We start from the raw sequence: 51,738 nt of genomic DNA on the forward strand, positions 1-51,738 counted from the left end.
TTTGCCGATTCCACCGGATTTGCGCCGCGATTCCTGATCCCGNNCNTTTAGATGCCCTTAGTACCTGTTAGTTCTGACAGTAGGCAGTCGGCGCCTCCGGCGCTTTCATACTTGTGGGAATTCTCCCGTTCATTGTCCTTGCAGTGGTGGTTCTGGTCATTCGGCCGGAATACCAGGGATTGGTGTTTACGTCATGTCTTAGAGGGATCAATTATGGCAGTGCAACCGTTTAAAAAACTGCAAGGCATGGAGATGGAGTTCGTCTCCGGGAAGTTGGAAGAATATCCACGCGATCGCGCCATCGGTTACACCGTTACTTTTAAATTGGTTCTGGATTTCGCGTGCTTTGTGCAGATGGCCAATGCTCATATACCTGGATATTTAAACTTTCCAAAAAATGCCATCAGGCCCTCGTTGGAAGGGTTCGCCAGCCATGACAGCTTCAACTATTTAGAAGATTCGGCCGGAAAAATCGGTAGCACAGAGGAGTTGTGCCGCCTTTTTACGGATCCAGAAAACTACAACGATCAGTGGTCCGCCGGGGTCTTGCAGCGACGCCCTCACAAACCTGAATTCTCATTTGTCGATGGGCAACTGCAAGTGGTCGCCACAGTAGATTATCGCCATTCGAAAAAACGCCCGATTCTGGTGAGTGATTTGCCGGTCATTAAATTTCAATGGGCATTAGACCTGTTGTTGGGGCACAACATGGCGGGTGATTCCCTTGCGCCGGGGACAGTCGTCATACTTGGCTATGCCTTGGAGGAGTTGGTGGAGGCGGAGGGATTGCAGATGAATAAAGGTACACGGTACATGGTTGGCAGAACGCTTGATTTCGGTGCCATCCGTGAGGCGCAGATTCTGACGGCGGGATGATTGAGCGCTGGTGTGTGATGTTTTTGTGCCTGACGACCGCTGACGTGAGCCCTTCTGTTTCGAACCTCCCTGCGCAAAAGTTGCGAAGGGAGACCTGCAGTTGGAAAACTGCAGGTGAGTAGGCTTTTATCCTGGGATTCTAATAGAAATAAAGCACAAAGATGCCGTTGTCAGGCCGCGCAAGCACCTCTTTCAGGTTGTTCTTTCCTGTATCGATTTTCTGGATAACCTCCAGGCTTACAGCATCCAGAACCCAGATGAACGCGGAGGTAAACGTAACGACATAGAGGTGCTTACCGTCGGCGCTCACCGACACATGTCTCGGCGATTTTTCGCTCCAGGCAACATTGATGATTTTGTTGGTAGCCGTATCAATTACCGCAATTTCGCTAGCACTGATATCGGCCACATAAAGGCGAGTACTGTCCTGGTTCAGGGCCATCGAGTAGGCAGATCCAGTGATCGGTATTCTTGCGACAGTTTTTAATTTTTCAGTGTCAATGACGTCAATAGCGGTTGGATCGGAGTCCGACTCCGCGTCGCCCCCGTGGGCAAGGTACACACGCGAACCGCTGGAATTGATAGCGAGGCCAAAAGGCCACGGATTGATCGGCAGCGACAGGACAATGGACTGAGTGCTTGTATCGACTGCTTTCAAGTACCCATTGATTCCCAGTGTGTTACAGGCATAGAGACGTTCGCCGCTTGAACTCACCACCATATAAGGTGAGCCGGATTCGAGGTCGGCGCCTTTCTTGATGTCGTGAGTTTTAGTGTCGATCTCCCAAATGTAATTCGAGTAACGACTGTTGACGTAAGCATGGTCACCGTTCGGGCTTAGGCCACCTAACGTTTCGCCTCCCGTTTCAGGTGAGTAGCTATGAACGATTGTCTGAGTACGGGTATCCATTGCGCGGACATAACTGACGCTGCCATCCGGGGATTGAACGAAATACAGCCGTGAAGCATCCCGGTTGAGGGTGAGGCCGTGGATGCCCTGGACCATCTGTATATTGTCGTTCGCCCGCGTCGCCAGGGGGGCAGCGTGCGGGTAGCTTATCTGGATCTGCGCAAATGGGCCGTGGTGACGGGAGGTCGCCTTTTCCAGGCGCAGGTCTGTCAGAGACCTGAGTGCAACGTGAATCTCTGCGCGTTGCTCGCATGTTTGAAATGGCTGGTTGTTGATTTTTACTCGATAGCTCAGTTCATGTCGGCCTTCGGTGAGGTCCTCGGGCTTCACATGGATCGTCAAAGGCGATCCGGCATCCGCAGTTGTGATGATGTGTCGAGCAATGACTTTGTCGTCGAGCAGTAGCTCCAGTTCGTTGTCTGAGGCTAAACACGGGTCGGCAATGGTTACGTTCACCCCATTGTAGGGAAAGAAGTCTTCGCGGGAGGCAAGCCTGATTCCGGTGTCTTTCCAGTCGAGAGTGTCGAGATTAACTTTCACCGACGGTGCAGTCAGTGACGTGCGTGTGCTGTTCATGGGGCAATTCCTGGATCAATCTGCGTTCGGGGGGGGGCATCGTAAATCCTTGCGAGTGCCTCGGTCGAACGCGACACGGCTTGAGTGCAGGACGCGCAGGCTCTGCGCTACGACCAACATTCAATACGCCCCTCTATTTCCCCCCTCTGCAAAAGTTGGAAGGTTTCTTGCAATAGTCGCCCTGCGCCTCTTTCAGGCGTCAAAAGTTTGCTTTAAAGAAACGGGGAAAACCGGTGGATCGCTCTCAGTTATTCAACACTGCACGCACAAACGTTGCCGACTTGAGTCGGGGCAACCTGGGTGTGCCGTTGTTGCTGCTGGTCATGCTGGCCATGATGATGCTGCCGGTGCCGCCGTTCCTGCTCGACGTGTTTTTTACCTTCAACATTGCGCTGTCCATCGTCGTGCTGTTGGTGTGCGTGTATGCATTGCGGCCGCTGGATTTCGCAGTATTCCCGACCATCCTGCTGATTGCGACCCTGCTGCGCCTGGCGCTGAACGTGGCGTCTACGCGGGTGGTGATGCTTCATGGTCAGGACGGCCACGCCGCCGCCGGTAAGGTGATCCAGGCCTTCGGTGAAGTGGTGATTGGTGGTAACTATGTGGTCGGTATCGTGGTGTTCGCGATCCTGATGATCATCAACTTCGTGGTGGTGACCAAGGGCGCCGGGCGGATTTCCGAGGTGAGTGCGCGGTTTACCCTCGACGCCATGCCCGGCAAACAAATGGCGATCGACGCCGACCTCAACGCCGGCCTGATCGACCAGAACCAAGCCAAGTCCCGCCGCCTGGAAGTGGCCCAGGAAGCCGAGTTCTACGGCTCCATGGACGGTGCCAGCAAATTCGTACGCGGCGACGCCATCGCCGGCCTGCTGATTCTGTTCATCAACTTGATCGGCGGCATGGCAGTCGGCATCTTCCAGCACGGCATGACCTTCGGCGATGCGGGCAAGGTGTACGCCTTGCTGACCATCGGTGACGGTTTAGTGGCGCAATTGCCATCACTGTTGTTATCTACAGCTGCAGCCATCATGGTGACCCGTGCTTCGGGCTCCGAAGACATGGGCAAGCAGATCAGCCGGCAGATGTTCGCTTCGCCCAAGGCGTTGGCCGTGGCGGCGGGTTTGATGGCAGTGATGGGCCTGGTGCCCGGCATGCCGCACTTCTCCTTTCTCAGCATGGCGGCCTTGGCTGCTGGCGGCGCATACCTGTTCTGGAAGAAGCAGAACGTGGTCAAGGTTCAGGCCCTGCAAGAGGTCAAGCGTCAACAGGAGCTGCTGCCATCGCCAGCCCGTGCCATGGAAACCAAGGAGCTGGGCTGGGACGACGTGACGCCGATCGACATGATCGGGCTGGAAGTCGGCTATCGCCTGATTCCGCTGGTGGATCGCAACCAGGGTGGTCAGTTGCTCGCGCGGATCAAGGGTGTGCGCAAGAAGCTGTCCCAGGACCTGGGCTTCCTGATGCCCACCGTGCACATCCGCGACAACCTCGACCTGGCGCCCAGTGCCTACCGCCTGACCCTGATGGGCGTGATCCTCGCCGAAGCGGAGATCTACCCCGACCGCGAACTGGCGATCAACCCCGGCCAGGTATTCGGCACACTCAACGGCATAACCGCCAAAGATCCGGCTTTTGGCCTGGAAGCCGTGTGGATCGAAGTCAGCCAGCGCAGCCAGGCACAGTCTTTNGGTTACACCGTGGTCGACGCCAGCACGGTCGTGGCGACGCACTTGAACCAGATTCTGTACAAGCACTCCAGCGAACTGATCGGTCACGAAGAAGTCCAGCAACTCATGCAATTGCTGGCCAAAAGCTCGCCGAAACTGGCTGAAGAGCTGGTGCCGGGGGTGGTCTCGCTGTCGCAGTTGCTCAAGGTGCTGCAGGCCTTGCTCGCCGAACAGGTGCCGGTGCGCGACATTCGCAGCATTGCCGAGGCCATCGCGAACAATGCCGCCAAGAGTCAAGATACTGCCGCGCTGGTGGCTGCGGTGCGCGTCGGATTGTCCCGTGCAATCGTGCAAAGCATTGTAGGGGTTGAGTCTGAGCTGCCTGTTATCACCTTGGAGCCAAGGTTGGAACAAATATTGCTCAATAGTATTCAGAAGGCAGGGCAAGGCCAGGAAGAGGGCGTTCTGCTGGAGCCAAGCATGGCTGAGAAGCTACAGCGTTCGTTGATCGAAGCCGCGCAGCGTCAGGAAATGGCGGGTCACCCGGTGATTCTGCTGGTGGCCGGCCCGGTTCGCGCGATGCTTTCGCGATTCGGCCGACTGGCAGTCCCGGGTTTGCACGTTTTGGCTTATCAGGAAATTCCTGACAACAAGCAAGTGACTATTGTCGCGACAGTAGGGCCCAACGGCTGAGGTAGTGGGATATGCAAGTTAAGCGTTTTTTCGCCGCCGATATGCGTCAGGCCATGAAACTGGTACGTGATGAGCTGGGCGCCGATGCCGCGATTATTGGAAACCGCCGTATTGCCGGCGGTGTCGAGCTGACGGCTGCCCTGGATTACAAATTGTCGGCGCTGGCCCCGCGTGTTCCGAACATGGAACTCGAGGATGAGCTGCGCAAGACCCAGTCGCGGATCGTCACCGCCCAGGCCGAATTGAGCCTGCGTGGCGACGGCGAAACCGAAGGCGACAAGACCACCAATCGCCAGTTGTTCGCCGGCCTGCCGTTGACCGCCGCCGAGCCGCTGATCGAGCCGACGTATGCCGAACCTCGTCGCTCGGCGCCAGCCCCGGCACCTGCCGCTGGCGGCGTCGATCCACGGGCGTTCGATTCGATGCGTTTCGAACTCAACAGCCTGCGCGAATTGATGGAAGTACAACTCGGCTCCCTGGCCTGGAATCAGCTGCAAGGCAGCCGTCCGGCCCAGGCCAATCTTTGGCGTCGCCTGCAACGTATCGGCCTGTCCGGCCCGTTGTCCCGCGACCTGTTGGCACTGATTACCGACATTGACGAACCCCGTCAGGCCTGGCGCATGTTGCTGGCCCACCTGGCACGGATGATTGNCACACCGGAAGTCGAACCCCTGGAAGAGGGCGGTGTGATCGCCATGGTCGGCCCTGCCGGCATGGGCAAGACCACCACCCTGGCCAAGCTGGCTGCGCGTTATGTGCTCAAGTACGGCGCGCAGAATATCGCGCTGGTGAGCATGGACAGCTACCGTATTGGCGCCCAGGAACAGCTTAAGACCCTGGGCCGGATCCTCAACGTGTCGGTAACCCACGTTGATCCGGGCCAATCGCTGGTGCAGGCGCTGGATCCGTTGCTGCGCAAACGCGTGGTGTTGATCGATACCGCCGGCCTTCAGGCCAGCGACCCGGCATTGCGCATGCAGCTGGAAAGCCTGGCTGGGCGTGGCATCAAGTCAAAAAATTACCTGGTGCTTGCAACCACCAGCCAGAAACAGGTTCTTACCGCTGCCTATCACAGCTACAAGCGCTGCGGGCTCGCTGGCTGCATCCTGACTAAACTGGATGAAACGGCAAGTCTGGGCGAGGTGTTGAGCCTGGCGATCAGTCATGAATTGCCGGTGGCCTACCTGACCGATGGCCCGCGTATTCCGGATGATTTGCATCTGCCGCGCCGTCATCAGTTAGTCAGCCGTGCTGTCAGCGTGCAAATGCAAGAAGAGCCTAGCGAGGAAGCGATGGCCGACATGTTCGCTGATATTTACCACAGCCCGACCAAGCAGGTTGGCTGAGGTACTAATGAACAGTTTTTGTACCTACATCGATGGTCTGCCATGCATTGTTCAGTTATTGAGCGCGCAGCCAGTAATGTGGCCTCCGTCTATGCAAGACAAGGTAAAGAAATAAAATGGGCAGCATGCATCCCGTACAGGTGATCGCGGTGACCGGCGGCAAAGGTGGCGTCGGAAAAACTAACGTGTCAGTGAATTTGTCCCTGGCCCTGGCAGAGCTTGGCCGTCGGGTCATGCTGCTGGATGCTGACCTGGGGCTGGCGAACGTCGACGTTCTGCTGGGGCTGACACCCAAACACACCCTTGCCGATGTGATCGAGGGCCGCTGTGAGCTGCGCGACGTTCTGTTGCAGGGCCCTGGCGGTATTCGCATCGTTCCGGCCGCGTCCGGCACACAGAGCATGGTTCATCTGAGCCCGGCCCAGCACGCCGGCCTGATCCAGGCGTTCAGTGACATCGGCGACAACCTCGACGTGCTGGTGATCGACACCGCCGCCGGGATCGGTGACTCGGTAGTCAGTTTCGTTCGCGCAGCGCAAGAAGTCTTGCTGGTGGTGTGCGACGAGCCGACCTCGATCACTGATGCCTATGCGCTGATCAAACTGCTGAACCGCGATTACGGCATGAACCGCTTCCGTGTGCTGGCCAACATGGCCCAAAGCCCGCAGGAAGGGCGAAACCTGTTCGCCAAGTTGACCAAGGTCACGGATCGCTTCCTCGATGTCGCCTTACAATACGTTGGCGCGGTGCCATACGACGAAAGCGTGCGCAAGGCCGTGCAGAAACAGCGCGCCGTCTACGAAGCGTTCCCGCGGTCCAAGTGCGCCCTGGCGTTCAAGGCGATCGCGCAGAAGGTCGACACATGGCCGTTGCCCGCCAACCCGCGCGGGCATCTGGAGTTTTTCGTCGAGCGATTGGTGCATCAGACCGCAGGACCCGTCCTATGACAGCCAGTGGCTACAACCTCTACAAGAAGTCGGCACGTGACGCGCAGTACGAGCTGATCGAGCGTTACGCGCCACTGGTCAAACGCATTGCCTACCACTTGCTGGCACGCCTGCCTGCCAGTGTACAGGTTGAAGACCTGATCCAGGCCGGCATGATCGGCCTGCTCGAAGTGTCGACCAAATACGACGCGAGCAAAGGCGCGAGTTTCGAGACGTATGCGGGTATCCGTATCCGTGGTGCGATGCTCGATGAAGTGCGTAAAGGGGACTGGGCGCCGCGTTCGGTACACCGCAACACGCGAATGGTCAGTGACGCAATTCGTGCAATTGAAGCAAAAACAGGTCGTGACGCTAAAGATCATGAAGTTGCGGCCGAACTCCAATTGAGTCTCGACGATTACTACGGGATTTTGAACGATACCTTGGGCAGCCGCCTGTTCAGTTTCGACGACCTGTTGCAGGACGGCGAACACGAAGGGCTGCACGAGGACGGCGCGAGTGCACATCTCGAACCGTCGCGCGACCTGGAAGATGAACGCTTCCAGGGGGCGTTGGCGGAAGCGATTGCCAATTTGCCTGAGCGTGAGCGACTGGTGTTGGCGCTGTACTACGACGAAGAGCTGAACCTCAAGGAAATCGGTGAGGTCCTGGGGGTCAGCGAATCGCGTGTCAGCCAGCTGCATAGCCAGTGCGCGGCCCGTTTGCGGGGGCGTTTGGGGGAGTGGCGAGCGCGCTGAAGGCAGTGTGGGGACACTGCGAACGAGGCCGGTGGGGTGTTGAACTGCACCGGTCGCGATCTGTTGTGCTCCAGACAGTCATCGAGTGCATTGCCGGATTGATTGAAATGGCGCGTCCAGGTGCTGGGCGCGTTTAAGACTGCTTGGAGGTCGAATTGGACAAGAACATGAAAATCCTCATCGTTGATGACTTCTCAACGATGCGGCGGATCATAAAAAACCTGTTGCGTGACCTTGGGTTCACCAACACGGTCGAGGCGGATGACGGCCTGACGGCGATTCCTATCCTCAACAGCGGGAGCATCGACTTTCTGGTAACCGACTGGAACATGCCGGGCATGACCGGCATCGACTTGCTGCGTCACGTGCGCGCCGATGAAAAACTGCGCAGCCTGCCTGTGCTGATGGTGACCGCCGAAGCCAAGCGTGAACAGATCATCGAAGCGGCCCAGGCCGGTGTTAACGGCTATGTGGTCAAACCCTTCACGGCCCAGGCGTTGAAAGAAAAAATCGAGAAGATTTTCGAACGCATCGGTTGATCCACTGCGCCACGGGGGAGCTATGGAGCATAAAGAATCTTCACTGGGCGATTTTGAATCGACCCTGAAAAAACATGCCCACCAGTTGGTCGAAAGCCTTGAAAAAGGCCAGTTCGGCGACGCGGTGCAGTTAATCCATGAGCTTAACCAGACCCGTGACCGCGGCCTGTACCAGGAAGTGGGCAAGCTCACACGCGAGCTGCACAGTGCGATCGTCAATTTNCAGATTGACCCGAACATGCCGCAAGCCGAGGAAGTGTCGCAAATCACGGACGCCACCGAGCGCCTGGGGTATGTGGTCAAGCTGACCGAGGCCGCCGCCAACCGCACCATGGACCTGGTGGAAAACGCCACGCCCCTGGTCAACAGCCTGAGTGAAGAAGCCCAGGCGTTGAGCACGGATTGGGGGCGGTTCATGCGTCGCGAAGTCGGGGCTGAAGAGTTCCGCGAACTGGCCCGGCGTGTCGACGGTTTCCTGACACGCAGCAGCGAAGACAATCGCAAGGTTGCCAGCAACCTCAATGACATTCTGCTGGCCCAGGATTACCAGGACCTCACCGGTCAGGTGATCAAACGCGTGACCCAGTTGGTCACCGAAGTGGAAAGCAACNTGCTCAAGCTCGTGCTCATGGCCAGTCAGGTAGACCGCTTTGCGGGTATCGAACATGACCGTGATGCGATGCTGGCTGAAAAAGATCCACAAAAACATCTCGCCAAGGGTGAAGGTCCGCAGATTCATGCCGATAAACGTGAAGACGTTGTGTCCGGTCAGGACGATGTGGACGATTTGTTATCCAGCCTAGGATTTTAGAGTTTTAGCATTTTAGGTTTTTTAGGTTTTTAAACCTGTTAGGAGCACCCCCTTAATGAGCTTCGGCGCCGATGAAGAGATCCTTCAGGATTTCCTGGTTGAGGCCGGCGAAATTCTAGAGCAACTGTCCGAGCAACTGGTCGAGCTGGAAAGCCGCCCGGATGATGCGAACCTGCTCAATGCAATTTTTCGCGGTTTTCACACTGTAAAAGGGGGCGCCGGCTTCCTCCAGCTCCATGAGCTGGTGGAGTGCTGTCACATCGCCGAGAACGTATTCGACATCCTGCGCAAGGGTGAGCGACACGTCGACTCGGAACTGATGGACGTGATTCTCGAAGCATTGGATGCGGTGAACAGCATGTTCACCGAAGTTCGCGAACGCAGCCCGATTACGGCTGCCACGCCTGAATTGCTCGCGGCACTGGCCCGTCTGGCCGAGCCGCAAACGGCTGATGAATCTGCGCCGGTTGCTGAAGTGGTCGAAGCACCTGCCGCTGAAGAATCGGGCGACATCACTGATAACGAATTCGAACAATTGCTGGACTCGCTGAACGCTGTCAAGGCTCAAGCCGAAGCGCCGGCGGTTGCTCCAGTGGCGGCTGCCGATTCGGCGGCCAGCGACGAAATTACCGATGCCGAGTTCGAGTCGTTGCTCGATCAACTGCACGGCAAAGGCCAGTTCGCCGTCGACGCGGTGGCACCGGCTGCTGCACCGTCTGCTCCGAAAGCGGCCGGCGACAGCTCCGATATTACCGACGACGAATTCGAAGCACTGCTCGACCAGCTGCACGGCAAGGGCAACTTTGCGGTGGACGCGCTGGAATCGGCCATTGCCGCCGTACCCGCCGCGGCTGCGCCAACCGCGAAAGCGGCCGGCGGTGATCTGATCTCCGATCACGAGTTCGAATCGCTGCTCGACGAATTGCATGGCAAAGGCAAATTCACTGAAGTCGGCACAGGTGCTGCGGTGGCTGCTCCAGCCGCCAAGGCTACTGCGCCGAAACCGGTTGCCAAAGCGCCCGAGCCAAAAGCCGAAGCGCCGAAACCGGCGGCTGCCGCTGCACCGGCTCCAGCCCGCGCACCGTCCGCGCCGCCACCGGAAAAACCGGCCAGCGAAGCCGAGACCACCGTGCGGGTTGATACCGCACGCCTGGACGACATCATGAACATGGTCGGCGAACTGGTGCTGGTGCGTAACCGCCTGGTGCGCCTGGGCCTGAACAGCGGCGACGAAGCCATGCAGAAAGCCGTGTCGAACCTCGACGTGGTCACTGCTGACTTGCAGACCGCGGTGATGAAAACGCGGATGCAGCCGATCAAGAAAGTCTTCGGCCGCTTCCCGCGTCTGGTTCGCGACCTGGCACGCCAGCTCAAGAAAGAAATCAACCTGGAACTGGTGGGTGAAGAAACCGACCTCGACAAAAACCTTGTCGAGGCCCTGGCCGACCCGCTGGTCCACTTGGTGCGCAACGCCGTCGACCACGGCGTCGAAACCCCGGAAGAGCGCGAAGCCTCGGGCAAGTCCCGTAACGGCAAGGTGATCCTGTCCGCTGAACAGGAAGGCGACCATATCCTGCTGTCCATCTCCGATGACGGCAAGGGTATGGACGCTGATGTCCTGCGCGGCATCGCCGTGAAGAAAGGCTTGATGGACAAGGATGCAGCCGATCGCCTCAGCGAGTCCGATTGCTTCAACCTGATCTTCGCGCCAGGTTTCTCGACCAAGACCGAAATTTCCGATGTCTCCGGACGCGGCGTGGGCATGGACGTGGTGAAAACCAAAATCGCCCAGCTCAACGGCACGATCAATATCTACTCGACCAAGGGCCAGGGCTCGAAGATCGTCATCAAGGTGCCGTTGACCCTGGCGATCATGCCGACCCTGATGGTGATGCTGGGCAACCAGGCGTTCGCTTTCCCGCTGGTCAACGTCAACGAAATCTTCCACCTCGACCTGTCGCGCACCAACGTGGTGGACGGCCAGGAAGTGGTGATCGTACGCGACAAGGCGTTGCCACTGTTCTACCTCAAGCGCTGGCTGGTGGCATCGGCCAAGCATGAAGAGCAGCGCGAAGGCCATGTGGTGATTCTCTCCGTGGGCACCCAGCGGATCGGCTTTGTCGTCGATCAACTGGTCGGCCAGGAAGAAGTGGTCATCAAGCCTTTGGGCAAAATGCTGCAGGGAACCCCGGGCATGTCGGGTGCGACCATCACCGGTGACGGTCGGATCGCGCTGATTCTCGATGTTCCGAGCATGCTCAAGCGTTACGCCGCACGGCGTATTTGATTCTGGTGGNGCNGGGCGACTNNGCCNCGCNCCGTCCTAACGGAGTGTTTATGGCAGTCAAGGTCCTGGTGGTGGACGATTCGGGTTTCTTCCGCCGCCGCGTCTCGGAAATTCTTTCCGCCGATCCAACCATCCAGGTGGTCGGTACGGCCACTAACGGCAAAGAGGCGATTGATCAAGCCATTGCGTTGAAACCGGACGTGATCACCATGGACTACGAGATGCCGATGATGGATGGCATCACGGCTGTTCGGCATATCATGCAGCGCTGCCCCACCCCGGTGTTGATGTTCTCCTCGCTGACTCATGAAGGCGCCCGGGTAACCCTGGATGCGCTGGACGCCGGCGCGGTGGACTTCCTGCCGAAGAATTTCGAAGACATCTCCCGTAACCCGGAGAAGGTCAAGCAACTGCTGTGCGAGAAAATTCTCAGCATCTCGCGCAGTAACCGTCGTGCCAGCACCTACAGCGCACCGGCCCCGGTCGCCGCGCCAGCCCCGACGCCTGCGCCTTCGAGCGTCAGCAGTTACGGCAGCAGCACGCCTTCGCGTCCGGCTCCGGCACCCGTGCCGGTGCGTACCCACGCCCCGGCCTCGTCCGGCCCGTCGTCGCCCGCGCCAAAACGCAAAGCCTACAAACTGGTGGCCATCGGTACGTCCACGGGCGGTCCGGTTGCCCTGCAGCGGGTGTTGACCCAGCTGCCGGCCAATTTCCCGGCGCCGATCGTGTTGATCCAGCATATGCCCGCGGCCTTCACCAAGGCCTTCGCCGAGCGCCTGGACAAGCTGTGCCGCATCACCGTCAAGGAAGCCGAGGATGGCGACATCCTGCGTCCTGGCCTGGCGCTGCTGGCGCCGGGTGGCAAACAAATGATGATCGACGGCCGTGGCGCGGTGAAAATCCTGCCGGGCGACGAGCGTCTGAACTACAAGCCGTGTGTGGATATCACCTTCGGTTCGGCGGCAAAGTCCTACGGCGACAAAGTTCTGGCGGTGGTGCTCACCGGCATGGGCGCCGACGGCCGTGAAGGCGCTCGCCTGCTCAAGCAGGGCGGCAGTGCAATCTGGGCCCAGGACGAAGCCAGCTGCGTGATCTATGGCATGCCGATGGCCATCGTCAAAGCCGACCTCGCCGACGCAATCTACGGTCTGGACGATATTGGCAGGCACTTGGTCGAGGCGTGTATCTGATGGATGTATTGAGCCTGATTGGCATCATCATGGCGTTTGTCGCAATTATCGGCGGCAACTACCTNGAAGGCGGTCACCTCGGCGCATTGGCCAACGGCCCGGCGGCGCTGATCGTACTCGGTGGGACCATCGGCGCGGCATTGCTGCAATCACCGATGAGCGCCTTCAAACGTGCCATGCAAATCATTGGCTGGATTCTGTTTCCGCCTCGCGTTGATCTGGCCGGCGGCATCGACCGCGTCGTCAACTGGAGCCTGACCGCGCGCAAGGAAGGTTTGCTCGGTCTGGAAGGGGTGGCCGATGCTGAACCTGACAGCTACTCGCGCAAAGGCTTGCAGTTGCTGGTGGACGGCGCCGAGCCGGAAGCGATTCGCAGCATCCTGGAGGTGGATTTTCTCACCCAGGAAAGCCGCGACATCAACGCCGCCAAAGTCTTTGAAAGCATGGGCGGCTACGCGCCAACCATCGGTATCATCGGTGCGGTGATGGGCCTGATCCACGTGATGGGCAACCTGGGCGACCCGTCGCAGTTGGGCAGCGGCATTGCCGTGGCGTTTGTCGCCACCATCTATGGCGTGGCGAGTGCCAACCTGGTGTTGTTGCCGGTGGCGAGCAAGCTCAAGTCGGTTGCCATGCGCCAGTCGCGTTATCGCGAAATGTTGCTGGAAGGGATCCTGTCGATCGCCGAAGGTGAAAACCCTCGCTCTATTGAGTTGAAGCTTCAGGGCTTCATGGATTGATGGGAGACATGGACCATGGCACGTCGCAGGCAACCTGAAGAACACGTCAATCACGAACGCTGGCTGGTGTCCTACGCGGACTTCATCACCTTGCTGTTCGCGTTTTTCGTGGTGATGTATTCCATCTCGTCGATCAACGAAGGCAAGTACAAAGTCATTTCCCAGGCCCTGATCGGCGTGTTCAATGACACCGACCGTGCCCTGAAACCGATTCCGATTGGCGAAGAGCGGCCCAAGACCGTGACCCCGGCCAAGCCGCTGGTCAACGACAGTGATGAAATCGCTGCCGGCATCGGTGGCACCAGCGACCCGCTGAAAAGCATCGCCGATGACATCAGCGCCGCCTTTGGCGACCTGATCAAATCCAACCAGATGACCGTGCGCGGCAATGAGTTGTGGGTCGAAATCGAGCTGAACTCCAGCCTGCTGTTCGCCAGCGCCGACGCATTGCCGAGCGACCAGGCGTTCACCATCATCGACAAGGTCGCGGCGATACTCAAACCGTTTGAAAACCCGATTCACGTTGAAGGCTTTACCGACAATTTCCCGATCAGCACTGCGCAGTACCCGACCAACTGGGAGCTGTCGTCGGCCCGGGCGTCGAGCATCGTGCGCATGCTCGCGATGCAGGGCATAAACCCTGGGCGCCTGGCGTCGGTGGGCTATGGTGAATTCCAGCCGGTGGCCAATAACGCCACCGCCGAAGGCCGAGCGCGCAACCGCCGCGTGGTGCTGGTGGTGTCACGCAACCTGGATGTACGCCGCAGCCTGACCGGCACCGGTACCGCCAATGCAACACCGGATGCGGCCTTGAAGCGGGCTGGCACACAAACTGCACCGCCAACCGTTAAGTCGCCGGTACGAGAGAGCGCCGTCAATTCTCCGTCGCCTGCATTAACACGTTGAGCTATTTCTCGGTCGAGCGTATCGACCGGGAGGAACAATCCGAATGAGAGTCTGGGCCGTTGCCAATCAAAAGGGTGGTGTTGGTAANACCACTTCCTCCATCGCCTTAGCCGGCTTGCTGGCCGAGGCGGGCAAGCGTGTGGTCGTGGTCGACCTGGACCCGCATGGCTCGATGACCAGCTATTTCGGCTACGACCCGGATGCGCTGGAGCACAGCTGCTACGACCTGTTCCTGCACAAGGGCAGCGTGCCGAGCGATTTGCCCGGGCAGTTGCTGTTGCCGACCAGCGACGAACGTATTTCGCTGTTGCCGTCGAGTACCGCTCTGGCCACGCTCGAGCGTCAATCGCCGGGCCAGAGTGGTTTGGGCCTGGTGATTGCCAAGAGCCTGGCGCAACTGTGGCAGGACTTCGACTACGCGATCATCGACAGCCCGCCGTTGCTCGGTGTGCTGATGGTCAACGCCTTGGCCGCGAGCCAGCAGTTGGTGATTCCGGTGCAGACCGAGCACTTGGCCGTCAAAGGCCTGGAGCGCATGGTCAATACGCTGGCGATGATCAACCGCTCACGCAAAGTGGCGTTGCCGTTCACCATCATTCCGACCCTGTTCGACCGCCGCACCCAGGCGTCCCTCGGGACCCTTCGCGTGCTGCGCGACAAATACCCGGAAGAAATCTGGCAAGGCTACATCCCGATCGACACGCGCCTGCGGGACGCGAGCCGGGCCGGGCTGACGCCTTCGCAATTCGACGGCAAGAGCCGTGGGGTTCTCGCTTATCGCGCCTTGCTCAAGCATTTGCTGGCAGCACAACTTGTCCCGCAGGTGGCCTGAGATGAATCGGCCGGTGAAGATTACCTCGCGTCCGCAACTGGCGCTCCAGTCGTATCTGGACAGCCTGCTGATGGAAGCGACTGAAGAGTTGCCGCTGGAAGTGGAAGCGGTGGCTGAAGTCATTGAGGTTGTTGAAGCGGTAGAGGTTGAGGCTGCGCTGGACGAGTTCCAGGCAGCCGTACTTGAAGAGCAGGCGCGTGATGCGCAGAAGTCCGTCGTGACCGCTGCACCTGTCGTAGCGCCCGTGGCGGCTCCGGTCGCAAAAGCTCCGGTGGTGATCGAAGAAGCGCCCGCACCGATCCTGGCGCCGGTCTCGACCCTCGCACCGTTGCTGCAAACCCTGGTGCCGCCGCTGGTCGAAGTCCATCTGCCGCCGAGCAATACGCCGCCACCGGTAGAAAATGACGGGCGCCCGGCATGGGCCGCCGAGCCGTTCGAATGCCTGCTGTTCGACGTCGCCGGGTTGACCCTGGCGGTGCCGCTGGTGTGCCTAGGTTCGATCTATTCGCTTGAAGGCCAGGAGCTGACACCGCTGTTCGGTCAGCCGGAATGGTTCCTCGGGATCCTGCCAAGTCAGGCCGGCAACCTGAAAGTCCTGGACACCGCGCGCTGGGTGATGCCCGACCGCTACCGCGATGACTTCCGCCAGGGTTTGCAGTACGTGATCTCGGTGCAGGGCTACGAGTGGGGGCTGGCGGTGCATCAAGTCAGTCGCTCGTTGCGCCTGGACCCGAACGAAATCAAATGGCGCAGTCACCGAGGCCAGCGGCCTTGGTTGGCGGGCACCGTGATTGAGCACATGTGCGCCTTGCTCGACGTTTCCGCCCTGGCCGAGTTGATCGCCAGCGGTGGGGCAAAGCACATGGGCGGCAGCAAGCCGCTACACAAACCGACATAGCTGCCGACATAACAAGTAGGCGACGGCATTGTTGAATGCCGCCACACAGAATACACACCGCCAGAAGCGGTTTTTCGAGGGGTCAGGGTATGAGTAGTCAAGCGACGAATGCAAAAGGTTCCGAAGATCCGATCCTGCAATGGGTTACCTTCAAACTGGACAACGAGTCCTATGGCATCAACGTGATGCGCGTGCAAGAAGTGCTGCGCTACACCGAAATTGCGCCGGTACCGGGTGCGCCAAGCTACGTGCTGGGCATCATCAACCTGCGCGGCAACGTGGTGACGGTGATCGACACCCGCCAGCGTTTTGGCCTGGCGCCGACCGAAGTCAACGACAACACCCGAATCGTCATCATTGAAGCCGACAAGCAAGTGGTCGGGATCATGGTCGACAGCGTGGCCGAAGTGGTTTACCTGCGCCAATCGGAAGTGGAAACCGCGCCGAACGTGGGCAACGAGGAATCGGCCAAGTTCATCCAGGGCGTGTGCAACAAGAACGGCGAACTGCTGATTCTGGTTGAGCTGGACAAGATGATGAGCGAAGAAGAGTGGTCGGATCTGGAGAACATCTGATTGATTCTTGAGGTAGCGGTCATTGTCCTGTTCCTTTTCTGGGCAGGCACGCTGGCAATGTTCCTGGCGTACATTCGCGCTCAACGGCAAATCGCCGCGCAACAGGCCCAGGGTGATGCGTTGCGCGATCAGCGCATCAAGGACCTGGCCAAGCGCGTCGACGACTATCAGAGCGGCAACGTGCGCATGGGTGAAGACCTGCACGAACTGCGCGCCGTCGTCGGCCCCTTGCCGGACAAACTGGCCCAGCTGGAACAGCGCGATCCGTCGAGCCTGTCGTTTGCCCAGGCGGCGAAGCTGGTGGGCATGGGCGCNACCGTNGATGAGCTNACTCAGTCTTGNGGGTTGACCCAGGCTGAGGCGGAGTTGATGCGCAAGCTTCACAAGAACTAGAAGATCAAAAGATCGCAGCCTCGTTTCACTCGACAGCTCCTACAGGGATACGCGATCCCAATGTAGGAGCTGTCGAGTGAAACGAGGCTGCGATCTTTTGCATTCAACCCAAATTCAATAATCATCCCCGCGCTCAGTCACATCCTTCTCCACCATCACCGCCTCCGGATCATGCCCCGCCGGAAACTTGCCCTTCAGGTTCCAGGCAAACGCAATAATCTCNGCCACCGTGCGGTACAACTCCTCCGGGATACTGTCCCCCAATTCCATGCGCGCCAGCAGCTTCACCAGCTCCGCGTTCTCATAGATCGGCACTTCATTTTCCCGCGCCAACTTCAAAATGGCTTCGGCCAGTTCCTCGTCACCTTTGGCCGTGAGGGTAGGGGCGTGGGTGCCGTCGTATTTGAGGGCGATGGCCTGGCGTGGGGTGTTGGGGTTTCTCATGCGGTTTCGTCGACCCAGCGTTGTTCGAGGCGGGTTTGCGGGCCTTGCGGTGGCGTGCCGAGGTGGCAGTCGAGATCGCCGACGTTCAGCCCGGAGTCCAGCAGACGCTGGCGCAGCCCGGCCAGATTGCTTTCGATCAGGCTCGCGGTGTATGGCCGTTCGGCCCAGAGCTGGCTGGACAGGCTGCCTTTGATCAACTGCGCCTGAATTTGCAACGGGCCCAGCGGCTCCATGTCGAACGCCAGGTCCACACGCCACAGTGGTTGTTTCGGCTCGCGTTCGTCTCGACGTTCGTGGGGCTGGTCTTTCTCGGGCGCTTCTTCGCGCTGGAACTTGACCTGCAATGGCACGATGTCCTGCAAGGTGCGCATGGGGATTTCCAACTGCCAGGTGCTGAGCAGTCGACCGTCGTCAGTGACCCCGGTTTGCTCGAGACTCGACAATTGATGGCTTTGCAGGCGAGAAACGGCCGCTGCGGCCAGGCGCAGCAAATGCTCCAGATCGTCTTCGCCGTCGTGGCTTTGCAGCAGCCGTTCGGGCAACGGGAAACTGGTCGGCAACGGCTTGGCGCTGACCTGACCGAGCATGCCGAGGGCACTGCGCACGAAACTCGGCATGGACTGGACCAGCGTGTTGGCGGCAATGATCGCATTGAGATTGGTGTTGGCCGGCAGCCCTGGCGTCAGTTGCGCGATCAGTTTGAGCAGATCGCCTTTCATGTCCGGCGCCAGTGTCGGGTTTTGCCCGGTCAGCAGTTTTGCTTCGAGGAACAGTCCGCTGTTGGCCAGCGCCTGGGCGAGGCCTTTTGGCGTACTCAGTTGCCGAACGTCCGGCAAACCGGCCAGCAGTTTTTCCACGGCAACCCGCAGGTCGCTGGAGGTCTGGTCCGACGGTGGCAGGTTTTGCAGGACTTTGATCAAACCATCCAGCGAGCCTTGGCGGCTCTGCTGACTGACCAATTGCTGGGTGACCGCCAGCTGCTCCTGACGGCTGCTCAGCGGCACGAACTTCAAGGTTTGCGTGTCCTGCACCAAGGCACTCAACAACGTGCCGATACGCAGCGGCGTCGGGCTCTCGATGCTCAGCGTGCTGCCGCTTAACGCGGTGTTGAGCAGGCTCACCATCGAACGAAACACCGTCGGCTGGCCCGGCACCTGCGGCAACACTTGCGAGGTCAGCACTTTGCCCTGCAACAACGTTCCGACCGGTAGTTGCGCCGTGTCGATGCGGGTGAGGGTGGCGACGCTGGAAGCAATGGCCTGTTGCACCGTGATCGCCAGGTTGCTCGCTGACGGTTGGGTGATCGCCAGGCTGGTACCTTGAGGCAGCGGCTGGGTGCTGGTGGCCTGGACCGTGGTCTGGCGGCCGCTGTCTAGGGTGACTTTGAGCAACAGTTCAAAGCTCTGATCCGCCTGCTTGAGCGACAGCACTTCGGCCTTGGCGGTCTGACCGGGAGTGATCAGGCCCTCCATCGGCGTCAGCAGCTTGAGCAGGTCGCCACTTACCACCAGCGGCCGCGAAGTCGCGGGCGTGGTCTGCGGTAGCGGGAGGATGTTCATTTCGCCTGTCATACGCGGTCACAACCTGAGGAAAATGCACTCTTTAGAGTAGGGCATGGCATGTATAATGCCGCCCGTCTTTCGGGGAGTGGCGAAAACATTGCATTTGTTTGACGCAGCTCTCTAGAACAGGCCGCCAATGCATCTATGCTGCATCTCTTTAGCGGCCGCTCCGCCGCCGACTTGAACCGCAAAAGGCCCGTGATCTCTTGACCAGTCCTGTCCTGCAAACCGTTGCCCTTGCTTGTGAGCGAGACCTTCGGCTGCTCTTCGAAAATCTCGAATTGAGACTGGCCAGTGGCGAAATGGTGCAAATCAGTGGCCCCAACGGCAGCGGCAAGACCAGCCTCCTGCGTCTGCTATCCGGCCTGATGCAGCCGACCGCCGGTCAAGTGCTGCTCAACGGCCAGCCGCTGAACGATCAGCGCCTTGAACTGGCGCGCAACCTGCTGTGGATCGGGCATGCCGCCGGGATCAAGGACTTGCTGACGCCAGAGGAGAACCTGACCTGGCTCTGCGCCCTGCATCAACCGGCTTCCCACGAGGCTATCTGGCAAGCGCTGGCCGATGTCGGACTGCGCGGTTTCGAGGATGTTCCCTGCCACACGCTGTCCGCCGGGCAGAAGCGCCGTGTGGCGTTGGCTCGGCTGTATCTGGACNGCCCGCCGCTGTGGATTCTCGACGAACCGTTCACCGCCCTCGATAAACAAGGCGTGGCGCAACTCGAAGAACACCTGGCCGCCCACTGTGAGCGCGGCGGCATGGTGGTGTTGACCACCCACCACACGCTGAGCCGGATGCCGGCCAGCTATCGCGATATCGATCTGGGGAAGTGGGCCGTATGAGTGTTTTCGGCCTGTTGGTCGCCCGTGAGGCCCGTCTGCTGTTCCGCCGTCCGGCTGAACTGGCGAATCCGCTGGTTTTTTTCGCGATCGTCGTTTCGCTGTTCCCTTTGGCGGTCGGTCCCGAGTCTCAATTGTTGCAAACCTTGTCTCCGGGACTGGTCTGGGTCGCGGCCCTTTTATCGGTCCTGCTCTCGCTGGATGGGCTGTTTCGCAGTGATTTCGAAGACGGTTCCCTGGAACAGTGGGTCCTTTCGTCGCACCCTTTGCCACTTCTGGTACTGGCAAAGGTACTGGCACACTGGGCCTTCTCTGGCCTGGCACTGGTTTTGCTCGCTCCACTGCTGGCGTTGATGCTCGGTTTGCCAACCGCCTGTCTGCCGGTGTTGCTGCTTACTTTATTGCTGGGTACACCGGTGCTGAGCCTGCTCGGTGCGGTGGGCGCAGCCCTGACGGTAGGATTGAAACGCGGCGGCCTGTTGCTGGCGCTGCTGATTCTGCCGCTGTACATCCCGGTGTTGATTCTCGGCAGTGGCGCCTTGCAGGCGGCCTTGCAGGGTATGCCGGCGACGGGTTACCTCTTGTGGCTTGGCAGCCTGACCGCCCTGGCGGTAACCCTGACACCCTTTGCTATAGCGGCTGGCCTGAAGATCAGCGTCGGCGAATAATGAGGTCTGGTTAAGCGTTAATCAGTAAAGACCCTNNGCTCNTCAAAGCGANGAGCAACCGTGATGGAAACAGCAATGAACTGGACCTGGTTTCACAAGCTCGGCTCGCCCAAATGGTTTTACGGCATCAGCGGCAAGCTGCTGCCGTGGTTGAGCATCGCAGCCCTGTTGCTGATCGGCATCGGCCTGGTCTGGGGGCTGGCCTTCGCGCCGCCGGATTACCAGCAAGGCAACAGCTTTCGCATCATCTATATCCACGTGCCGGCCGCGATGCTGGCCCAGTCCTNCTACGTCATGCTGGCGGTGTGCGGCATCGTCGGGCTGGTCTGGAAAATGAAACTGGCCGACGTCGCCCTGCAATGCGCCGCCCCCATCGGCGCATGGATGACTGCCGTGGCGCTGGTCACCGGCGCGATCTGGGGCAAACCGACCTGGGGTTCATGGTGGGTGTGGGATGCGCGTCTCACGTCGATGCTGATCCTGCTGTTCCTGTACTTCGGCCTGATTGCCCTGGGCAACGCCATCAGTAACCGTGACAGCGCCGCCAAGGCCTGTGCGGTACTGGCCATCGTCGGCGTGATCAACATCCCGATCATCAAGTACTCGGTGGAGTGGTGGAACACCCTGCACCAGGGCGCCACCTTCACCCTCACCGAAAAACCGGCAATGCCCGTGGAAATGTGGGCGCCGCTGTTGCTGACGGTGCTGGGTTTCTACTGTTTCTTCGGCGCTGTGCTGTTGCTGCGCATGCGCCTTGAAGTGCTCAAGCGCGAAGCCCGGGCGAGCTGGGTGAAAGCTGAAGTGCAGAACAGTCTGGAGGCCGCTCGATGAGTTTTGCTTCTTTCAGTGATTTTCTCGCCATGGGCCATCATGGCCTGTATGTCTGGACGGCCTATGGCATCTGCCTGGCGGTGCTGGCCCTTAACGTCGCCGCGCCGATCCTGGCCCGCAAGCGTTACCTGCAACAAGAGGCGCGTCGTTTGCGCCGGGAGAACGGCAAGTGAATCCGCTGCGCAAAAAGCGTCTTATCATCATTCTCGCGATCCTGGTGGGTGTCGGCGCTGCCGTCGGCCTGGCCCTGAGCGCCCTGCAGCAGAACATCAATCTGTTTTACACCCCGACCCAGATCGCCAACGGCGAAGCCCCGCAAGACACGCGCATCCGCGCCGGTGGCATGGTCGAGAAGGGCTCGCTGCAACGTTCCGGTGATTCGTTGGACGTGAAATTCATCGTCACCGACTTCAACAAATCCGTGACCATCAGCTACCGCGGCATCCTCCCGGACCTGTTCCGTGAAGGTCAGGGCATCGTGGCGCTGGGCAAACTGAACGCCGACGGCGTGGTGGTGGCCGACGAAGTGCTGGCCAAGCACGATGAAAAGTACATGCCGCCGGAAGTGACCAAGGCTTTGAAAGACAGCGGTCAATCTGCTCCAACGCCCGCGAAGGAGGGTTGATCGATGACATCCGCACTGTTTATTCCTGAACTCGGCCACCTGGCCATGATCCTGGCGCTCTGTTTTGCGCTGGTCCAGGCCATCGTGCCGTTGCTCGGCGCCTGGCGCGGTGACCGTTTGTGGATGAGCCTCGCGCAGCCAGCGGCCTGGGGCCAGTTCGCCTTTTTGTTGTTCGCCTTCGGTTGCCTGACCTACGCTTTTATGACCGACGACTTTTCCGTCGCCTACGTGGCCAGCAACTCCAACAGCGCCTTGCCGTGGTACTACAAGTTCAGCGCGGTGTGGGGCGCTCACGAAGGCTCGCTGCTGCTCTGGGCCTTGATCCTCGGCGGCTGGACCTTTGCGGTGTCGGTGTTCTCCCGGCAGTTGCCGCAAGTGATGCTGGCCCGCGTGCTGGCCGTGATGGGCATGATCAGCACCGGTTTCCTGCTGTTCCTGATCCTCACCTCGAACCCGTTCAAACGCATTCTGCCGCAAGTGCCCAGCGACGGCGCGGACCTCAATCCGCTCCTGCAAGACATCGGTTTGATCGTTCACCCGCCGATGCTGTACATGGGTTACGTCGGTTTCTCGGTGGCATTTGCCTTCGCTATTGCGGCGCTGATGGGCGGTCGCCTTGATGCGGCGTGGGCGCGCTGGTCGCGTCCATGGACCATCGTTGCCTGGGCCTTCCTCGGTATCGGCATCACCCTGGGTTCGTGGTGGGCCTACTACGAACTCGGCTGGGGCGGCTGGTGGTTCTGGGACCCGGTGGAAAACGCCTCGTTCATGCCTTGGCTGGTCGGTACGGCGCTGATTCACTCGCTGGCGGTCACGGAAAAACGTGGCGTGTTCAAGAGCTGGACCGTGTTGCTGGCCATCGCCGCGTTCTCGTTGAGCTTGCTCGGTACGTTCCTGGTGCGTTCCGGCGTGCTGACCTCGGTTCACGCCTTTGCCTCCGACCCGGAGCGCGGCGTGTTCATCCTGATTTTCCTGCTGTTCGTGGTCGGCGGTTCGCTGACGCTGTTCGCCCTGCGCGCCCCGGTGGTGAAGAGCCACGTCGGCTTCAACCTGTGGTCCCGGGAAACACTGCTGCTGGGCAATAACCTGGTGTTGGTGGTGGCGGCGTCGATGATTCTGCTCGGCACCTTGTATCCGCTGATTCTCGATGCGATGACCGGCGCCAAGCTGTCGGTCGGCCCGCCGTACTTCAACGCGTTGTTCATTCCGTTGATGGCGTTGCTGATGATGGTGATGGCCGTCGGCATGCTGGTGCGCTGGAAAGACACCCCGGTCAAATGGCTGATGAGCATGCTCACGCCGGTGTTGCTCGGCAGTGCCGCGTTGGCCGTGGTGGCTGGCGTCGCTTATGGCGATTTCAACTGGGCGGTGATTGCCACGTTCATGCTCGCGGCCTGGGTGCTGTTGGCCGGTGTGCGCGACATCCTCGACAAGACCCGCCACAAAGGCCTGATCAAAGGTCTGCCGACCCTGACCCGCAGCTACTGGGGCATGCAGATCGCGCACTTGGGCATCGCCGTGTGCGCCCTTGGCGTCGTGCTGTCGAGCCAGAACAGTGCCGAGCGCGATTTGCGCCTGGCGCCGGGCGAGTCCATGGACCTGGCCGGTTATCACTTCGTGTTCGAAGGCGCCAAGCACTACGAAGGCCCGAACTTCACCTCCGACAAAGGCACCGTCCGGGTGATCAAGGGCGGCAAGGAAGTCAGCGTATTGCACCCGGAAAAACGCCTCTACACCGTGCAGAACTCGGTGATGACCGAAGCCGGGATCGACGCCGGTTTCACCCGTGACATTTACGTCGCACTCGGCGAACCGCTGGGCGATGGCGCCTGGGCCGTGCGCGTGCACGTCAAACCGTTCGTGCGCTGGATCTGGTTCGGCGGGCTGCTCACAGGTTTTGGCGGGTTGCTGGCGGCGCTGGATCGCCGTTATCGGGTCAAGGTAAAAAGCCGCGTGCGAGAAGCACTCGGTATGTCGGGAGCCACTGCATGAGACGTTGGTTAATGCTGTTGCCACTGGCGATTTTTCTGGTGGTGGCTGTTTTCCTGTATCGCGGGTTGTATCTGGACCCGGCCGAGTTGCCTTCGGCGATGATCGGCAAGCCGTTCCCGGAGTTTTCCCTGCCAGCGGTGCAGGGCGACAAGACCCTGACCAAGGCCGACATTCTCGGTAAACCTGCACTGGTCAACGTCTGGGGCACCTGGTGCATTTCCTGCCGGGTCGAGCACCCGGTGCTGAACAAACTGGCCGAGAAGGGCGTGGTGATTTACGGCATCAACTACAAGGACGTCAACGCCGACGCCTTGAAGTGGCTGGCGGAATTCCACAACCCGTACCAGTTGGACATTCGTGATGATGCGGGCTCCCTTGGCCTGAACCTCGGTGTGTACGGCGCCCCGGAAACCTTTTTCATCGACGCCAAAGGCATCATCCGCGACAAGTTCGTCGGGGTGATCGACGAACAGGTCTGGCGCGAAAAACTGGCGGCCAAGTATCAGGCACTGGTCGATGAGGCCAAGCCATGAAGCGCTGGATAGCCGCCGCTGTATTGGGTTTGAGCATGGCCGGTGTTGCCCACGCCGCCATCGACACCTACGAGTTCGCCAAAGAAGGCGATCGTGAGCGTTTTCGCGAGCTGACCAAAGAGCTGCGTTGCCCCAAGTGCCAGAATCAGGACATCGCCGATTCCAACGCACCGATCGCCGCCGACCTGCGCAAAGAGATTTTCCGCATGTTGGGCGAGGGCAAGGACAATCAGCAGATCATCGACTTCATGGTTGATCGCTACGGTGATTTCGTCCGCTACAAACCCGCTCTGAACACCAAGACCGCTCTGCTCTGGTTCGGCCCCGCCGGCCTGTTGCTGGGCGGTTTTGTGATCATCGCCGTGATCGTCCGCCGTCGTCGCGTGCAACGCGCTGACACCAAGGATGAGCTCTCTGCCGAGGAGCGTGAGCGCCTCGACCACCTGTTGGATAAAACCAAGAATGATTGATTTCTGGCTCGCTGCAGGTCTGCTACTTCTGGTTGCCCTGAGTTTTCTGCTGATCCCCGTTTTGCGTGGCCGTCGTGCACAGCTCGAAGAGGATCGTACTGCCCTGAACGTCGCGCTGTATCAGGAGCGCGTGGCTGAGTTGCAAACCGAGCAGGAAGAGGGCGTGCTCAACGCTGCGCAACTGGAAACCGGTCGCGCCGAAGCTGCCCGTGAACTGCTCGCCGACACCGAAGGCGTCGAGGCACCGCGCGTGGCGCGCCTGGGCAAACTGTGGCCCTTGCTGGCGGCGATTCTGGTGCCGGTCCTGGGGNTGGGCTTGTACCTGCATTACGGGGCAAGCGACAAGGTCGAACTGACCCGCGAATTCTCCCAGCCGCCGGTGTCCATGCAAGACATGACCCAGCGTCTGGAGCGTGCCGCCGCTGCCCAGCCGGACTCGGCTGAGGGCTTGTACTTCCTCGGTCGCNCGTACATGGCTCAGGACCGTCCTGGCGATGCAGCGAAAGTCTTCGAACGCACCGTGGCGTTGGCCGGTCGTCAGCCGGAACTGCTCGGCCAGTGGGCCCAGGCGCAGTACTTTGCCGACAACAAGCAATGGTCGCCCAAGATTCAGGCACTGACTGACGAAGCGCTGAAAGCCGATCCGAAAGAAGTCACCAGCCTTGGCCTGCTGGGCATCGCGGCATTTGAAAGCCAGCGGTATCAGGACGCCATTGACTACTGGAATCGCCTGTTGGCGCAACTGCCGCCGGAGGACAGTTCCCGTGCTGCGCTGCAAGGCGGGATCACGCGAGCCACCGAGAAACTCGAAGCCAGCGGCGGCAAAGTCGCCCAGGCCCCAGTGGCCAAAGCGGCAGCGAAGCTTAAGGTCACCGTGGATCTGGCACCCGAGTTGAAAGCCAAGGTCCAGCCCGGCGACAGCGTGTTCATCTTCGCCCGCGCCACCTCAGGTCCACCGGCACCACTGGCCGCCAAGCGCTTGACCGTGGCCGACTTGCCGGTCACTGTCGAACTGGGCGATGCTGACGCGATGATGCCGCAGTTGAAACTGTCGAACTTCCCCGAAGTCCAACTGGTTGCGCGCATATCCCGGGCCGGNCAACCGACTGCCGGCGAATGGATCGGTCGCAGCCCGCCCCTGGCCAGCAGCACCACCGCAGCGCAAAAACTGACCATCGACAGCCCGGATAAATAACAGGAACCACCGCCATGACCGCCATCGCTCGTATCACCCTGCTCAGTCTGGTCCTGGGGTTAAGCGCTTGTGCGGTCCAGCGGCCCCCTGAGCAGCCAACCCCGCCACCGATCCCGCCGTCGCAGCCAAGCACCAAACCGGCACCCTCGACGGCGCCGAGCAAACCGACCACCCCGGCCAATCCCGCCAAGCCGCTGCCACGCACTTCCGCCAGCTTCGCGCCGCCACCGGGGGGCAACAGCCATTGGGATGCCAAGCTTGGTGTTTATGTGCTGGANGANCAGCCCGACACCTTCTACCGCCAGCGCACCTACTACCGCTGGAGCAACGGCTGGANCCGGTCGATCAGCCCGAACGGGCCATGGGAAGAGACCAATATCCATGGCGTGCCGGGTGGGTTGGGGCGGCAATTCGGGGAGTAACCGTCAGTACAGAACAAGGCGACCTTCGGGCGAAAATCGCAATAAACGAAATAATCGAAACGTCAGGCCTCTTTTGCCAACAACCCCTGCACATATTCCACAAACGCCCGAGCCTTCGCGCTGGCCATTCTGCCCGTAGGAAACACCGCCCAAAGGTCCTGATTCGGCAACGTCCAATCCATCATCACTTCCCTGACCGCACCGCTGGCCAGTTCCGGCGCAAACATCCACTCCGACGCCAGGGTCAGTCCTTGATGGGCAAGCACGGCTGCACGCAGACCTTCGGCGGCGTTGACGCGCAGGCGGCCGCTGATGATGACTGACTGCTCATCTGTCCCGTTGCGGAACTGCCAGTGGGCACCGCCACCCAAGGTGTAGGTGATTGCCTGGTGTTTGCTCAGGTCTGCCGGGCAGGTGGGCTCGCCGTGTTTTGCGAAATAGGCGGGGGTGCCCAGCACCATGCGCCGGCATTCGGCGATTTTGCGGGCGGTGAGGCCGGAGTCGCTCTGGGTACCCAGGCGCAGGGCGATGTCGACGCCTTCTTCGACCAGATTGACGTTGCGGTCGTCGAGCATCAGGTCGATGTTCAGATCCGGGTTCTGATCGAGAAACGGTCCGAGCTGCGGAACGATGTGCAGTCGGCCGAAGGTCACGGCAGCGCAGATCCGCAGGTTGCCGGTGAGACCGCTGGCGGCGCCGCGTGCTGCATTGTCGGCCTCATTGGCTTCTTCGATGGCGCGCTTGGCCCGTTCGAAAAAGGCCAGCCCGGCTTCGGTGGGCGTCAGGCCGCGAGTCGAGCGCAACAGCAGTCGAACCGCGAGACGCGACTCCAGTTGTGCAATGGTTTTCGACACGGCGGGCTGGCCGATATTCAGGCGCCGGGCGGCGGCAGAAAACGAACCGGTTTCCACCACGTAGACGAAGGTTTCCATTGCGCCGAGGCGGTCCATCTCGAGTCCTTGTGACGATCAAAGTGTGTGCGAGCCTGNTNGTGTTGTTGGTCAGAACGCGGCTTTGCCGATGGAGGAGCCGCCGTCGACAAACAAGGTCTGCCCGGTGATAAACCCGCTCTGCTCGGACAACAAAAATGCAATGGCCGCGGCGATCTCGTGCGGCTGCCCCAGTCGCCCCATCGGCACACCCGCCAGATACCGCGCTTCACCTTCGCTGCCCGGCGGGTTGTTGGTGCGGAACAGTTCCGTTTCCGTCGGCCCCGGCGCCACGGCGTTCACAGTCACGCCGGTTTGCGCCAGTTCCAGCGCCCATGAGCGCGTGAAGCTGATCAGCGCCGCTTTGGCCGCCGCATACGCCGTGCGCTGGGTGATCCCGAGCACGGTCAGACTGGAAATATTCACCACCCGACCCCAGCCCTTGGTGCGCATATTTGGCAGCAACGCCTGAGTGGCCTGCAACGCCGAATGCAGGTTGACCCGCATCACGTCATCGAACGTATCGAGGTCGATTTCGCCGAGCACTTGCGGGCGAACCAGGCCGACGTTGTTTACCAGCCCATCAAATTCATACGTCCTGGACAGCTCCGCCAGCACTTCCTGGGTCAGCGCCCTGTCGCTCAAATCCAGCGGAAACAGAATGCCGGGGAAGGACAGGTCCGGCGTCCGGGCAATCCCGACCACCCGATGCCCCGCACGGTCCAGATGTTCGGCCACTGCCCGGCCGATGCCTTTGCTGGCACCGGTAATGAGAAAGGTACGTCGGGTCATTGCACACTCCTTGAAAGCACATGCCGCCGGGGCAGGCGGCCGTTGAACGGGTCAGCCGCGAATCGCATCCAGCATCGCTTCAGGCTTTGGACGCTGAGTGTAATCCGGGTTGGCCTTGGCGGTAATGAATCAGGTGAGATCCATCCTGGCCGCATGGGCGAAAGGTGCTCAGGTGAAGTTATAGGATTCATGCTTGGNGATGAGAGGACTGCGACAGGTATTCAAATACCGGATATCCCGGGTGCTGTGACTGCCGGGGATACGTTCGAGAAGGCATACGACGCAGCCGTCGAAATCGCGCAGATACTTCTGCAACAAATGGAAGAACAGGGGATGGATATTCCGGCGCCCACATCGGTGAGCGGGCATCGAGGTNCGGAACATCAGTCGCACATCAATCACGAGCAAACCAGATTCCTGTGGGAGCGTGGCTTGCCCGCGAAGCTTTTGACGCCTTACGCCGTCGCCAACGAAGCCTTCGGCGAAACACTCAAGAACCGCAACAACGCCAACAACGGAAACGCGCTGCCCACGATCACGATCCACAGCCAGCCGCCATGCTCATACACCGCACTGGCCACCGAAGAGCCAAACGCGCCGCCGATGAAGATGCTGGTCATGTACAGCGCGTTCAGGCGGCTACGGCTGTTGGCGTCGAGGGCGTAGATGGCGCGCTGGCCGAGGACCATGTTCATCTGCACGCAGAAGTCCAGGACCACACCGGTCACCGCGAGGCCGATGACGCTGTAGACCGGGTGGATGAACGCTGGCAGGAAGCTCAGGCTGGCGAACAGCAGGGCCAGCAAGGAGGCGATGCGGGTGTGGCCGGCATCGGCCAGTCGACCGGCAATCGGCGCGGCGATCGCACCAATGGCGCCGACCAGGGCGAAGATCGCGATCTGGGTTTGCGACAGGCCGTGATTACGCGCCAGTTCCAACGGGGCAGCCGTCCAGAACAGGCTGAACGTGGCGAACATGCAGCCCTGATAAAACGCCCGTTGGCGCAATACCGGTTGCTGGCGCAACAGCGTCCACAGAGACCCCAGCAACTGGCCATAAGAGGCGCTGTGATCAGGCTGGCGCTTGGGAATCGTCAACGCCAGCACCACGCTGATCGCCGCCATCAACACCGCCGCGATCACGAACATCGCACGCCAGCCGAAATGGTCGGCCACGACGCTGGACACCGGCCGTGCCAGCAGAATACCCAGCAGCANACCGCCCATGATCCCGCCGACGACCCGACCGCGTGACTCCTCTGGCGCAAGGTGCGCCGCCAGCGGAATCAGGATCTGCACCGAGACGGAACTGAAACCGATCAGCAGTGACACCAGCAGGAACAGATTCGGTTGCTCGGTAAACGCTGCGCCCAACAGGCTGGCGATGGCCAGCACGGTGGTGGCAATCATCAGCTTGCGGTTTTCCAGCAGGTCGCCCAGCGGCACCAGGAAGAACAGGCCAAGCGCGTAGCCGATTTGCGTCAGCGACACAATCAGGCTGGCCATCGCCGGGGTCAGGCCGATGTCCGGCGCAATCAATTCGATGATCGGTTGGGCATAGTAGATGTTGGCCACAATGGCGCCGCAACAGAACGCAAACAGCAGCACCATGCCTTTGGTCATTGTCGCGGTGCCGTGGGGCACCTGAGTCGCTGGGTTCATAACGTGTCTCGCTGAACGGAAGGGAATGCGCGCAGGCTAAAGAGGTAACGGATTCGGCAGAAGAGGGATTGGAGTGATAGCAATCATTCCTTTACGGAATGAGTGACGGACGTGAGTGCTGTCCATCGATAAACCTTGCGTCAAAATATCGAGGTCCGATGATACATTCACTTACATCCTGTTCGATAGCGTGCTTATGTTCTCCTTCACGATTCATAACCGGAAGGCACTTCCATGAATGCGATGTTTCGTCACCTTATACGCGGCGCTTCAGTTGTCACCTTGATCGGCGTGTTCACGGCGGGTCTCGCCCTGGCCGCCGATGCGCCTGGCCTGCGCATCGGTGTGCGCGGCGAGATCACCGGGGTCAGCCCCGACGTCTTGAAAGTCCACGTCAACACTGGCGAAAACGTGGTGATCAACCTGACCAACGACACCAAAGTCCGCGCCGTTACCCTGGCCAATATCGAAGACATCAAACCCGGTAGCTACATTGGATCGGCGGCCATTGCGCAAGACGATGGCACCTTGAAAGCGCTGGAGGTCCACGTCTTTCCACCGGAGCTGGCGGGCAGCGGCGACGGACATCGGCCGTTCGATTTGGTCAAGGGCAGCAGCATGACCAACGGCAGAGTGGGCGATCTGGTGGTCAGCAATGGCCGGGTGTTGACCGTCAACTATAAGGGCGGGCAGCAGAAGATCCTGGTGCCGGAGGATGTGCCGATCGTGAATTTGATGCCGGGGGACAGGAGTTTGCTGAAGGTGGGGGTGAAGATCGTAACGTTTGTGACCCAAAGTGCGGATGGGACGCTGACCGCGCAATCGATCTCGGCCGGCAAGGATGGCGTCACCCCGCCGATGTAATGGCCTGTCCCAAACCCTGTGGGAGCGGGCTTGCTCGCGAAAGCGGTGTGTCAGTCGACATCAATGTTGAATGACACACCGCTTTCGCGAGCAAGCCCGCTCCCACAGGGGTGCTGCGGTGTCGCAGAAAGCGCATACAAAAAAGGCGACCTCATCGGGTCGCCTTTTTCGTTGGGCTCAGGAATTACTGACCGCTATAGATCTGATCAAAGACTCCACCATCATTGAAGTGGGTCTTCTGCACGGTGCGCCAGTCACCAAAGGTCTTCTCGACCGACAGGAAGTCGACTTTCGGGAAACGGTCGGTGTACTTGGCCAGCACCTGTGGGTCACGCGGGCGCAGGTAGTTGTTGGCCGCGATTTCCTGACCTTCCGGCGACCACAGGTATTTCAGGTAGTCCTCGGCGGCGACGCGGGTGCCTTTCTTCTCGACAACCTTGTCCACCACGGAAACCGGCGGCTCAGCCTCGGCAGAGACGCTTGGGTAGATCACTTCGAACTGATCACGGCCGAATTCACGGGCGATCATTTCCGCTTCGTTCTCAAAGGTCACCAGCACGTCGCCGATCTGGTTGGTCATGAACGTGGTGGTGGCGGCACGGCCGCCGGTGTCCAGCACGGGTGCGTGCTTGAACAACTCGCCGACGAAATCCTTGGCCTTGTTCTCGTCACCGCCGTTTTTCAGCACGTAACCCCAGGCGGACAAATAAGTGTAGCGGCCGTTACCCGAGGTTTTCGGGTTGGGCACGATCACTTGCACGCCATCCTTGAGCAGGTCCGGCCAGTCTTTCAGGGCCTTGGGGTTGCCTTTGCGCACGATAAACACCGTGGCGGAGGTGAACGGCGCGCTGTTGTTCGGCAGGCGGGTCACCCAGTTGTCCGGCACCAGTTTGCCGTTGTCCGCCAGGGCGTTGATGTCGGTGGCCATGTTCATGGTGATGACATCAGCCGGCAGGCCGTCGATCACTGAACGGGCTTGTTTGCTGGAGCCGCCGAAGGACATNTGCAAGGTGATGTTCTCGTTGTGCTCGGCTTGCCAATGCTTCTGGAACGCAGTGTTGTAGTCCTTGTAGAAGTCTCGCATCACGTCGTAGGAAACGTTGAGCAGGGTCGGTGCGGCCTGAGCCACGCTGGTCAGGGCCAGGCCAGCGGCCAGAAGTGAGGCGCCAAAGAGTTTTTTCACTGCGCAATCCTTGTTCTAATTTAAAAGTGAGGCAATTTGCCAGCGACTATAGCCGGGCTCGCATAGGCCTTTAAAGATTAAAAAGAACTTTGCTTATTCCAGTTTCTTAAACAGCGCATTACCACAGCGCGAGCAAAACGCCGCGTCATGTTCGTGGCTGTCTTTTTTGCACACCGGGCAATCGTGTTGCAGTTGTTCACCGCGCATGGCACTTGCCAGCTCGGCGGTGAAAATCCCGGTCGGCACCGCGATGATGGAGTAACCGGTGATCATCACCAGGGACGAAATCACCTGGCCCAACGGTGTCTTGGGCACGATGTCGCCGAAGCCCACCGTGGTCAACGTGACAATCGCCCAGTAGATACCTTTGGGAATGCTGGTGAAGCCGTGCTCCGGGCCTTCGATCACGTACATCAGCGTGCCGAACACCGTGACCAGGGTGCACACGCTCAGCAGGAACACCACGATCTTCTGCTTGCTGCCGCGCAGCGCCGCCATCAAGTAGTTGGCTTGCTTGAGATACGGGCTGAGCTTGAGCACGCGGAAAATCCGCAGCATCCGAATGATGCGGATGATCAGCAGGTACTGCGCATCGCTGTAATACAGCGCGAGAATGCCGGGCACGATGGCGAGCAAATCCACCAGCCCATAAAAACTGAAGGCGTAGCGCAACGGCTTGGGCGAGCAATACAGGCGCAAGCCGTACTCGATGGCGAAGATCACCGTGAAGCCCCACTCGATATAGGCCAGCAGATTCGCGTAGTTCTGGTGAACCTGGTCGATGCTGTCGAGCATCACGATCACAATGCTGGCGAGGATGATCAGCAACAAAATGCCGTCAAAGCGCCGCCCCGCCTTGGTGTCGCTTTGGAAAACCATGACGTAAAGCTCTTCACGCCAGTTTTTGCTGCTGTCCATGGATACCGCCTGAACCAATGATCAGCGAAGCCTAGGTTGATTCTCCTCCAGAGTGCAAGGCGTAAGGGCGACAGGGGGCTTGCCGAGCATTTGAACAACCGTGCGGATCAGCCAACCGGAGAGGATGAACGGCGCGGTCAGCGTTGGCAGACCGATGGCGGCAAACACCGGGGTCAGCAACAGCGCTGATGCAATGCCGACCATTGGCAGCCACGGATGCTGGCGCAGCGAGTTCAAGGCGAGGGCGGCGAGTACGGCGTTATAGCCACCGAGGCCGATCAATGCGCTGTAAGCGTCCTGATGCAGCAGGCTCCAGCCCATGCCCGCGACAGACGCCAACAACGCCCAGCAGAATGCGCGTCGATCAGCGATCAGCAAACCCACGGCAATCATCGCACCGGCCAGCGGATGACCGAGGAACATCACCTGGCCGAAGCCTTTCAGCGGTGCGGCGAGCATGTTCAGCGTGTTGATTTCGATTAGATGCGCTTTTGTCGAGGGGGTGGCGAAGCACAGGAGCAACCAGCCCAGCCCTACGAAGGGCGCCGTATAGGCAGGCAGGTAGTGGCTGACCCGGACGCGTTTGAGCCATTGCTGAGTGAGCATTGCGCTGAGCCCGCCAGCGGCAATGATCAGCGGCGGCAACAGCGCGGACCAGGGGAAATAGAGGCTCAGCAGCAGGCCGAGCAAGACACCGTTGTAACTGAACAGACCGGCCTGGCGATCGGCCTTGGCATAACCGCGACGTTGCGCAGTGAGCAACCCGGCGACACCGCCCAGCAGCGCACCGCCGAGCAGGGCGGGCGCGGTGAAAAGAATGGCCAACAGGCACAGCAGACCAAACAGCGGATGGCGCTGAAGGAAGATCTGACTGAAACCGTTGAACAGGGCAGTCGCCCAATCGGGGCAGTGGGTGTTGAAGTGGTTGGCAGGCATGGCAGTTCTGAAAGTCAAAGGGAGCGAGTCGGTCGAGCGCGACCCCGGCTGACCGCCAGCAGGCTGGCTCCCACACTGAATCTCAGTTCAGTCTTGATTCCGTGATCGACACAAAACCAATGTGGGAGCCAGCCTGCTGGCGATGAGGCCGGTATGGGCGCTCTAGATCAACGTCTCGATACGCAACGAGTTAGTCGACCCCGGCTGCCCAAACGGCACTCCCGCGGTAATCACCAGCGTATCCCCGCGCTGCGCCATCCCTTGGGCCTGGGCAATTTCCAGCGCGGTGGAACACACCTCGTCCACCTGGCGCAGCCGATCATTGACCACCGAATGCACGCCCCACGCCACGCTCAAACGGCGGGCCGTGGACAGGTTCGGCGTAAGGTTGAGGATCGGTGCCACCGGCCGTTCCCGCGCCGCGCGCAGGCTGGAGCTGCCGGACTCGCTGTAGTTCACCAGCACCGCCACCGGCAGGATGCTGCTGATACGCCGGATCGCGCAGCTGATCGCGTCCGACACCGTGGCATCGGCCTTGGGCCGGCTCACGTCCAGTTGCGTCTGGTAATCCGGGCCGTTTTCCACCTGGCGGATGATTTTGCTCATCATCTGCACGGCTTCCAGCGGGTATTCGCCCGAGGCGGTTTCCGCCGAAAGCATCACCGCGTCCGCNCCTTCAGCCACGGCGTTGGCCACATCCGTGACTTCGGCACGGGTCGGGGCCGGGGAGAAGCGCATCGATTCGAGCATCTGAGTCGCCACCACCACCGGTTTGCCGAGTTCGCGGCAGAGGCTGATGATGTTTTTCTGAATCTGCGGCACGCTTTCCGCCGGCACTTCCACACCCAGGTCACCGCGGGCCACCATGATCGCGTCGCTCAGTTCGGCGATTTCCTGCAGGCGTAGCACGGCTGAGGGTTTCTCGATCTTGGCCATCAAAAATGCCTTGTCGCCGATCAGTTCGCGGGCTTCGCGGATGTCTTCAGGACGCTGCACGAACGACAGCGCGACCCAGTCCACACCCAACTCCAGGCCGAAGCTCAAATCGCGGCGATCCTTGGCGGTCAGCGGGCTCAATTCCAGCACCGCTTGCGGCACGTTCACGCCTTTGCGATCCGAGAGTTCGCCGCCGTTGAGCACCGTGGTGTCGATGGCGTCGGCGTGTTTGGTGATGACGCGCAGACGCAACTTGCCGTCGTCCAGCAGCAGGTCCATGCCCGGCTCCAGCGCTGCAATGATTTCCGGGTGCGGCAGGTTGACCCGGCACTGATCGCCGGGTGTCGGGTCCAGGTCCAGGCGCAGGGCCTGGCCGCGCACCAGTTGCACCTTGCCCTCGGCAAAGCGCCCGACCCGCAGCTTCGGCCCTTGCAGGTCCATCAGAATGCCCAGCGGGTAATTCAGCTGGCGCTCCACTTGGCGAATCCACTGATAGCGCTGAGCGTGGTCGGCGTGATCGCCGTGGCTGAAGTTCAGGCGAAAGATGTTGACCCCGGCCTGCACCAGCTCACGGATGTCATCGATACCGTCGGTGGCCGGGCCCAAGGTGGCGAGGATTTTGACCTTCTTGTCAGGCGTCATGGTTGGCAGTCTCAAGAATCAGGATGGCGCGGAAGTCATTGACGTTGGTGCGGGTCGGCTCGGTAACGATCAAACCGTCGAGCGCGGCGAAATAGCCGTAGCCATTGTTGTTGTCCAGTTCGTCACTGGCCGACAGGCCCAAGGCCTCGGCGCGGGCGTAGCTGGTCGGGGTCATGATCGCGCCGGCGTTGTCTTCCGAACCGTCGATGCCGTCGGTGTCACCGGCCAGGGCGTACACGCCGGGCAGGCCTTTGAGGCTGTCGGTCAGGCTGAGCAGGAATTCGGCGTTGCGCCCGCCACGGCCATTGCCGCGCACGGTGACGGTGGTTTCACCGCCGGACAGAATCACGCACGGCGCCGCCAATGGCTGGCCNTGCTGCACGATCTGCCGAGCAATACCGGCGTGCACCTTGGCCACGTCCCGCGCTTCGCCTTCGAGGTCGCCGAGGATCAGCGGGCTGAACCCGGCCTGGCGTACTTTCACCGCCACCGCTTCCAGGGATTGCTGCGGGCGGGCGATCAGNTGGAAGTGACTGCGCGCCAGGCTCGGATCGCCGGGTTTGACCGTCTCCGATTCCGGGCTCTGCAGCCAGGTGCGCACCGAAGCCGGCACCTCGATGCCGTAGCGTTTGAGGATCGCCAGGGCTTCGGCCGAGGTGCTTGGGTCGGCCACGGTGGGGCCGGAGGCGATGACCGTGGCGAGGTCGCCCGGCACATCGGAAATCGCGTAGGTATAAACAGTGGCCGGCCAGCAGGCCTTGGCCAATCGGCCGCCCTTGATGGCCGAGAGGTGTTTGCGCACGCAATTCATCTCGCCAATGGTCGCGCCGGATTTAAGCAGNGCTTTGTTGATCGATTGCTTGTCAGCCAGGGTGATGCCAGCCGCTGGCAATGCCAGCAGGGCGGAACCACCGCCGGACAGCAGGAAAATCACGCGGTCGTCTTCGCCCAGGTTGCTGATCAGTTCGAACACGCGCTTGGCGACGGCTTGACCGGCGGCGTCCGGCACCGGGTGAGCGGCTTCGACGACTTCGATTTTTTCGCACGGGGCGCCGTGGCCGTAACGGGTAACCACCAGACCGCAGACTTCACCCTGCCAGCAGTTCTCGACGACGAGTGCCATGGCGGCCGCGGCTTTGCCGGCGCCGATCACGATCACACGGCCGCTGCGGTCAGCGGGCAGATAAGGTTCAAGGACATGCCGGGGGTGGGCGGCGTCGATGGCTGTGGCAAACAGCTCGCGAAGGAATTGTTGCGGATCGACCGACATGGCGGGCTCCCGGAATTCTTGTTATTGGGATTAAGCGAAATCAGGTGTTGCGACGCGGTTCTGTGGGAGTTGGCTTGCCTGCGATTCAGGCGACGCGGTCGTTAACCGAGTTGATGCCATCGCAGGCAAGCCAGCTCCCACAGGGGCCGAGCCAGCTTCAGATTGTTGTTACTTATCGCGAATCGAGAAGTTCGCCATATGCTCCAGGCCCTTGATCAGCGCCGAGTGGTCCCAGTTGCTGCCGCCGATGGCCGCGCAGGTGCTGAACACTTGCTGGGCGTTGGCGGTGTTCGGCAGGTTGATGTTCAGCTCTTTGGCGCCTTGCAGGGCCAGGTTCAGGTCCTTCTGGTGCAGGCTGATGCGGAAGCCCGGGTCGAAAGTGCCCTTGATCATCCGCTCGCCGTGCACTTCGAGGATCTTCGAGGAAGCAAAGCCACCCATCAGCGCTTCCCGCACCTTGGCCGGATCGGCGCCGTTTTTCGAGGCGAACAGCAGCGCTTCGGCCACGGCCTGGATGTTCAGTGCGACGATGATCTGGTTGGCCACTTTGGCGGTCTGGCCATCGCCATTGCCGCCGACCAGCGTGATGTTCTTGCCCATGCTCTGGAACAGCGGCAGGGCGCGTTCAAACGTCTGCGGTTCGCCACCGACCATGATGCTCAAGGTGCCGCCCTTGGCGCCGACTTCACCACCGGATACGGGGGCGTCGAGGTATTGAGCGCCTTTTTCGTTGACCTTGGCCGCGAAGGCTTTGGTGGCGGTCGGCGAGATCGAGCTCATGTCGATGACGATTTTGCCTTTGCCCACGCCGGCTGCAACGCCGTCGGCGCGGAACAGCACGTCGTCGACCTGCGGGGTATCGGGCACCATGATGATGATGACTTCAGCTTCCTGGGCGACTTCTTTCGGGTTCGCCAGGGCAATGGCGCCACCGGCAATCAGGTCGGCCGGTGCGGCGTCGTGGTGCGCCGACAGGAACAGGCTGTGACCGGCTTTCTGCAGGTTCAACGCCATTGGGTGGCCCATGATGCCGGTGCCGATAAATCCGATTTTAGCCATGAGAAATTCCTCTTGTTTTTATTGCTGCTTCAAGCGAATGGGGAAGTACTGCTTTTGTAGGAGCCGGCTTGCTGGCGATCCGGGCGACGCGGTCTGTCATAGACACCGCGGTGAGGCGATCGTCGGAACGCCGCCCGCAGCAAGCCGGCTCCTACAGGAGATTGCGTCAGATCGCGTTATGGGTTTTCAGCCAGCCAAGGCCTGCTTCGGTGGTGGTCAGCGGCTTGTATTCGCAGCCAACCCAACCCGAATAACCGATGCGGTCCAAATGCTCGAACAGGAAGCGGTAGTTGATCTCACCGGTCCCCGGCTCGTTGCGGCCCGGGTTGTCGGCCAGCTGGATGTGGTTGATTTCACCCAGGTGCGCAGCCATGGTCCGAGCCAAGTCACCTTCCATGATTTGCATGTGGTAGATGTCGTATTGCAGGAACAGGTTGGCGCTGCCCACCTGCTCGCGAATCGACAGGGCCTGCGCAGTGTTGTTCAGGTAGAAGCCCGGGATATCGCGGGTATTGATCGCTTCCATCACCAGTTTGATGCCCACCGCTTGCAGCTTGTCGGCGGCGTACTTGAGGTTGGCGACAAAGGTTTTTTCCACGGTGGCATCGTCGACGCCTTGTGGACGAATACCGGCCAGGCAGTTGACCTGGGTGTTGCCCAGCACTTGCGCATAAGCGATCGCCAGATCGACACCGGCGCGGAACTCTTCGACACGGTCCGGCAGGCACGCAATACCGCGCTCGCCCTTGGCCCAGTCACCGGCCGGCAGGTTGAACAGCACTTGGGTCAGGCCGTTGGCGTCCAGCTGCGCCTTGATCTCGGCGGAGCTGAATTCGTACGGGAACAGGTACTCGACACCTTGAAAGCCAGCATCGGCAGCCGCTTTGAAACGGGCAAGAAAATCCTGCTCAGTGAACAGCATGGACAGGTTGGCTGCGAAACGCGGCATGGTGGTCTCCCGTGTATGTGTGGTGGGCGTTCCCGGATCCTTGGTGGAGCGAGCTTGCTNNACCGCTATCGCGAGCAAGCTCGCTCCCACAGGAGGCGGGAACGACCCTACAAGTTAATCCAGCAACGAAATCGCGGTCGGTGCATCGTTGCCGACCAGCGCCAAGTCTTCGAATTCGTTGACGGCGTTGATCTCGGTGCCCATGGAAATGTTGGTCACGCGCTCCAGAATAATCTCGACGATCACCGGCACCTTGAACTCTTCGATCAGCTCTTGAGCCTTGCGCAGGGCAGGCTGGATCTGACCCGGTTCGAACACACGCAGCGCCTTGCAGCCGAGGCCTTCGGCCACCGCGACGTGGTCGACACCGTAACCGTTGAGTTCCGGAGCGTTGAGGTTGTCGAAGGACAGCTGCACGCAGTAGTCCATTTCAAAACCGCGCTGGGCCTGGCGGATCAAACCCAGGTAGGAGTTGTTCACCACCACGTGGATGTACGGCAGCTTGAACTGCGCGCCCACGGCCAGTTCTTCGATCATGAACTGGAAATCATAGTCGCCCGACAGTGCCACGACCTTGCGGGTCGGATCAGCCTTGACCACGCCCAGTGCGGCCGGAATGGTCCAGCCCANCGGGCCGGCCTGGCCGCAGTTGATCCAGTGGCGCGGCTTGTAGACGTGCAGGAATTGCGCGCCGGCAATCTGCGACAGCCCGATGGTGCTGACGTAGCACGTGTCTTTGCCGAACACCTGGTTCATCTCTTCGTACACCCGTTGCGGCTTGACCGGCACGTTGTCGAAGTGGGTCTTGCGGTGCAGGGTGGCTTTGCGCTGCTGGCAGTCTTGCAGCCAGGCGCTGCGGTTTTTCAGCTTGCCGGCGGCTTGCCATTCGCGGGCCACTTCAATGAACATCGTCAGTGCGGAACCGGCGTCGGAGACGATGCCCAGGTCCGGCGTGAACACGCGGCCGATTTGCGTCGGCTCGATGTCCACGTGAATGAATTTTCGCCCTTCGGTGTACACCTCCACCGAACCGGTGTGGCGGTTGGCCCAGCGGTTACCGATGCCCAGCACCACGTCCGACTTGAGCATGGTCGCGTTGCCATAACGGTGCGAGGTCTGCAGGCCGACCATGCCCACCATCAGCGGGTGGTCGTCCGGGATCGTGCCCCAGCCCATCAGGGTCGGGATCACCGGGATGCCGGTCAGTTCGGCGAACTCCACCAGCAATTCGCTGGCATCGGCATTGATGATGCCGCCACCGGCGACGAGCAATGGACGCTCGGCTTGATCGAGCATGGCCAGGGCCTTCTCGATTTGCATGCGCGTGGCCAATGGCTTGGCGAGCGGCAGTGGCTGGTAGGCGTCGATGTCGAATTCGATCTCGGCCATCTGCACGTCGAACGGCAGGTCGATCAGCACCGGGCCTGGGCGGCCGGAGCGCATTTCATAGAAGGCTTTCTGGAACGCGTAGGGCACCTGGCCCGGCTCCATGACCGTGGTTGCCCACTTGGTCACGGGCTTGACGATGGTGGTGATGTCGACGGCCTGGAAGTCTTCCTTATGCATACGGGCACGCGGGGCTTGGCCGGTGATGCAGAGAATCGGGATCGAGTCGGCCGAGGCGCTGTACAGGCCGGTGACCATGTCGGTGCCCGCCGGGCCCGAAGTGCCGATGCACACGCCGATGTTGCCAGCCTTGGTGCGAGTGTAGCCCTCGGCCATGTGCGAGGCGCCTTCAACGTGGCGAGCAAGGACGTGATCGATGCCACCGACCTTCTGCAAGGCCGAATACAGCGGGTTGATCGCGGCGCCCGGGATACCGAAGGCGGTGTCGACCCCTTCACGGCGCATCACCAGGACAGCGGCTTCGATTGCTCTCATTTTGCTCATGGTTTTGGTGCCTCTTGCGTTTTGTAATTGTATACAAGTGGNTTTGCGCAGAGTGTATTCACGGCGGACGGCGCAGGTCAATCCATTTTCTCAAGCGACTGTTTCATTCGTCGGAAGCCCGGTCTGCTGTGGCTTTTCGTCGCATGTGGCGCTTTTCGAGAATTATTGTATACAAAAAAATAACTCATTGTGTTCTATTTATTGCATCGGACTGCGGCACAAACGCGCAGGCCACTGGCTTTCCCTATAACAAAATGAGGACGGCACCATGAGCGCTTTAACCTTGAAAGTTGCAGTCAACCTGATCGATCAGGCCATCATCGCCGGGCGTGCAATTTCCGCGGCNCCGCTCACCATTGCGGTGCTCGACAGCGGCGGACACTTGGTCACCCTGCAGCGCGAAGACGGCGCCAGCCTGCTGCGCCCGCAAATCGCCATTGGCAAGGCCTGGGGCGCGATTGCCCTGGGCAAGGGCTCACGTTTGCTGGCACTGGACGCGCAGCAGCGCCCGGCGTTTATCGCGGCGTTGAACAGCCTGGGGCAGGGCAGCGTAGTGCCCGCGCCGGGCGGGGTGTTGATTCGGGATCAGGAGGGCGTGGTGCTCGGGGCGATCGGGATCAGCGGGGATCTTTCTGATGTTGACGAGCAGTGTGCGATCAGTGCGATCGAGGCGGTGGGGTTGCGGGCGGATGCTGGGGTGGTGGCTTGAATTTGTAGTGCCTGACCCATTGCTATCGCGGGCAAGCTCGCTCCCACAGGATTTGATCGTGGTCACAGAACATGTGAACACCGCCGATACTTGTGGGAGCGGGCTTGCCCGCGATGACTGTTTATCAGACACATTCAGCTAAAAGTCTGTCCCACTCTCTGGCATTCACAAGTCTAGTCTTCTCATGAATTCATTAATTCATGATGAGAGAGGCAAAGGAATGCCTGATTTACCTGCTTCACATCGCTTGCGGACGGGGCGCTATGCCGAACCCAGCCGGATTTATTTGTTAACCAGCAATACACTTCACAGGATCCCGGTTTTCAAGGATTTCGCTTTGGGCAGATTGGTGGTTCATCAATTTCGTCGGGCACAAGATCTCGGATTGGCCAAATCACTGGCTTGGGTCGTCATGCCCGACCATTTTCATTGGCTGGTCGAATTGGAAAACTGTTCGCTCAGAAAGCTGATGCGCCAGACTAAATCCCTTATCACTAGAGAGGTAAATCTTTCGAGTAGTAAAAGTGGGCCGCTTTGGCAGCAGGGTTATCACGACCGGGCGTTAAGGCGGGAGGAAGATTTGGTGAAATTGGCCAGGTATGTGGTGGCCAATCCGTTGCGGGCTGGATTGGTGAAGAAGATTGGCGACTATCCGTTGTGGGATGCGATTTGGGTTTGAGTCGGCACCGAGTTGCCTTCATCGCTGGCAAGCCAGCTCCCACAAGTTTCACACAAATCTCTGTGGGAGCTGGCTTGCCAGCGATGCCTGCACCACGGTCTACCTGTCCAGCTCACACCCCTTCAACACCAGCCGAATTATCGTCTGCGCCGCCGCTTCATAGTCCTCTTCATCCAGCTTGGCCTTGCCAGTGATGGCCGTGATCTGCCAGTCAAAGTCGGCATACGTCTGCGTCGCCGCCCAGATGCTGAACATCAAGTGATTGGGGTCGATGGGGGCGATTTGTCCGCGGTCGATCCAGGTCTGGATGCAGTCGATGTTGTGCTTGGCCTGGCCGTTGAGTTGCTCGACCAGGTCGGCGCTCAGGTGCGGGGCGCCGTGCATGATTTCGCTGGCGAANACCTTGGAGGCNAAAGGCAGGTCGCGGGAGATGCGGATCTTCGAGCGAATGTAGCCGCTCAGCACTTCGCTGGGCACACCGTCGGCGTTGAACGGCGTCGACGCCTGCAGGATCGGCTCGATGATGCTTTCCAGGACCTCGCGGTAGAGGTTTTCCTTGGACTTGAAGTAGTAATAGACGTTGGGCTTTGGCAGCCCGGCCTTGGCGGCGATATCACTGGTTTTGGTCGCGGCGAAGCCCTTGTCGGCAAACTCCTCGCTCGCCGCCCGCAGGATCATTTCTTTATTGCGCTCGCGAATGGTGCTCATAAACCAGGGGNNTCCTTGCCTGTTCTGGCGGTTGCGCATGGTAGCACCGGCCTCGCGCGGCGCTCAAGAATGCCCCGTGTGGCGCTCGGTCGCGCTATGCTGCGCGGCATTCATTCAAGAAGGAAACCTGATTCATGGCAGGAAGCAGTTTGCTGGTGCTGATCGACGACATCGCCGCCGTTCTCGACGATGTGGCGTTGATGACCAAAATGGCCGCCAAGAAGACCGCCGGCGTGCTCGGCGACGATCTGGCGCTCAATGCCCAGCAGGTCAGCGGCGTGCGTGCCGAGCGCGAAATACCGGTCGTTTGGGCCGTGGCCAAGGGGTCGTTTCTCAACAAGCTGATCCTGGTGCCGTCGGCGCTGGCGATCAGCGTGTTCATCCCGTGGCTGGTCACCCCACTGTTGATGGTCGGTGGCGCGTACCTGTGTTTCGAAGGTTTCGAGAAACTCGCCCACAAATTTCTGCACAGCAAGGCTGAAGATCAGGCCGAACATGCGGAGCTGGTTGAAGCCGTGGCCGATCCCGCTATTGATCTGGTGGCGTTCGAGAAAGACAAGATCAAGGGCGCCATCCGCACTGACTTCATCCTGTCGGCGGAAATCATCGCCATCACCCTTGGCACCGTGGCGGATGCGTCGTTGACCCAGCAGGTCATCGTGCTGTCGGGCATCGCCATTGTCATGACCATCGGTGTTTATGGCCTGGTCGCGGGTATCGTCAAGCTTGATGACCTCGGCCTGTGGCTGACCCAGAAGCCTGGGCAGATGGCTAAAAGCATCGGCGGCGGGATTCTGCGCGCGGCGCCGTACATGATGAAAAGCCTGTCGGTGATCGGCACGGCGGCGATGTTCCTGGTGGGCGGCGGGATTCTGACCCATGGCGTGCCGGTGGTGCATCACTGGATTGAAAGCGTGAGTGCGGGGGCGGGCGGTGCCGGGTTTATCGTGCCGACGTTGCTGAATGCGGTGGCGGGGATTTTGGCGGGTGCCGTTGTGTTGGCGGGGGTGATGGTCGTCAGCAAACTCTACAAGGCGCTGAAAGGCTAAAATTTGGCACTGACCAAAAATGTGGGAGCGGGCTTGCTCGCGAAGGCGGTGTGTCAGTTACATCAATGCTAAATGNCCCACCGCTTTCGCGAGCAAGCCCGCTCCCACAGTGGTTCTGTAGTGATTGAAAAATACCCATTAAAAAGGCCATTCGATCTGCATCGAATGGCCTTTTTTGTTGCCGATGGAATTACTCGGCGATCTGCAACTTGCGTGACTCGGTGTACACGTAGCGCACCTTTTCATACTCGAACGGCGAGTTCATCTGACCGTAGCGGAAGCTGGTCTGGTAGCGCTTGTCGACGGCGCGCAGGGCCCAGATTTCCGGGTGGTTTTCGCTGACCTTGGACACGTTCAGGAAGTTGATCGCCGATTCGGCACTGAAGTCCACCACCAGGCCGCCGGTGTCGCGGATGTTCGAAGGGCCGAGGATCGGCAACACCAGGTACGCGCCGCCGGGCACGCCGTAGAAACCCAGGGTCTGGCCGAAGTCTTCGCTCTGGCGTGGCAGTCCCATGGCGGTAGCCGGGTCCCACAGGCCGGCGACGCCGATGGTGGTGTTGAGCAGCAGGCGCCCGGTGGTTTCCAGGGAGCGGTGGCCCTTGAGTTGCAGCAGGCTGTTCAACAGGTTGGGCACGTCGCCCAGGTTGTTGAAGAAGTTGCTGACGCCGGTGCGCAGGAAGCTCGGCGTGACATAGCGATAACCGTCAACCACCGGCAGGAACACCCATTGGTCGAAGCGGTAGTTGAAGTGGTACACGCGGCGGTTCCACTCTTCCAGCGGATCGTAGACGTTCAGCGCATTGAGCGTAGAACGTTCGAACTCGCGCTGATCCAGCCCCGGGTTGAACTTGAGTTTGCTCAGCGGTTCCTTGAAACCGTCACTGTCGACCACGACAGGTTCGTGGGCCTTGCTGTTGTCGGCATTGGCGACGCCCGCGCACATCAGGGCAGCGAGCAGCAGAAGATATTTAGCCACGGAAGAACTCCAGCATGGCGTCGGCGTTGACGCGGTAATTGAGGTTGCCGCAGTGGCCGCCCAGCGGGTAGACGGTCAAGCGATCGCCGAAGGTTTTACGCAGGAAACCGAGGTCGCCAGGGCCGAGAATCACGTCGTCGGCGTTGTGCATCACCGCGATTTTCGGGCTGTCGTGCAGGTAGTCCTTGAGCGCATAGAGGCTGACCTGGTCGACCAGTTGCAGCAGGCTGCCGCCGTCGGAGCGTGCGCGCCACATCGGGATCACTTGTTCGGTGAGGTAGCAGTCGAAGTCGCATTGCAGCGCACGCTTGAGGAACGGCGTGAGGCTGGTGCCTTCGGTGATCGGGTATTTGGGCGGGATGATCAGGCCACGGCGGTTGATCAGGTCCGAGGTAAAGGCAATGTCGGCCGCCGAGAAGCGGAACGAGGTGCCGATCAGCATCGCCATCTGTTCGTTGGTCAGGTGCTGCTTGGAGTTCTGGAAGTCGTAGAGCAGGGCGTCATTGAGGTCGATGTAGCCTTTTTGCTGGAAGTAGCGGGTCAGCTTGGCCAGTACCAGCTCATAGAAGGTGGTGGTGTTGTTGATGCCCTTGACCTCGGTCTGTACCAGCTTGTCGAGGTTGGTGATCGAGGTGTAGAGGTTGACCGGCGGGTTGAGCAGCAGCACTTTCTTGAAGTTGAAGCTGCGGCGGGTCTCGTCCAGCTTNGCGACGAAGGCCGCGTCCAGCGCACCCAGGCTGTAACCGGTCAGGTAGTAGTCGGTGACGGCGACGTGCGGGTTTTGCGCCCGCACGGCTTGCATCACGCGGTACATGTCTTCGGCGTCTTCCTGGGTGATACCCGGAGTGGCAAAGCGTGAAGCCGCGCTCATGAAGTCGAAACTGGTGGGCGAGGACAGCTGCACCACGTGGTAACCGGCCTTGTAGTAGAGCTTTTTCAGGTACTCATTGAGGCTGCTGTCATAACGCGCGCCGGTGCCAGCGATCAGGAAGATCAGCGGCGCGGCCTTTTCTTGCGTGGCGATGCGGTAGGTCAGCTTCTTGACTGGCCAGAAGTTGTCCGGCAATTGGAATTCACGCTCCGGACGCAGTGTCACGCTGCGTGTCTGCTGATCGATGTCGTCGTCCAGCGGCAACTCCGGGCGCAGGTCCGGCGGAGTCGTGGCAATGGTCGCCTCGAACGGGTTGGTCAAGGGGTAGCCATAACTGGCAGCGTCGATATCGACCGCCAGTGCAGACGCACTCAAAATAAGGCTGCCGAGTAAGGCAGCACAGCGCAAGGAACGGAGCATGACTTAATCCCTAAGAGGAAAGGGCCGAATGAAGTTCGCAGGCTATGACCACGGGGTTTGCGCCAAAGTGCCATGCTGCGGCACCAATCAGGGCGAATTTCGGATCAATAGTAGCTGGACGATACACTTTGCAGCTATTTGGTGAACAATTATCTGTTGCGCGCGTTTGCTTGACGCTGTCGGAGGATTAAGCTGGCCGCCGTTTTCGTTTATTGGAGTGCTTCATGTCCCGCCGTCTGCCCGTGATTTTGTTACTCGTTTTGCTGCCGTTATGGCTCGCTGCCAGTTATGGCGCGCGTTATGGCTTCATGGAGGATGGCCGGTGGGTGGGTATCTGCGTTGATGAGGCAAGCCGCTGGGAATGTCAGATTCGTTCGAACCTGGGCTTGATGATCCACTTCAAGGTATTGGGCTTTGCCGCATTGGCCGCCGCGATCATCGGGTTTGTGGTGCCGGGCCGGGCAGGGTGGTGGCTGGCGGTGCTGGCGCTGGTGTTCGGGTTTCCGGCGCTGGCGTTGTACAACACGACCTTGGCCGTTTTTGCGGTGGTGATTGCGGGGTTGCGGCTGGTTCGGGCGTCTCGTAGCGCCTGATAGTCTGTCATCGCGAGCAAGCTCGCTCCCACATTTAACCGCGTTCTTCTGAGCAACTCGGTCAATGTGGGAGCGAGCTTGCTCGCGATGAGGCCAGTACAGGCACTGAAGTCAGCCCTTGCGAACCCGCAAACTGCGCCACAACGCCGCCACCATCAATACACTCACCACCGCCCAACCCCACGCCTGCTGGTTCAGCAGACCTTCACGGTAGAGCTGCGGCGCAATGCCGGCACCGATGATGAAGGTCAGCAGGGCGATTTCACGGCGCGGCACGCTCACCGGGCGGCACAGGTAAACCAGCGCCGGCAGGATGAAGGCGACACTTGGAAAGCTGCGATAACGCGGATCGAACACCAGCTCCAGCATCATCACCGCCGCCGCAAAACCTGCTCCAGCGACCAGCCAGCCCGCTCGACGCTCCAGTGCATTGAACGCACGCTCACGCCAACCGGTACGAGCGCTCAGCGTCAATGCGGCATGCGCCAGCACCAACAGATTCAAACCCGTCAGCAACGCCACCCACAACCATTCACTGGCAAAGCGCGTCGTGACTCGCGCCAGATCGCCCCAGGCACCAATCGAGCAAGCCGCCAGTGCGCCGAGCAGCGGCAGCACCAGTGCGGCACGGGTGGTGCGCACACGCCCGCCAAGGATCAGCGTGCCAAGAAAGATCAAGCCGCCAACGGCCAGCCACTGCGACCAGTACGGCACGTTCGACACGGGACCGGCCAGCACGCCCTTGTCCTGGCGATCAGCATCGAACAGCCCCCAGTAACCACCGACCGCACCTTCGCTGGCGCGTTTCCAGGGCTGGTCGAAGGCTTCGATCAGGTTGTAATGCCAGCCTTGTTGCTCGGCCATGATGACAAAACCGCGAATGAACTTGGCTTCGTTAACCCGGCTCGGCAGGGCGGTTTCGCGCTGACGGCCTTCGCTCGGCCAGCCGGTTTCGCCAATCACCACGTCCTTGGGCGCGAATTTGTTGCCGAACACCTGACGCACTTCGGCCACATGCTGCAGCGCGGCGTCGATGCCGGACGGGTCATCTTCCCAGTACGGCAGCAGGTGAATGGTCAGGAAATCCACGGCCGGGGCAATTTCCGGGTGCTTGAGCCAAAACTCCCAGACATCGGCGTAAGTGACCGGCTGCTTGACCTGGCTTTTGACTTTATTGATCAGCTTCGCCAGCTGCGCACCGGTGACTTCCTTGCGCAGCAGGGTTTCGTTGCCGACGATCACCGAAGTCACCACGTCCGCGTTGGCGTTGGCCGAGGCGATCAGCAGGTCGACTTCTTTCTCGGTGTCCACCGGGTTGCTGTTGACCCAGGCGCCGATCATCAGTTTCAGGCCATGCTTGCGCGCCAGATCGGGTAACGCCTCGAGGCCGGTCATGGAATAGGTGCGGATGCACTCGAAGCGGGTGGCCAGCAAGGCCAGGTCGGCGTCCATGCGCTCGGGACGCAGCTTGAACGGCTGATCGAACGGCGATTGGTCTTTGTCGAACGGGGTGTAGGAGGCGCATTGCAGCTTGTGCGTCGCGCTGGCCACGTCCGGCAGAATCACCGGTTTGCCAAGGCCATACCAAAAGCCGCCAAGGGCAAACAGCCCCAGCAGGCAAGCGAAGAGATAAGCCAGAAAAGGAAAGCGGGATGTCGCGGGCATGGTCAGGCCGTCTGGGAGCAAAGCCGCGCATGTTACCTGCATTTGCCCCGCGCTTGGGCCCTTGCATGATTTTGACATGCAAAGTTCGGGCGGATTGGCCGGTGGGCTTTCTGTGCACTAGATTAATGGCGATCTGATGTCGTTTCTCGATGCCTTGAGGTCGCTGACAGCACAGGTTCCGGTTGTCGTCAGGTTGATTATCGAGGCATCAGTGCTCCCATGGAAAATCACGCTGATGTTCGAACGAGTTTGCGGTGGGCGTGATGGGGGCGCTGTGCACCATAACAATACGTTGACGNCGCTCGGCATCCGTCGGGCGCAGCACTTTCGGGGAAGTACTATGAAGATGCGACGACTCTTGGGCGCAGCTGCCACTCTGGTAGTTGCGATGGGCTCCACACTGGCCAGCGCCGACAGCAAAACCCTGAGCATCGGCTATGTAGACGGCTGGTCCGACAGCGTTGCCACCACTCACGTGGCGGCAGAGGTGATCAAGGAAAAGCTCGGTTATGACGTGAAACTGCAAGCCGTCGCCACCGGGATCATGTGGCAGGGCGTAGCTACCGGCAAACTCGACGCCATGCTTTCCGCCTGGCTGCCCGTGACCCACGGTGAATACTGGGCCAAGAACAAGGACAAGGTGGTCGACTACGGGCCTAACTTCAAGGATGCGAAAATTGGCTTGATCGTGCCGGAGTACGTCAAGGCCAAGTCCATCGAAGACCTNAAAACTGACGACACCTTCAAAAAACGCATCGTCGGCATCGACGCCGGTTCGGGCGTGATGCTTAAAACCGAGCAGGCGATCAAGGATTACGATCTGACCGGGTATCAACTCAAGGCCAGTTCCGGCGCCGGCATGATTGCCGAGCTGACCCGTGCCGAGAAGAAAAAGGAATCCATTGCGGTGACCGGTTGGGTGCCACACTGGATGTTCGCCAAGTGGAAACTGCGCTTCCTGGACGACCCGAAAGGCGTTTATGGCGCGGCTGAAACCGTGAACAGCATTGGCAGCAAAGAACTGGCGACCAAGGCTCCGGAAGTTGCCAAGTTCCTGAAGAACTTCCAGTGGGCCTCGAANGACGAAATCGGCGAAGTCATGCTCGCGATTCAAGACGGCGCCAAGCCTGANGCCGCAGCGAAAGATTGGGTGGCCAAACACCCTGAGCGCGTTGCAGACTGGATCAAGTGATTTGAGCTGACGGCTCTAGTCAGCCTCTATCAAGGCCCCTTGGCACATTGCCAAGGGGCCTTTTGTTTTCCCCTGTGGGAGCGAGCCTGCTCGCGATTGCGGTGTTCACTCCGCAATCGCGAGCAGGCTCGCTCCCACATTTATTTAATGGATGCTGAACAATGGCGATTCTGTCATGTCGTTCTAATACTAAGGTCGTCTGGAACCTGTTCTGCAGCCGCATACAGTGGATACGTTCCAATAATAAAAAGCTGTGCTGCGAGGATAAAAACAATGAACGACAGCATTTACCTCTCGATTCAAAACAGCCCGCGTTTCAAGGAGCTGGTGAGAAAAAGGGAAAGGTTCGCCTGGATTCTCTCGGCGATCATGCTAGGGCTTTACTCCGGATTCATCCTTTTGATTGCTTACGGGCCGCATATTCTGGGGGCGAAAATCAGCCCCGAGTCTTCGATTACCTGGGGGATACCGATTGGTGTCGGGCTGATTCTTTCGGCCTTTGTCCTGACTGCGATTTACGTACGACGCGCCAACGGCGAATTTGACGACCTGAACAATGCGATTCTCAAGGAGGCTGCGCAATGATCCGTCGTCTAATGGCTCTATTGAGCATCGCAGCCTTTGCACCTGGCGCCTGGGCAGCTGAAGCCCTGACTGGCGAAGTGCANAAACAACCGCTGAATATCCCGGCGATCCTGATGTTCGTCGCCTTCGTCGGCGCGACCCTGTGCATCACCTACTGGGCATCCAAGCGCAACAAATCGGCCGCCGACTACTATGCGGCCGGCGGCAAGATCACCGGTTTCCAGAACGGCCTGGCGATTGCTGGCGACTACATGTCGGCGGCGTCCTTCCTGGGGATTTCCGCGCTGGTGTTCACCTCCGGCTACGATGGCCTGATCTACTCGATCGGCTTCCTGGTGGGCTGGCCGATCATTCTGTTCCTGATCGCCGAACGCCTGCGTAACCTGGGCAAGTACACCTTTGCCGACGTAGCGTCCTATCGCCTGGGGCAAACCCAGATCCGCAGCCTGTCGGCCTGTGGCTCGCTGGTGGTGGTGGCGTTCTACCTGATCGCGCAGATGGTTGGCGCGGGCAAGCTGATCCAGTTGCTGTTCGGCCTCGATTACCATGTGGCGGTGATCCTGGTGGGCATCCTGATGTGCATGTACGTGCTGTTCGGCGGCATGCTGGCGACCACATGGGTGCAGATCATCAAGGCGGTCCTGCTGCTGTCCGGCGCCTCGTTCATGGCGCTGATGGTGATGAAGCACGTCAACTTCGACTTCAACATGCTGTTTTCCGAGGCGATCAAGGTTCACCCTAAAGGTGAAGCGATCATGAGTCCCGGCGGCCTGGTGAAAGATCCGATCTCTGCATTCTCCTTGGGGCTGGCGCTGATGTTCGGCACCGCAGGCCTGCCGCACATCCTGATGCGCTTCTTCACCGTAAGCGACGCCAAGGAAGCTCGTAAGAGCGTGCTGTATGCCACGGGCTTCATCGGCTACTTCTACATCCTGACCTTTATCATCGGCTTCGGCGCGATCCTGTTGGTCAGCACCAACCCGGCGTTCAAGGATGCGGCAGGCGCCTTGCTGGGCGGTAACAACATGGCGGCGGTGCACCTGGCCAACGCGGTGGGCGGCAGTATCTTCCTGGGCTTCATCTCGGCTGTGGCATTTGCCACCATCCTGGCGGTGGTTGCCGGTTTGACCCTGGCGGGCGCTTCGGCGGTGTCCCATGACCTGTATGCCAGCGTGATCAAGAAAGGCAAGGCCAACGAAAAGGATGAGATTCGCGTGTCGAAGATCACCACCATCGCCCTGGCGGTGCTGGCAATCGGCCTGGGTATCCTGTTCGAAAGCCAGAACATTGCGTTCATGGTCGGCCTGGCGTTCTCCATTGCGGCCAGCTGTAACTTCCCGGTACTGCTGCTTTCCATGTACTGGAAAAACCTCACCACCCGTGGCGCGATGATTGGCGGCTGGTTGGGGCTAATCAGTGCTGTTGGTTTGATGGTGCTTGGCCCGACCATCTGGGTCTCGATCCTGCACCACGAAAAAGCCATCTTCCCGTACGAGTACCCGGCGCTGTTCTCGATGATCATCGCGTTCGTCGGTATCTGGTTCTTCTCCATCACCGACAAGTCGACAGCTGGCGTTAATGAGCGTGCGCTGTTCTTCCCGCAGTTTGTTCGTTCGCAGACCGGTTTGGGGGCGAGTGGGGCGGTTTCTCACTAAGGCTTCGAGTTTGTCTGTGTAAGTTGCGTTAATCGAAAAATGCCCCGGTCGAGAGATTGGGGCATTTTTTTGGGTTCGGCGTTGACTCTGTGGGGGG

Annotated in this window: 51 protein-coding genes and 2 pseudogenes; 35 read left to right on the forward strand and 18 right to left on the reverse strand. The window is 60.0% G+C overall.

Going from position 1 to position 51,738, the window contains the following annotated elements; all coding sequences use genetic code 11:
- Positions 1–213 precede the first annotated feature (213 nt).
- Positions 214–876 (forward strand): hypothetical protein, encoded by a 663-nt coding sequence (locus tag B7L09_RS25960; RefSeq protein ID WP_094471246.1) that lies wholly within the window; start codon positions 214–216, stop codon positions 874–876.
- 139 nt (positions 877–1,015) lie between these two features.
- Here the strand turns inward: B7L09_RS25960 and B7L09_RS25965 are convergent, their stop codons facing one another.
- Positions 1,016–2,362: a YncE family protein gene (locus tag B7L09_RS25965; RefSeq protein WP_010456942.1), complete on the reverse strand. Its 1,347-nt coding sequence runs from the start codon at positions 2,360–2,362 to the stop codon at positions 1,016–1,018.
- Between the two features lie 233 nt (positions 2,363–2,595).
- Here B7L09_RS25965 and flhA point away from each other — a divergent pair, with 233 nt between their 5' ends.
- The 14 genes from flhA (at position 2,596) to B7L09_RS26035 (ending at position 16,926) form a co-directional block, all read left to right on the forward strand.
- Positions 2,596–4,725, forward strand: coding sequence for a flagellar biosynthesis protein FlhA (gene flhA / locus B7L09_RS25970; protein WP_094471247.1), 2,130 nt, complete (start codon positions 2,596–2,598; stop codon positions 4,723–4,725).
- Between the two features lie 11 nt (positions 4,726–4,736).
- Positions 4,737–6,071, forward strand: a complete 1,335-nt coding sequence (gene flhF / locus B7L09_RS25975) for a flagellar biosynthesis GTPase FlhF (RefSeq protein WP_094471248.1) — start codon at positions 4,737–4,739, stop codon at positions 6,069–6,071.
- Positions 6,072–6,187: 116 nt separating this feature from the next.
- Positions 6,188–7,018 carry a flagellar synthesis regulator FleN gene (gene fleN, locus B7L09_RS25980; protein ID WP_094471249.1) on the forward strand — a complete coding sequence of 277 codons (831 nt, stop codon included), beginning with the start codon at positions 6,188–6,190 and terminating at the stop codon, positions 7,016–7,018.
- Complete coding sequence (fliA, locus tag B7L09_RS25985; protein ID WP_094471250.1) at positions 7,015–7,755, forward strand: RNA polymerase sigma factor FliA; 741 nt, start codon at positions 7,015–7,017, stop codon at positions 7,753–7,755. Before fleN ends, fliA begins: the two co-directional genes overlap by 4 nt.
- A gap of 167 nt (positions 7,756–7,922) precedes the next feature.
- On the forward strand, positions 7,923–8,294 hold the full coding sequence (locus B7L09_RS25990) for a chemotaxis response regulator CheY (RefSeq protein WP_176457772.1): 372 nt from the start codon (positions 7,923–7,925) through the stop codon (positions 8,292–8,294).
- Between the two features lie 22 nt (positions 8,295–8,316).
- Positions 8,317–9,105, forward strand: a complete 789-nt coding sequence (locus tag B7L09_RS25995; RefSeq protein ID WP_094471252.1) for a protein phosphatase CheZ — start codon at positions 8,317–8,319, stop codon at positions 9,103–9,105.
- A 55-nt stretch (positions 9,106–9,160) separates the two neighbouring features.
- Positions 9,161–11,392 carry a chemotaxis protein CheA gene (locus B7L09_RS26000; protein ID WP_094471253.1) on the forward strand — a complete coding sequence of 744 codons (2,232 nt, stop codon included), beginning with the start codon at positions 9,161–9,163 and terminating at the stop codon, positions 11,390–11,392.
- Between the two features lie 50 nt (positions 11,393–11,442).
- Positions 11,443–12,582, forward strand: a complete 1,140-nt coding sequence (locus B7L09_RS26005) for a protein-glutamate methylesterase/protein-glutamine glutaminase (RefSeq protein WP_094471254.1) — start codon at positions 11,443–11,445, stop codon at positions 12,580–12,582.
- Positions 12,582–13,322 carry a flagellar motor protein gene (locus B7L09_RS26010; protein WP_094471255.1) on the forward strand — a complete coding sequence of 247 codons (741 nt, stop codon included), beginning with the start codon at positions 12,582–12,584 and terminating at the stop codon, positions 13,320–13,322. Before B7L09_RS26005 ends, B7L09_RS26010 begins: the two co-directional genes overlap by 1 nt.
- A gap of 15 nt (positions 13,323–13,337) precedes the next feature.
- Entirely contained in the window at positions 13,338–14,228 is an 891-nt protein-coding gene (gene motD / locus B7L09_RS26015) for a flagellar motor protein MotD (protein ID WP_094471256.1), read from the forward strand.
- A 43-nt stretch (positions 14,229–14,271) separates the two neighbouring features.
- The gene (locus B7L09_RS26020; RefSeq protein ID WP_094471257.1) at positions 14,272–15,060 is read left to right on the forward strand and encodes a ParA family protein; all 789 of its coding nucleotides are present in this window, start codon (positions 14,272–14,274) and stop codon (positions 15,058–15,060) included.
- Between the two features lies 1 nt (position 15,061).
- A complete protein-coding gene (locus B7L09_RS26025) occupies positions 15,062–15,958 on the forward strand; it encodes a CheW domain-containing protein (RefSeq protein WP_094471258.1) in 897 nt (298 codons plus the stop codon).
- Positions 15,959–16,047: 89 nt separating this feature from the next.
- Positions 16,048–16,533: a chemotaxis protein CheW gene (locus tag B7L09_RS26030; protein ID WP_094471259.1), complete on the forward strand. Its 486-nt coding sequence runs from the start codon at positions 16,048–16,050 to the stop codon at positions 16,531–16,533.
- The gene (locus tag B7L09_RS26035) at positions 16,534–16,926 is read left to right on the forward strand and encodes a DUF2802 domain-containing protein (protein ID WP_094471260.1); all 393 of its coding nucleotides are present in this window, start codon (positions 16,534–16,536) and stop codon (positions 16,924–16,926) included.
- A 114-nt stretch (positions 16,927–17,040) separates the two neighbouring features.
- Here B7L09_RS26035 and B7L09_RS26040 read toward each other — a convergent pair whose 3' ends face one another.
- Complete coding sequence (locus B7L09_RS26040; RefSeq protein WP_094471261.1) at positions 17,041–17,370, reverse strand: EscU/YscU/HrcU family type III secretion system export apparatus switch protein; 330 nt, start codon at positions 17,368–17,370, stop codon at positions 17,041–17,043.
- Positions 17,367–18,941, reverse strand: a complete 1,575-nt coding sequence (gene fliK, locus B7L09_RS26045) for a flagellar hook-length control protein FliK (RefSeq protein WP_094471262.1) — start codon at positions 18,939–18,941, stop codon at positions 17,367–17,369. Before fliK ends, B7L09_RS26040 begins: the two co-directional genes overlap by 4 nt.
- A 197-nt stretch (positions 18,942–19,138) precedes the next feature.
- Between fliK and ccmA the strand changes: the two genes are divergently transcribed.
- The 10 genes from ccmA (at position 19,139) to B7L09_RS26095 (ending at position 26,507) form a co-directional block, all read left to right on the forward strand.
- On the forward strand, positions 19,139–19,774 hold the full coding sequence (gene ccmA / locus B7L09_RS26050; RefSeq protein ID WP_094471263.1) for a cytochrome c biogenesis heme-transporting ATPase CcmA: 636 nt from the start codon (positions 19,139–19,141) through the stop codon (positions 19,772–19,774).
- Positions 19,771–20,439, forward strand: a complete 669-nt coding sequence (gene ccmB / locus B7L09_RS26055) for a heme exporter protein CcmB (protein ID WP_094471264.1) — start codon at positions 19,771–19,773, stop codon at positions 20,437–20,439. The genes ccmA and ccmB overlap by 4 nt, the downstream gene beginning before the upstream one ends.
- 75 nt (positions 20,440–20,514) lie before the next feature.
- A complete protein-coding gene (locus tag B7L09_RS26060) occupies positions 20,515–21,270 on the forward strand; it encodes a heme ABC transporter permease (protein WP_094471265.1) in 756 nt (251 codons plus the stop codon).
- Positions 21,267–21,443 carry a heme exporter protein CcmD gene (gene ccmD, locus B7L09_RS26065; RefSeq protein WP_094471266.1) on the forward strand — a complete coding sequence of 59 codons (177 nt, stop codon included), beginning with the start codon at positions 21,267–21,269 and terminating at the stop codon, positions 21,441–21,443. The genes B7L09_RS26060 and ccmD overlap by 4 nt, the downstream gene beginning before the upstream one ends.
- Complete coding sequence (gene ccmE / locus B7L09_RS26070) at positions 21,440–21,895, forward strand: cytochrome c maturation protein CcmE (RefSeq protein WP_008026817.1); 456 nt, start codon at positions 21,440–21,442, stop codon at positions 21,893–21,895. Before ccmD ends, ccmE begins: the two co-directional genes overlap by 4 nt.
- Before the next feature lie 3 nt (positions 21,896–21,898).
- A complete protein-coding gene (locus B7L09_RS26075; protein WP_094471267.1) occupies positions 21,899–23,887 on the forward strand; it encodes a heme lyase CcmF/NrfE family subunit in 1,989 nt (662 codons plus the stop codon).
- Complete coding sequence (locus B7L09_RS26080) at positions 23,884–24,420, forward strand: DsbE family thiol:disulfide interchange protein (protein WP_094471268.1); 537 nt, start codon at positions 23,884–23,886, stop codon at positions 24,418–24,420. The genes B7L09_RS26075 and B7L09_RS26080 overlap by 4 nt, the downstream gene beginning before the upstream one ends.
- Positions 24,417–24,890, forward strand: coding sequence for a cytochrome c-type biogenesis protein (locus B7L09_RS26085; RefSeq protein WP_094471269.1), 474 nt, complete (start codon positions 24,417–24,419; stop codon positions 24,888–24,890). Before B7L09_RS26080 ends, B7L09_RS26085 begins: the two co-directional genes overlap by 4 nt.
- The gene (gene ccmI, locus B7L09_RS26090; protein WP_094471270.1) at positions 24,883–26,085 is read left to right on the forward strand and encodes a c-type cytochrome biogenesis protein CcmI; all 1,203 of its coding nucleotides are present in this window, start codon (positions 24,883–24,885) and stop codon (positions 26,083–26,085) included. The genes B7L09_RS26085 and ccmI overlap by 8 nt, the downstream gene beginning before the upstream one ends.
- Before the next feature lie 14 nt (positions 26,086–26,099).
- Entirely contained in the window at positions 26,100–26,507 is a 408-nt protein-coding gene (locus tag B7L09_RS26095) for a hypothetical protein (RefSeq protein ID WP_094471271.1), read from the forward strand.
- A 62-nt stretch (positions 26,508–26,569) separates the two neighbouring features.
- On the opposite strand, the gene B7L09_RS26100 is transcribed toward B7L09_RS26095, so the two are convergent.
- Both B7L09_RS26100 and B7L09_RS26105 read right to left on the reverse strand, forming a co-directional pair.
- Positions 26,570–27,457: a LysR family transcriptional regulator gene (locus B7L09_RS26100; protein WP_094471272.1), complete on the reverse strand. Its 888-nt coding sequence runs from the start codon at positions 27,455–27,457 to the stop codon at positions 26,570–26,572.
- A gap of 51 nt (positions 27,458–27,508) precedes the next feature.
- A complete protein-coding gene (locus B7L09_RS26105; protein WP_094471273.1) occupies positions 27,509–28,228 on the reverse strand; it encodes an SDR family oxidoreductase in 720 nt (239 codons plus the stop codon).
- Positions 28,229–28,417: 189 nt separating this feature from the next.
- On the opposite strand from B7L09_RS26105, the pseudogene B7L09_RS26110 reads away from it, so the two are divergent.
- Positions 28,418–28,600 (forward strand): annotated as a pseudogene (locus tag B7L09_RS26110) (type II toxin-antitoxin system HicB family antitoxin); the annotation flags it as partial.
- 83 nt (positions 28,601–28,683) lie between these two features.
- Here B7L09_RS26110 and B7L09_RS26115 read toward each other — a convergent pair.
- The gene (locus tag B7L09_RS26115) at positions 28,684–29,889 is read right to left on the reverse strand and encodes an MFS transporter (RefSeq protein WP_094471274.1); all 1,206 of its coding nucleotides are present in this window, start codon (positions 29,887–29,889) and stop codon (positions 28,684–28,686) included.
- Between the two features lie 234 nt (positions 29,890–30,123).
- Between B7L09_RS26115 and B7L09_RS26120 the strand changes: the two genes are divergently transcribed.
- Both B7L09_RS26120 and B7L09_RS32500 read left to right on the forward strand, forming a co-directional pair.
- On the forward strand, positions 30,124–30,753 hold the full coding sequence (locus tag B7L09_RS26120; RefSeq protein ID WP_176457773.1) for a hypothetical protein: 630 nt from the start codon (positions 30,124–30,126) through the stop codon (positions 30,751–30,753).
- Positions 30,754–30,771: 18 nt separating this feature from the next.
- Positions 30,772–30,861: pseudogene (locus B7L09_RS32500) on the forward strand (DUF4381 domain-containing protein); the annotation flags it as partial.
- A 76-nt stretch (positions 30,862–30,937) separates the two neighbouring features.
- On the opposite strand, the gene B7L09_RS26130 reads toward B7L09_RS32500, so the two are convergent.
- From B7L09_RS26130 to gcl, 8 genes are all read right to left on the reverse strand, one after another.
- Positions 30,938–31,936: a sulfate ABC transporter substrate-binding protein gene (locus B7L09_RS26130; RefSeq protein WP_094471276.1), complete on the reverse strand. Its 999-nt coding sequence runs from the start codon at positions 31,934–31,936 to the stop codon at positions 30,938–30,940.
- A gap of 93 nt (positions 31,937–32,029) precedes the next feature.
- The gene (locus tag B7L09_RS26135; protein ID WP_094471277.1) at positions 32,030–32,854 is read right to left on the reverse strand and encodes an ion transporter; all 825 of its coding nucleotides are present in this window, start codon (positions 32,852–32,854) and stop codon (positions 32,030–32,032) included.
- Between the two features lie 21 nt (positions 32,855–32,875).
- Positions 32,876–33,790, reverse strand: coding sequence for an urea transporter (locus tag B7L09_RS26140; RefSeq protein ID WP_094471278.1), 915 nt, complete (start codon positions 33,788–33,790; stop codon positions 32,876–32,878).
- Positions 33,791–33,952: 162 nt separating this feature from the next.
- On the reverse strand, positions 33,953–35,368 hold the full coding sequence (gene pyk, locus B7L09_RS26145; RefSeq protein ID WP_094471279.1) for a pyruvate kinase: 1,416 nt from the start codon (positions 35,366–35,368) through the stop codon (positions 33,953–33,955).
- A complete protein-coding gene (locus tag B7L09_RS26150; RefSeq protein WP_094471280.1) occupies positions 35,358–36,638 on the reverse strand; it encodes a glycerate kinase type-2 family protein in 1,281 nt (426 codons plus the stop codon). Before B7L09_RS26150 ends, pyk begins: the two co-directional genes overlap by 11 nt.
- 168 nt (positions 36,639–36,806) lie before the next feature.
- Positions 36,807–37,697 (reverse strand): 2-hydroxy-3-oxopropionate reductase, encoded by an 891-nt coding sequence (locus B7L09_RS26155; protein ID WP_094471281.1) that lies wholly within the window; start codon positions 37,695–37,697, stop codon positions 36,807–36,809.
- Between the two features lie 166 nt (positions 37,698–37,863).
- Entirely contained in the window at positions 37,864–38,646 is a 783-nt protein-coding gene (hyi, locus tag B7L09_RS26160) for a hydroxypyruvate isomerase (RefSeq protein ID WP_094471282.1), read from the reverse strand.
- A 114-nt stretch (positions 38,647–38,760) separates the two neighbouring features.
- On the reverse strand, positions 38,761–40,536 hold the full coding sequence (gene gcl, locus B7L09_RS26165; RefSeq protein ID WP_094471283.1) for a glyoxylate carboligase: 1,776 nt from the start codon (positions 40,534–40,536) through the stop codon (positions 38,761–38,763).
- Between the two features lie 268 nt (positions 40,537–40,804).
- Between gcl and B7L09_RS26170 the strand changes: the two genes are divergently transcribed.
- Together B7L09_RS26170 and B7L09_RS26175 are read left to right on the forward strand one after the other, a co-directional pair.
- Complete coding sequence (locus B7L09_RS26170; protein WP_094471284.1) at positions 40,805–41,245, forward strand: GlcG/HbpS family heme-binding protein; 441 nt, start codon at positions 40,805–40,807, stop codon at positions 41,243–41,245.
- Positions 41,246–41,465: 220 nt separating this feature from the next.
- Entirely contained in the window at positions 41,466–41,924 is a 459-nt protein-coding gene (locus B7L09_RS26175) for an REP-associated tyrosine transposase (RefSeq protein WP_094471285.1), read from the forward strand.
- 99 nt (positions 41,925–42,023) lie between these two features.
- Here the strand turns inward: B7L09_RS26175 and B7L09_RS26180 are convergent, their stop codons facing one another.
- Positions 42,024–42,632, reverse strand: coding sequence for a TetR/AcrR family transcriptional regulator (locus tag B7L09_RS26180; protein ID WP_094471286.1), 609 nt, complete (start codon positions 42,630–42,632; stop codon positions 42,024–42,026).
- Positions 42,633–42,766: 134 nt separating this feature from the next.
- Here B7L09_RS26180 and B7L09_RS26185 point away from each other — a divergent pair, with 134 nt between their 5' ends.
- Positions 42,767–43,681 (forward strand): DUF808 domain-containing protein, encoded by a 915-nt coding sequence (locus B7L09_RS26185; RefSeq protein WP_094471287.1) that lies wholly within the window; start codon positions 42,767–42,769, stop codon positions 43,679–43,681.
- A gap of 190 nt (positions 43,682–43,871) precedes the next feature.
- On the opposite strand, the gene B7L09_RS26190 is transcribed toward B7L09_RS26185, so the two are convergent.
- On the reverse strand, positions 43,872–44,660 hold the full coding sequence (locus B7L09_RS26190) for an MlaA family lipoprotein (RefSeq protein WP_094471288.1): 789 nt from the start codon (positions 44,658–44,660) through the stop codon (positions 43,872–43,874).
- A complete protein-coding gene (locus B7L09_RS26195; protein ID WP_094471289.1) occupies positions 44,653–45,951 on the reverse strand; it encodes a serine/threonine protein kinase in 1,299 nt (432 codons plus the stop codon). The genes B7L09_RS26190 and B7L09_RS26195 overlap by 8 nt, the downstream gene beginning before the upstream one ends.
- Positions 45,952–46,175: 224 nt before the next feature.
- Here B7L09_RS26195 and B7L09_RS26200 point away from each other — a divergent pair, with 224 nt between their 5' ends.
- The gene (locus tag B7L09_RS26200) at positions 46,176–46,544 is read left to right on the forward strand and encodes a hypothetical protein (protein ID WP_094471290.1); all 369 of its coding nucleotides are present in this window, start codon (positions 46,176–46,178) and stop codon (positions 46,542–46,544) included.
- Positions 46,545–46,655: 111 nt separating this feature from the next.
- Here the strand turns inward: B7L09_RS26200 and B7L09_RS26205 are convergent, their stop codons facing one another.
- Positions 46,656–48,251: a glycoside hydrolase family 17 protein gene (locus B7L09_RS26205; RefSeq protein ID WP_094471291.1), complete on the reverse strand. Its 1,596-nt coding sequence runs from the start codon at positions 48,249–48,251 to the stop codon at positions 46,656–46,658.
- Between the two features lie 298 nt (positions 48,252–48,549).
- Here B7L09_RS26205 and B7L09_RS26215 point away from each other — a divergent pair, with 298 nt between their 5' ends.
- From B7L09_RS26215 to B7L09_RS26225, 3 genes are all read left to right on the forward strand, one after another.
- Positions 48,550–49,401: a glycine betaine ABC transporter substrate-binding protein gene (locus B7L09_RS26215; protein WP_094471295.1), complete on the forward strand. Its 852-nt coding sequence runs from the start codon at positions 48,550–48,552 to the stop codon at positions 49,399–49,401.
- Positions 49,402–49,674: 273 nt separating this feature from the next.
- Entirely contained in the window at positions 49,675–49,986 is a 312-nt protein-coding gene (locus tag B7L09_RS26220; RefSeq protein WP_094471292.1) for a DUF485 domain-containing protein, read from the forward strand.
- Entirely contained in the window at positions 49,983–51,641 is a 1,659-nt protein-coding gene (locus tag B7L09_RS26225) for a cation acetate symporter (RefSeq protein WP_094471293.1), read from the forward strand. Before B7L09_RS26220 ends, B7L09_RS26225 begins: the two co-directional genes overlap by 4 nt.
- Positions 51,642–51,738 lie beyond the last annotated feature (97 nt).

Source organism: Pseudomonas mandelii, from assembly GCF_002251635.1.
In the GTDB taxonomy this organism is placed as follows: Bacteria; Pseudomonadota; Gammaproteobacteria; order Pseudomonadales; family Pseudomonadaceae; genus Aquipseudomonas; species Aquipseudomonas mandelii_B.

Bases quoted from the DNA above. Each gene is read 5' to 3' on its own strand.
- B7L09_RS25960 (WP_094471246.1), top strand. From the start codon at position 214: ATGGCAGTGCAACCGTTTAAAAAACTGCAAGGCATGGAGATGGAGTTC.
- B7L09_RS25965 (WP_010456942.1), bottom strand. From the start codon at position 2,362: ATGAACAGCACACGCACGTCACTGACTGCACCGTCGGTGAAAGTTAAT.
- fleN (WP_094471249.1), top strand. From the start codon at position 6,188: ATGGGCAGCATGCATCCCGTACAGGTGATCGCGGTGACCGGCGGCAAA.
- fliA (WP_094471250.1), top strand. From the start codon at position 7,015: ATGACAGCCAGTGGCTACAACCTCTACAAGAAGTCGGCACGTGACGCG.
- B7L09_RS25990 (WP_176457772.1), top strand. From the start codon at position 7,923: ATGAAAATCCTCATCGTTGATGACTTCTCAACGATGCGGCGGATCATA.
- B7L09_RS26000 (WP_094471253.1), top strand. From the start codon at position 9,161: ATGAGCTTCGGCGCCGATGAAGAGATCCTTCAGGATTTCCTGGTTGAG.
- B7L09_RS26005 (WP_094471254.1), top strand. From the start codon at position 11,443: ATGGCAGTCAAGGTCCTGGTGGTGGACGATTCGGGTTTCTTCCGCCGC.
- motD (WP_094471256.1), top strand. From the start codon at position 13,338: ATGGCACGTCGCAGGCAACCTGAAGAACACGTCAATCACGAACGCTGG.
- B7L09_RS26025 (WP_094471258.1), top strand. From the start codon at position 15,062: ATGAATCGGCCGGTGAAGATTACCTCGCGTCCGCAACTGGCGCTCCAG.
- B7L09_RS26030 (WP_094471259.1), top strand. From the start codon at position 16,048: ATGAGTAGTCAAGCGACGAATGCAAAAGGTTCCGAAGATCCGATCCTG.
- fliK (WP_094471262.1), bottom strand. From the start codon at position 18,941: ATGACAGGCGAAATGAACATCCTCCCGCTACCGCAGACCACGCCCGCG.
- ccmB (WP_094471264.1), top strand. From the start codon at position 19,771: ATGAGTGTTTTCGGCCTGTTGGTCGCCCGTGAGGCCCGTCTGCTGTTC.
- ccmD (WP_094471266.1), top strand. From the start codon at position 21,267: ATGAGTTTTGCTTCTTTCAGTGATTTTCTCGCCATGGGCCATCATGGC.
- B7L09_RS26075 (WP_094471267.1), top strand. From the start codon at position 21,899: ATGACATCCGCACTGTTTATTCCTGAACTCGGCCACCTGGCCATGATC.
- B7L09_RS26080 (WP_094471268.1), top strand. From the start codon at position 23,884: ATGAGACGTTGGTTAATGCTGTTGCCACTGGCGATTTTTCTGGTGGTG.
- B7L09_RS26085 (WP_094471269.1), top strand. From the start codon at position 24,417: ATGAAGCGCTGGATAGCCGCCGCTGTATTGGGTTTGAGCATGGCCGGT.
- B7L09_RS26100 (WP_094471272.1), bottom strand. From the start codon at position 27,457: ATGGACCGCCTCGGCGCAATGGAAACCTTCGTCTACGTGGTGGAAACC.
- B7L09_RS26105 (WP_094471273.1), bottom strand. From the start codon at position 28,228: ATGACCCGACGTACCTTTCTCATTACCGGTGCCAGCAAAGGCATCGGC.
- B7L09_RS26120 (WP_176457773.1), top strand. From the start codon at position 30,124: ATGAATGCGATGTTTCGTCACCTTATACGCGGCGCTTCAGTTGTCACC.
- B7L09_RS26135 (WP_094471277.1), bottom strand. From the start codon at position 32,854: ATGGACAGCAGCAAAAACTGGCGTGAAGAGCTTTACGTCATGGTTTTC.
- B7L09_RS26140 (WP_094471278.1), bottom strand. From the start codon at position 33,790: ATGCCTGCCAACCACTTCAACACCCACTGCCCCGATTGGGCGACTGCC.
- B7L09_RS26155 (WP_094471281.1), bottom strand. From the start codon at position 37,697: ATGGCTAAAATCGGATTTATCGGCACCGGCATCATGGGCCACCCAATG.
- hyi (WP_094471282.1), bottom strand. From the start codon at position 38,646: ATGCCGCGTTTCGCAGCCAACCTGTCCATGCTGTTCACTGAGCAGGAT.
- B7L09_RS26175 (WP_094471285.1), top strand. From the start codon at position 41,466: ATGCCTGATTTACCTGCTTCACATCGCTTGCGGACGGGGCGCTATGCC.
- B7L09_RS26185 (WP_094471287.1), top strand. From the start codon at position 42,767: ATGGCAGGAAGCAGTTTGCTGGTGCTGATCGACGACATCGCCGCCGTT.
- B7L09_RS26200 (WP_094471290.1), top strand. From the start codon at position 46,176: ATGTCCCGCCGTCTGCCCGTGATTTTGTTACTCGTTTTGCTGCCGTTA.
- B7L09_RS26205 (WP_094471291.1), bottom strand. From the start codon at position 48,251: ATGCAGGTAACATGCGCGGCTTTGCTCCCAGACGGCCTGACCATGCCC.
- B7L09_RS26220 (WP_094471292.1), top strand. From the start codon at position 49,675: ATGAACGACAGCATTTACCTCTCGATTCAAAACAGCCCGCGTTTCAAG.